At 43.7% G+C, this 57,671-nt stretch carries 48 protein-coding genes, 2 tRNA genes and 2 pseudogenes (1 of these 52 running past the window's edge); 24 read left to right on the forward strand and 28 right to left on the reverse strand.

The features are described from left to right. Positions 1–127: 127 nt before the first annotated feature. Together JT26_RS11010 and JT26_RS07835 are read right to left on the reverse strand one after the other, a co-directional pair. Positions 128–319, reverse strand: a complete 192-nt coding sequence (locus tag JT26_RS11010) for a hypothetical protein (RefSeq protein ID WP_081966420.1) — start codon at positions 317–319, stop codon at positions 128–130. Positions 320–1,095: 776 nt separating this feature from the next. Then, entirely contained in the window at positions 1,096–2,784 is a 1,689-nt protein-coding gene (locus JT26_RS07835) for an alpha/beta hydrolase-fold protein (protein ID WP_052110469.1), read from the reverse strand. Between the two features lie 245 nt (positions 2,785–3,029). On the opposite strand from JT26_RS07835, the gene JT26_RS07840 reads away from it, so the two are divergent. Beyond that, entirely contained in the window at positions 3,030–3,668 is a 639-nt protein-coding gene (locus JT26_RS07840) for a MarC family protein (protein ID WP_036848583.1), read from the forward strand. Positions 3,669–3,986: 318 nt separating this feature from the next. Here the strand turns inward: JT26_RS07840 and alr are convergent, their stop codons facing one another. The 6 genes from alr to JT26_RS07870 are packed head-to-tail and all read right to left on the reverse strand — an operon-like array spanning position 3,987 to position 13,509. Beyond that, the gene (gene alr, locus JT26_RS07845) at positions 3,987–6,416 is read right to left on the reverse strand and encodes an alanine racemase (protein ID WP_036848586.1); all 2,430 of its coding nucleotides are present in this window, start codon (positions 6,414–6,416) and stop codon (positions 3,987–3,989) included. After that, positions 6,413–7,366: a GSCFA domain-containing protein gene (locus tag JT26_RS07850; RefSeq protein WP_036848589.1), complete on the reverse strand. Its 954-nt coding sequence runs from the start codon at positions 7,364–7,366 to the stop codon at positions 6,413–6,415. The genes alr and JT26_RS07850 overlap by 4 nt, the downstream gene beginning before the upstream one ends. A gap of 9 nt (positions 7,367–7,375) precedes the next feature. Further along, entirely contained in the window at positions 7,376–8,458 is a 1,083-nt protein-coding gene (locus JT26_RS07855) for a 3-dehydroquinate synthase family protein (protein ID WP_036848592.1), read from the reverse strand. Positions 8,459–8,471: 13 nt separating this feature from the next. Next, positions 8,472–11,114 carry an alanine--tRNA ligase gene (gene alaS / locus JT26_RS07860; protein ID WP_036848595.1) on the reverse strand — a complete coding sequence of 881 codons (2,643 nt, stop codon included), beginning with the start codon at positions 11,112–11,114 and terminating at the stop codon, positions 8,472–8,474. Positions 11,115–11,124: 10 nt separating this feature from the next. Beyond that, positions 11,125–13,092 carry an LTA synthase family protein gene (locus JT26_RS07865; protein WP_036848598.1) on the reverse strand — a complete coding sequence of 656 codons (1,968 nt, stop codon included), beginning with the start codon at positions 13,090–13,092 and terminating at the stop codon, positions 11,125–11,127. 27 nt (positions 13,093–13,119) lie between these two features. Continuing rightward, complete coding sequence (locus JT26_RS07870) at positions 13,120–13,509, reverse strand: MerR family transcriptional regulator (protein ID WP_052079251.1); 390 nt, start codon at positions 13,507–13,509, stop codon at positions 13,120–13,122. Positions 13,510–14,455: 946 nt separating this feature from the next. On the opposite strand from JT26_RS07870, the gene JT26_RS07875 reads away from it, so the two are divergent. From JT26_RS07875 to JT26_RS07905, 8 genes are all read left to right on the forward strand, one after another. After that, positions 14,456–15,475, forward strand: a complete 1,020-nt coding sequence (locus tag JT26_RS07875) for a branched-chain amino acid aminotransferase (RefSeq protein ID WP_036788647.1) — start codon at positions 14,456–14,458, stop codon at positions 15,473–15,475. 23 nt (positions 15,476–15,498) lie between these two features. After that, entirely contained in the window at positions 15,499–16,659 is a 1,161-nt protein-coding gene (locus JT26_RS07880; RefSeq protein ID WP_036848601.1) for an NAD(P) transhydrogenase subunit alpha, read from the forward strand. A 104-nt stretch (positions 16,660–16,763) separates the two neighbouring features. Continuing rightward, complete coding sequence (locus JT26_RS07885) at positions 16,764–17,078, forward strand: NAD(P) transhydrogenase subunit alpha (protein ID WP_036788653.1); 315 nt, start codon at positions 16,764–16,766, stop codon at positions 17,076–17,078. Continuing rightward, entirely contained in the window at positions 17,075–18,415 is a 1,341-nt protein-coding gene (locus tag JT26_RS11140) for an NAD(P)(+) transhydrogenase (Re/Si-specific) subunit beta (RefSeq protein ID WP_200879748.1), read from the forward strand. The genes JT26_RS07885 and JT26_RS11140 overlap by 4 nt, the downstream gene beginning before the upstream one ends. Next, positions 18,303–19,781, forward strand: coding sequence for an NAD(P)(+) transhydrogenase (Re/Si-specific) subunit beta (locus tag JT26_RS11145; protein ID WP_369794007.1), 1,479 nt, complete (start codon positions 18,303–18,305; stop codon positions 19,779–19,781). Before JT26_RS11140 ends, JT26_RS11145 begins: the two co-directional genes overlap by 113 nt. 161 nt (positions 19,782–19,942) lie before the next feature. Further along, positions 19,943–20,869, forward strand: coding sequence for an FRG domain-containing protein (locus JT26_RS10265; RefSeq protein WP_160217647.1), 927 nt, complete (start codon positions 19,943–19,945; stop codon positions 20,867–20,869). Between the two features lie 490 nt (positions 20,870–21,359). After that, on the forward strand, positions 21,360–22,145 hold the full coding sequence (locus tag JT26_RS07900) for a carboxypeptidase-like regulatory domain-containing protein (RefSeq protein ID WP_036848604.1): 786 nt from the start codon (positions 21,360–21,362) through the stop codon (positions 22,143–22,145). A gap of 63 nt (positions 22,146–22,208) precedes the next feature. Further along, the gene (locus JT26_RS07905) at positions 22,209–22,553 is read left to right on the forward strand and encodes a PAS domain-containing protein (protein WP_036848607.1); all 345 of its coding nucleotides are present in this window, start codon (positions 22,209–22,211) and stop codon (positions 22,551–22,553) included. Between the two features lie 6 nt (positions 22,554–22,559). Here the strand turns inward: JT26_RS07905 and cbiB are convergent, their stop codons facing one another. From cbiB to JT26_RS07920, 3 genes are read right to left on the reverse strand one after another with little or no spacing between them, the layout of a single operon-like run. Then, positions 22,560–23,486, reverse strand: coding sequence for an adenosylcobinamide-phosphate synthase CbiB (gene cbiB / locus JT26_RS07910; RefSeq protein ID WP_036848610.1), 927 nt, complete (start codon positions 23,484–23,486; stop codon positions 22,560–22,562). A gap of 21 nt (positions 23,487–23,507) precedes the next feature. Next, entirely contained in the window at positions 23,508–24,542 is a 1,035-nt protein-coding gene (locus JT26_RS07915; RefSeq protein WP_036848613.1) for an aminotransferase class I/II-fold pyridoxal phosphate-dependent enzyme, read from the reverse strand. After that, positions 24,539–26,002, reverse strand: a complete 1,464-nt coding sequence (locus tag JT26_RS07920) for a cobyric acid synthase (RefSeq protein ID WP_036848616.1) — start codon at positions 26,000–26,002, stop codon at positions 24,539–24,541. The genes JT26_RS07915 and JT26_RS07920 overlap by 4 nt, the downstream gene beginning before the upstream one ends. Positions 26,003–26,157: 155 nt before the next feature. Between JT26_RS07920 and JT26_RS07925 the strand changes: the two genes are divergently transcribed. The 9 genes and pseudogenes from JT26_RS07925 to JT26_RS07965 all read left to right on the forward strand — a co-directional run bounded on the left by JT26_RS07925 (position 26,158) and on the right by JT26_RS07965 (position 33,657). Continuing rightward, a tRNA-Phe gene (locus JT26_RS07925) sits at positions 26,158–26,230 on the forward strand. Positions 26,231–26,472: 242 nt separating this feature from the next. Next, positions 26,473–27,711 carry a site-specific integrase gene (locus JT26_RS07930; RefSeq protein WP_036848620.1) on the forward strand — a complete coding sequence of 413 codons (1,239 nt, stop codon included), beginning with the start codon at positions 26,473–26,475 and terminating at the stop codon, positions 27,709–27,711. Positions 27,712–28,050: 339 nt separating this feature from the next. After that, positions 28,051–28,851 carry a type IV toxin-antitoxin system AbiEi family antitoxin gene (locus tag JT26_RS07935; RefSeq protein ID WP_023938251.1) on the forward strand — a complete coding sequence of 267 codons (801 nt, stop codon included), beginning with the start codon at positions 28,051–28,053 and terminating at the stop codon, positions 28,849–28,851. A gap of 70 nt (positions 28,852–28,921) precedes the next feature. Beyond that, the gene (locus tag JT26_RS07940) at positions 28,922–30,073 is read left to right on the forward strand and encodes a PD-(D/E)XK nuclease family protein (RefSeq protein ID WP_023938250.1); all 1,152 of its coding nucleotides are present in this window, start codon (positions 28,922–28,924) and stop codon (positions 30,071–30,073) included. Positions 30,074–30,189: 116 nt separating this feature from the next. Beyond that, positions 30,190–30,707 (forward strand): annotated as a pseudogene (locus JT26_RS07945) (HXXEE domain-containing protein). Positions 30,708–30,741: 34 nt separating this feature from the next. Continuing rightward, complete coding sequence (locus JT26_RS07950; protein WP_023938248.1) at positions 30,742–31,590, forward strand: helix-turn-helix transcriptional regulator; 849 nt, start codon at positions 30,742–30,744, stop codon at positions 31,588–31,590. Between the two features lie 96 nt (positions 31,591–31,686). Then, the gene (locus JT26_RS07955; RefSeq protein ID WP_036848626.1) at positions 31,687–33,039 is read left to right on the forward strand and encodes an MATE family efflux transporter; all 1,353 of its coding nucleotides are present in this window, start codon (positions 31,687–31,689) and stop codon (positions 33,037–33,039) included. 113 nt (positions 33,040–33,152) lie between these two features. Next, positions 33,153–33,308, forward strand: coding sequence for a hypothetical protein (locus tag JT26_RS11025; protein WP_234985409.1), 156 nt, complete (start codon positions 33,153–33,155; stop codon positions 33,306–33,308). 22 nt (positions 33,309–33,330) lie between these two features. Next, on the forward strand, positions 33,331–33,657 hold the full coding sequence (locus JT26_RS07965; RefSeq protein WP_036848629.1) for an RteC domain-containing protein: 327 nt from the start codon (positions 33,331–33,333) through the stop codon (positions 33,655–33,657). Between the two features lie 179 nt (positions 33,658–33,836). Here the strand turns inward: JT26_RS07965 and JT26_RS07970 are convergent. From JT26_RS07970 to JT26_RS07985, 3 genes and pseudogenes are all read right to left on the reverse strand, one after another. Then, positions 33,837–34,690, reverse strand: a pseudogene (locus JT26_RS07970) (IS5 family transposase). A 166-nt stretch (positions 34,691–34,856) separates the two neighbouring features. Continuing rightward, a complete protein-coding gene (mobA, locus tag JT26_RS07975; protein WP_036848634.1) occupies positions 34,857–35,273 on the reverse strand; it encodes a conjugal transfer protein MobA in 417 nt (138 codons plus the stop codon). Between the two features lie 317 nt (positions 35,274–35,590). Beyond that, positions 35,591–35,866 (reverse strand): hypothetical protein, encoded by a 276-nt coding sequence (locus tag JT26_RS07985; RefSeq protein WP_052074894.1) that lies wholly within the window; start codon positions 35,864–35,866, stop codon positions 35,591–35,593. A gap of 59 nt (positions 35,867–35,925) precedes the next feature. On the opposite strand from JT26_RS07985, the gene JT26_RS07990 reads away from it, so the two are divergent. Then, entirely contained in the window at positions 35,926–36,354 is a 429-nt protein-coding gene (locus tag JT26_RS07990; RefSeq protein WP_036848641.1) for a DUF3408 domain-containing protein, read from the forward strand. 835 nt (positions 36,355–37,189) lie between these two features. Here JT26_RS07990 and JT26_RS07995 read toward each other — a convergent pair. Genes JT26_RS07995 through JT26_RS08010 form a run of 4 tightly spaced genes read right to left on the reverse strand, consistent with a single transcriptional unit; the run spans position 37,190 to position 42,213 of the window. Then, positions 37,190–38,482: a methyltransferase gene (locus tag JT26_RS07995; RefSeq protein WP_036848644.1), complete on the reverse strand. Its 1,293-nt coding sequence runs from the start codon at positions 38,480–38,482 to the stop codon at positions 37,190–37,192. A gap of 12 nt (positions 38,483–38,494) precedes the next feature. Beyond that, positions 38,495–39,613, reverse strand: a complete 1,119-nt coding sequence (locus tag JT26_RS08000) for a hypothetical protein (protein WP_036848646.1) — start codon at positions 39,611–39,613, stop codon at positions 38,495–38,497. Positions 39,614–39,619: 6 nt separating this feature from the next. After that, positions 39,620–40,207 carry a hypothetical protein gene (locus JT26_RS08005; RefSeq protein ID WP_036848648.1) on the reverse strand — a complete coding sequence of 196 codons (588 nt, stop codon included), beginning with the start codon at positions 40,205–40,207 and terminating at the stop codon, positions 39,620–39,622. Continuing rightward, positions 40,201–42,213, reverse strand: a complete 2,013-nt coding sequence (locus tag JT26_RS08010) for an AAA family ATPase (RefSeq protein WP_036848655.1) — start codon at positions 42,211–42,213, stop codon at positions 40,201–40,203. Before JT26_RS08010 ends, JT26_RS08005 begins: the two co-directional genes overlap by 7 nt. A 1,240-nt stretch (positions 42,214–43,453) precedes the next feature. Between JT26_RS08010 and JT26_RS10930 the strand changes: the two genes are divergently transcribed. Further along, the gene (locus JT26_RS10930) at positions 43,454–43,600 is read left to right on the forward strand and encodes a hypothetical protein (protein ID WP_200878525.1); all 147 of its coding nucleotides are present in this window, start codon (positions 43,454–43,456) and stop codon (positions 43,598–43,600) included. 178 nt (positions 43,601–43,778) lie between these two features. Here JT26_RS10930 and JT26_RS08015 read toward each other — a convergent pair whose 3' ends face one another. From JT26_RS08015 to JT26_RS08030, 4 genes are all read right to left on the reverse strand, one after another. Continuing rightward, positions 43,779–44,099: a rhodanese-like domain-containing protein gene (locus JT26_RS08015; RefSeq protein ID WP_235300051.1), complete on the reverse strand. Its 321-nt coding sequence runs from the start codon at positions 44,097–44,099 to the stop codon at positions 43,779–43,781. A 35-nt stretch (positions 44,100–44,134) separates the two neighbouring features. Beyond that, on the reverse strand, positions 44,135–45,550 hold the full coding sequence (locus tag JT26_RS08020) for a rhodanese-like domain-containing protein (protein WP_036848662.1): 1,416 nt from the start codon (positions 45,548–45,550) through the stop codon (positions 44,135–44,137). Positions 45,551–45,639: 89 nt separating this feature from the next. Continuing rightward, positions 45,640–46,446, reverse strand: a complete 807-nt coding sequence (locus JT26_RS08025; RefSeq protein WP_036848664.1) for a sulfite exporter TauE/SafE family protein — start codon at positions 46,444–46,446, stop codon at positions 45,640–45,642. A gap of 64 nt (positions 46,447–46,510) precedes the next feature. After that, positions 46,511–47,236: a Crp/Fnr family transcriptional regulator gene (locus JT26_RS08030; protein WP_235300052.1), complete on the reverse strand. Its 726-nt coding sequence runs from the start codon at positions 47,234–47,236 to the stop codon at positions 46,511–46,513. 656 nt (positions 47,237–47,892) lie between these two features. Between JT26_RS08030 and JT26_RS08035 the strand changes: the two genes are divergently transcribed. Continuing rightward, complete coding sequence (locus tag JT26_RS08035) at positions 47,893–49,713, forward strand: membrane dipeptidase (RefSeq protein WP_036848667.1); 1,821 nt, start codon at positions 47,893–47,895, stop codon at positions 49,711–49,713. A 92-nt stretch (positions 49,714–49,805) separates the two neighbouring features. On the opposite strand, the gene JT26_RS08040 is transcribed toward JT26_RS08035, so the two are convergent. Beyond that, the gene (locus JT26_RS08040; RefSeq protein WP_036788689.1) at positions 49,806–50,432 is read right to left on the reverse strand and encodes an OmpH family outer membrane protein; all 627 of its coding nucleotides are present in this window, start codon (positions 50,430–50,432) and stop codon (positions 49,806–49,808) included. A gap of 112 nt (positions 50,433–50,544) precedes the next feature. Next, positions 50,545–50,778, reverse strand: coding sequence for a hypothetical protein (locus JT26_RS08045; protein ID WP_036788693.1), 234 nt, complete (start codon positions 50,776–50,778; stop codon positions 50,545–50,547). An 80-nt stretch (positions 50,779–50,858) separates the two neighbouring features. Between JT26_RS08045 and JT26_RS08050 the strand changes: the two genes are divergently transcribed. The 3 genes from JT26_RS08050 to JT26_RS08060 are packed head-to-tail and all read left to right on the forward strand — an operon-like array spanning position 50,859 to position 54,405. Then, positions 50,859–52,316, forward strand: a complete 1,458-nt coding sequence (locus JT26_RS08050; RefSeq protein ID WP_036848670.1) for an aminoacyl-histidine dipeptidase — start codon at positions 50,859–50,861, stop codon at positions 52,314–52,316. A 47-nt stretch (positions 52,317–52,363) separates the two neighbouring features. After that, positions 52,364–53,437: an endonuclease/exonuclease/phosphatase family protein gene (locus JT26_RS08055; RefSeq protein WP_036848673.1), complete on the forward strand. Its 1,074-nt coding sequence runs from the start codon at positions 52,364–52,366 to the stop codon at positions 53,435–53,437. A gap of 5 nt (positions 53,438–53,442) precedes the next feature. Then, positions 53,443–54,405 (forward strand): DMT family transporter, encoded by a 963-nt coding sequence (locus JT26_RS08060; protein WP_052110471.1) that lies wholly within the window; start codon positions 53,443–53,445, stop codon positions 54,403–54,405. Between the two features lie 161 nt (positions 54,406–54,566). On the opposite strand, the gene JT26_RS08065 is transcribed toward JT26_RS08060, so the two are convergent. From JT26_RS08065 to JT26_RS08085, 4 genes are all read right to left on the reverse strand, one after another. After that, positions 54,567–55,679 carry a hypothetical protein gene (locus tag JT26_RS08065; RefSeq protein WP_036848677.1) on the reverse strand — a complete coding sequence of 371 codons (1,113 nt, stop codon included), beginning with the start codon at positions 55,677–55,679 and terminating at the stop codon, positions 54,567–54,569. Between the two features lie 35 nt (positions 55,680–55,714). After that, a complete protein-coding gene (locus JT26_RS08070) occupies positions 55,715–56,848 on the reverse strand; it encodes an SPFH domain-containing protein (RefSeq protein ID WP_036788705.1) in 1,134 nt (377 codons plus the stop codon). Between the two features lie 626 nt (positions 56,849–57,474). Next, a tRNA-Leu gene (locus JT26_RS08080) sits at positions 57,475–57,559 on the reverse strand. A 67-nt stretch (positions 57,560–57,626) separates the two neighbouring features. Further along, positions 57,627–57,671 carry the 3' end of a ferritin gene (locus JT26_RS08085; RefSeq protein WP_036788711.1) on the reverse strand. 441 nt of this gene lie beyond the right edge of the window, so 45 of the gene's 486 nt are visible here — the last part of the coding sequence; its start codon lies beyond the right edge, outside the window; the stop codon is at positions 57,627–57,629.

Genomic DNA, 57,671 nt, shown 5'->3' on the forward strand with positions numbered 1-57,671 from the left:
GTTCCCTAAAGGCGGATATATTCCCATTGAGGTAAACCGATACCATATACTCGAAAATGTTGTCCACTTCGTAGTATCTGCATTGCTGTGCGATTGTCTTGCTTCTTCTTTTCATATATCTGTCTGTCTAAGAAATGAGTATCCAAAGTATTGTCCCGATGATGAGGGCATAAGCCAAGATGTACACTGCGATTGCCAAAGTGATGGTAAGGAGTAGCCGAATGAGGAATTTCCCTGCACATAACCCTGCCAGCCAAAGCCAGACGCTTCCGCCCCAAAGGAGAGAGCCTGCGAGTGTAAGAGCCACCCAAATTGATATTTTGTATCTCGGTGTTTTCGTTTCAGGGGCTTAAAAAGGTAGGGCTTAGGACAAACAAGGTTTTACGGCGAGAATACTACCTGCAATGAAATGGAAGTGTGGAGATTGTCGCCTAAACGGCTTGCCGCCCCGACCTTTTTTGTACGTGAAAGCCCGGAACTACCTTTGCCGCTGACAACGAACAACCGATCCCGATGCGAATACATAGAATGGAACGTGGAGAGGAACACCGCAGAGGATAGAGCGAAAAAATGAAAGGCAGCCTTCACAAGAAAGACTGCCACAACAATGAGCAATGAGACGAAAAAATAGAATCAGCTGTCTGGATAGAGAGCCATCAGAAAAGAAAAACGGAGAAAGTTTCGTCTTTCTCCGTAGATAGTATTACCTTTGAGGTAGGTTATTTGAGTTACACAAAGCATTGTATATTATTGCNAAACCTTTAGAGCTTTCGTCTGAAACCTTTAGAGCTTTCGTCTGAAACCTTTAGAGCTTTTGTCTGAAACCTTTAGAGCTTTTTGCCAAAACCTTTAGAGCTTTCGTCTGAAACCTTTAGAGCTTTTGTCTGAAACCTTTAGAACTTTTGTCTGAAACCTTTAGAGCTTTTGTCTGAAACCTTTAGAGCTTTTGTCTGAAACCTTTAGAGCTTTTGTCTGAAACCTTTAGAGCTTTTGTCTGAAACCTTTAGAGCTTTCGTCTGAAACCTTTAGAGCTTTTTGCCAAAACCTTTAGAGCTTTTGAGGGGGAGGTGAGGAGGATCGGTAGGGAGGGAAGAATCAGACTTTTATTTCTATCTCTGCTATCCAAATCTGCTTTCTGTCGGGATCGGACAGCTGTCGGAGCAGGCAGGCTTTGTCGTATTGTACTTTTTTTCGGAAGAGTCGCTTGCCATTCACGAAGATGCTTACTGCTTTTTTTGTGTTCACCATTTTGGGCGAGATCTTTATTCGGAAGGCTTTCACGCAGGAGGTCGATATGTGGAAGCTGTTGTCCCGATACTCTGCACGGATTTTTGCGGACTTGCGAGGAAAGTCGAAAGCTTTCTTTTTCACCTTTATGGTTTGCAGCCGATCCTGTTCATCGTACTGTTGCCACTCTGTTATATCGAAGTTGAGATCTTTGTGCCACTGCGCTCTCGGAGCTATGGTATCCATTCGGATGTCGGAGATCCAGTCTATTGCGTTGTATTGTTGGTCGTCATATTCCCATGTGAGCTTCGAGGGAAACGGATGACGTTGTCGCCGAACGAGGTCTTCAAAAAGGAGACGGAAGCAGGGCTCGGACTCGTCAAACCTTGGGAACCAGTGCGGAAATCCTTTTGTCCGGATCTCTTTGTAGTCGGCTCCAAGCCGGGTCATCAGCCGGCTTATGCTGTCATTGGCATTGGGCGGATAGTAGTAGTCTTGATCCGTGGTGAAGGAGAGAAGAGAGCGGTTGAGGATATTTTCTATAAAGGTGCCGCCGGTACGCACCTTCGGATAGCCGTTGAAGCCATAGAACGAGGCAAATATCGTGGGTTGCTTCATGAGGTAAGAGAACGCTCCGGTAGCTCCGTTGGAGTGTCCCGAAAGGAATACTTTGTTGTCGTCTATGTTGATAGCCTTTTTCACTTCGCGTATCATCGCAGGTACCATAAAGAATCCGTCATCCGGCATCATCCAGTTGTACTCTCTGCTTCCTTGCGGAATGAGAAGTACGACACCGTGTTGATCCGCATACTTGGTATAGAATCGGTTGAAGCCCTCAAGGCAGATCTCCGGTGTGAGAAACTCCAATAGAGAGTTGTTCCTCACCGCTCCGTGCAGGATCACAAGCATAGGATAGCTCTTGTCGGGGGAGTAATCTGCCGGGAGATAAACGTAGTAAGAGGTGAGGGCAGAGTCGTTTATCCTGAACTTGATGGAGTAGTTTCTCTCTTTCTTGGGCAGATACCCTCTCTCCTTTTGCAACTCTCTGTACAGCTCTTCCGGCGTGAGTGTGGTGTCCGGAGCGGTGTATGAGGAGGCGAAGAACTCTTCTTGAGAGAGGGCAAGCCTTTTGTCGAACAGCGCTTTTCTTCTCTCCACATCTTTGAGCATTTCCTGCCATCTCGGATCGCCTATCAGGTTGGGATACTCCTTCCCGATCTGCTCTTCGGAAGCGATGGTAAACCATCCGGGAAATCCGTATTCATCTTTTTCAAGTGCGTTCATGCTGTGGAGGAACGAGAAAGCGCGCTCTTTCCGATCCAGTCTCGCCGCAAGGACAGAGGCATGATACAGCCCTGCGACATCTATGCTATCGGGATAGAGGCGGAATGCATCGTCGAAGATCTGCATCGCTTTGACATATTTAATGGAGTCTGCCCCGTTGTACATCAGGTCGGAGGCCTCTTCTATGAGTCTGTTATAGCCTTTCTGTGCATATACCGATGCTGTACAGCAGAGTAGAAGGAGCAGGGTGAGGATTGTTTTTCCCGGTTTCATGTGGTCCGATTTATGGTTTTGTCGTGTAAGTTTCTCAAACAGTGTCTCAAATATACGGCTTTTCGGGCTCTCCTTAATGACCGGATTGTCATTTTTTTCTTCTATTTTTGTGCCGAATATTTATGGGTAGCAGGTTGTATGCTCCCCGAAAAAGCGAAAAGAATAAACTGTAATACTCTCGCCGGTATGGCGACACACTGATAAACCAACATATCAACTAACAAACAAAAAACTACTGTAACAGAATGAACGTATTAGAAAACATCATGCAGGACTTGAGCCACTTCAACATCAAGGATGTCGTGGGGGCTTTTGTGATCCTCTTTGTGGCGGTCGATATTATCGGCGCCATACCTATCGTCCTTAGTCTGAAGGATAAGGGACAGACTTTCAGCACCGTAAAAGTGAGTCTCTTTTCAGGCATAATGATGTTGGCTTTCCTGTTTATCGGAGAGCCTATGCTGAACTTTTTCGGGGTGGATATCTCTTCGTTTGCCGTTGCCGGGGCTATCGTCCTGTTCGTAATGGCTGTGGAGATGATCTTTGGCGTGCAGATCTTTAAGGATGACGGGCCATCGGGCAGTGCCACGATCGTTCCTTTGGTCTTTCCACTCTTTGCCGGTGCCGCAACATTCACCACGATTCTGACTCTGCAAGCGGATGGCTATGCGGCTACGAACATTGCCATTGCGTTGCTACTAAATGCATTGATGATATACTTGATGCTCAGGTTCGTGAATCAGCTGGAACGCTTCTTCGGGAAAGGCGGTGTGTATGTTTTGCGTAAGTTTTTCGGCGTTATCCTTTTGGCTATCTCCGTGAAATTCTTCATGGCAAACATCGTCAAGATTATCGAGACCATAGGAGCAGCATTGAGTAAGTAAAGTTTATTTTTTATCCTCAAATCATCTTGTTTATCCCTGCTTCCGGTATCGGAAGCAGGGATTTCTTATTATTAAAGATTCGGTTGCGGAAAGGGTACAACCTCTTTCAAATTTGATTTTATAAGGGACAAAAAGTTGTCCGAAAGCATTTGATGTTTCCCTTAAACCTTTTCAGAAGTTGAAATAGAGGCGTGGTCGGTGGTATTCGTGCTTTGGTACATAAAAATCAAGGCTTGATTGTTGCAAATCAAGCCTTGAATTTTACTTCCGAACAGGTTTGGAAAAAGATGTAAATATGTTCAGAAGATTTTGTAAACCTTATTCTCTGAAGTAATGGCGCGCTATACGGGAGGAGATGGAGGTGATGATCTCATACGGGATAGTGCCAAGTGTGGAGGAGAGACGCTGCAGAGGAAGCTGCTCATCGAAGATCACGACCTCCTCTCCTTCGCTTACGGATGAGGCTTGAGTGAGGTCTATCATCATTGCATCCATGCAGATATTTCCTATTGTCGGTGCCAACGAGCCGTCTTGCAGGCGGACGGACATATTGCCGTTGCCTAACCGCCGGTCTATTCCATCGGCATATCCTATCGGCACTATGCCTATTCTTCGGGGAGTGTCGGCAGTGGCGTGAGTGCCGTAACCTACGGAGTCTCCTGCCGGAATCTGCTTGATCTGCAAGATGATGCTTTTGAGGGAAGCCACTGCACGGAGTGAGGTCTTGAGAGTTCCCTTGTCCTCGTAGGGTGGATAGCCGTACAATCCTATTCCGAGACGCACCATATCCATGCTGTATTTCGGAAAGCGGGAGATACCGGCGGAGTTGAGCGCATGCTTCAGCACGGTGTAGCCAAGCGTCTTTTCCAGCTCTTCTGCCCACGTTTGGAAGGTGTGGAGCTGTCCGAGAGTCTTTTCGTCTGCCGTAATATCGTCTGCCGCAGCAAGGTGTGTAAAGATACTTTTGACCCGAACACGGTTGGTGGACTTCAATTTGTCCAGAAGCAGCAGAAACTCCTCATGGGTATCGAATCCCAAGCGATGCATTCCGGTATCGAGCTTTATGTGTATGGGATAGTGTGTGATGCCGAGCCGTCTGCAGCTCTCTATGAGTTTGTCCAGCAAAGCAAGGCTGTACACCTCCGGCTCCAGGCTGTGTTTGCACATGTGGGAAAGGGCGGAAGACTCCGGGTTCATCACCATGATGGGCATCCTTATACCCTCTTCTCGCAGCTTCACACCCTCATCTATGAGAGCCACGGCAAGGTAATGGCAGTGGTGTGCTTCCAATAGCCGGGCTATCTCTACGTCTCCGCTACCGTATCCGAACGCCTTTACCATGGCGACAAATCGGGTCTCCGAAGGGACAAGGGAGCGGTAATACTTCAGATTATCCAGCAGTGCCGTGAGGTTGATGTCCAAAATGCTCTGATGTCGTTTGGGATGAAACAGAGCGGAGATCTTTTCAAACTTGAAGGTTCGTGCTCCTTTGAGCAGTATGGTATAGCCTTTCAGCGTCTGAGGATCGAAGGTTTCGAGGAAATGATTGGTACTCTCGAAGCAGAGAGGAGTCGAAGTCATTCCGGAGAGTTCTGCAGTCAGTGCGGCAAGCTGTTTCCCTACAAATATCAGTTTGTCGGGCGGCATCTTCCGTATCATATCCGATACTTGAGACAGAAGAGCCTCACGGAGATGCGGAGCAGACATACCTGTCATGTCCGAAAGAATGAGACAGGATGGAGTTTGAGACTTTTCGGAGACTCTTTTCAGCTGTTCCAAAGCAAGCAGCAAGGCAGAAGCATCGTTGTTGTAAGCATCGTCGATGATGGTGGTATCGTATATCCCGTTGAAGATTTCCAGACGCATCTCCACCGGTTCAAGCTGACTCCAGATGGTGGTATCGGGAGAGAGCGAGGGCACAAGCTCATCCAAGAGAGCCATGATAGCCGATAGATTTTCGGGGAGAAGCAGCTCGGCAACGGATACGGGAGGGGTGAGCCTGCTCCGATGCTCTGTATATGAACGGCACAGAGGCGGTTGGCTGATGACGGAAACAGCTTCCGACAGCACCTTATCCCTGCCATTGTAGAGCAGCAGAGCCGCCGAGGAGTGTGTCGCAAGCTTGCATTTCTCCTCCGCTTTCTGCTGTAAGGATGAGAAGTTTTCCTGATGCGCTTCTCCGATATTGGTGATGAGGACGATGTCCGGATCCACAATCTTGGCAAGCCGTTCCATTTCTCCCGGTTTCGATATTCCCACTTCCACAAGACACACTTCCGCTTCGGGGTCTGCCTGCCAAAGGGAGAGAGGAACACCGATCTGCGAGTTGAAGCTTCGAGGAGAGCGGTCGGCATTCACTCCGGCGGTAGTGAGAAGCTGGTAGAGATACTCTTTTATGGTCGTTTTGCCATTGCTCCCGGTGATCGCCACCACTTTCCCTTTGAAGCTTTGGCGTCTTTCTGCTCCGATTTTTTGCAGTGCATCGAGAACATCCGGAACGATCAGAAATTGTGCTTCGGGATATTCACTCTCTTCTTTTTGCAGCTTCTCCACAACAAAGGCACGTACTCCGGCGTGGTAGAGTTCATCTATATAAAGATGTCCGTCCCCCGTTGGGGTGATGAGAGCAAAGAATAGAGTGGATGAGGGAAATGTGAGCTGCCTGCTGTCTGTAAGGAGTACTTCTATTTCTCTATCGTGGTCGATCCGTTGGATGCCGAGTATGGATGCCAGTCGTGATAGCTTCATGGTCGTGTGGTGAGAGGAGGGTAGAGGGTGTCTCGTTCGGTTCGGAGAGATTCAAAGAGCATATAGACCTCTCTCTGATGCGCTTCTTTTCCTTTCTCCGAAGGTGTGTGCTTGGCGAGCTTGTACGCTTTGCGCCACTCTTCTGCAAAGGAGAAACTTTCGGGGTCCAACATAAACGCTTTTGCCTTTTCCATGATGTAGGAGATGGCTAAAGGCGATGGGTGAACCATATCTTCGGCATAGAAGCGGTAGTCTCTGAGTTCGTCCAGAACAATTTCGTAGGAGGGGAAGTAAGAGATACGTTCCGGGTATCGGAGTCGTAGCTGTTCTATGGCGAGTTGAAGCGTTGCCTTGCTGAGAGTGTTGGCGTGTATGCCGTCTCTGTAATGGCGTATGGGGCTCACGGTAAGCACTACTCGAAGATTGGGAAATCTTTCCCAAAGTTTTTGCAGTAGAGCATCCCAAACGGCAACAATCTCCTCTACGGAGATGAGACGACGCTTAAAGAGTTTTTCGGGTTGCTTATGACAGTTGTTCACCACTACGTCATCTTTATAATAGACATAGGCTGTACCCCACGTGGCAACCAGAAGACGAGTGTGCTTCCAAATGATACCGTTTTGAGCAGAACGCTCGTTGATAACAGAAGCTAAGGCTTCCATGCTCTCGCCTGATATGCGACTATGGTGCATGTAGCTGTAATAGTTCCCGTCCCGTTCGGTAAACAGAGAGGGATCTGCCTGCGTATCGTCAAGAACCGAAGCGATGCCGGAAGCGATGCTGAGAGGGTTGTACATCGTACCGAATGGTGAAGGAAATACACGGTAGCCCCCTTCGAGAAGATACTTGTACATCTCGTCCGCAAAGCAGGAACCCCATACTTGTATGAGGTGTCTGTGCGAGTAAAGAGAGGGAAGTGGCTCTATCTGAAATGTCTTATGGAGTATCATGATGAGGTGTCAGGTATTGTACAGGTCTCGATAGAAATCCATGGCTTCTTTGCACAGAGTGGGAGAGAGAGGTGTGCCGTAAGCATACAGACCGATGTCCTTGAGCAGTGCGGCGGAGATAACCTTACCACGATTTTTTTTGTCCTGCTCCATGTAGGCAATGAGAGTGTTGTAGGCTTTGCAGTTGAACGGAACAACCGGATAGGTATCTCGTATGTAGTAGCAGACCTTAGTGAGAAGCTCTTGTGGAAAACCGAGCAGCTTGAAGCTCAAATAAAGCTCCATGATGATGCCGGCAGCCACTGCAAATCCGTGTGGCAGCTCTTTCTTTCTGTTGTGAAGCATATAGGCTTCCACAGCGTGTCCGAACGTATGCCCAAGGTTGAGCATCTGTCTGACGCCGTTTTCGTATGGATCCTCTTCGACGATGCGCTGTTTTGTCCGAATGGATCGGGAAATCAGGTTGCCCCACTCTTGAAGAGAGAGAGTTTCCGGCTGTTGATCTTCTTTCAGCAGCTCTATGAGTGCTTTTCTGTCCGGCTCCAAAAGGGCGTGTTTCAGTATCTCCGCCCATCCGCTAAGCTTTTCTGTTGGAGGAAGTGTGCGGAAAAAGCCGGGATCTAACACCACATAAGAAGAGGGATAGAACGAACCGATAATGTTTTTGGTCTCGTTGAAGTTGAAACCTCTCTTGCCTCCGACAGTGGCATCAACGGCAGCCAAGATGGTTGTAGGTACATTGATGCAAGGCATCCCACGCTTGAAAGTGGATGCGGCAAAACCTCCTATGTCCAAAAGAGAGCCACCTCCAAGAAGAATGACAACGGTTTTGCGAGAGAGGTTGAGGTGGTAAAACCTGTCCCACAAGAGGCTTACCGTCTCAAGACTCTTGTTTTGTTCTCCCGGCTCTATGGTGATAACTTCGGGAGTATATGAGCCGAGACGGGAGAGAAGATGCGGAAGACAAAGCTCCCGGGTATGGGTATCACAAACGACAACCACGCCATCCGGCTCCATTTCAAGCAAGACTTTCGAGAGCAGATCTGCCTCGATGTCAAGTCGAATGATGGTATCCGAACAGCGTGGTTGCATATCGAGTTTATGTTTATCTCAATTGGAGTTCGCCCAATATGAAGTCCAATGCTTCATCGAGTCCTTGAGGATTTTTACCTCCTGCGGTTGCGAAGTGAGGCTGACCACCTCCACCACCTTGGATGAACTTCCCTGCAGCTCTCACCAAAGCGCCTGCGTTGGCACCCTGACTAACGACAGCGTCTCCCAACATCAGTGTTATGGTACACTTTTTCTCTTCTTCGGAGTAAGAGCCTGCAAGGCATACAAAACTGTCTGTGCCGATTTCCGCCTTTACCGTAAAGGCTACGTCTTTGGCGATTTCGGGTTTGAGGTTTTGCTTGATCTGGATCACCTTAACGCCATTCACGACCGGATGATCTTGTGAAAGCAGTTCTTTGATGATTTGTCTCTTGGACACCTCTGCCGCCTCACGTATCTCTCTTCTGAGAGCTTCATCTTCTTCGAGCAGCTTGTGTATTGCCTGTACAACGTTCGGAGTATTGTGGAACAGCTCTTGTACGGACTGAATGGTGGTCTGCATACCGTACAGATAATCTTCTGCATGCTTTGCGGTAACTGCTTCTATACGTCTGATACCTGCTGCAATGGAGGACTCTGAAACAATTCTGAATGTTCCGATGCGTCCCGTAGCCGATATGTGCGTACCACCACAAAGCTCGATGCTGTTGCCGTAACGAATCACGCGAACCTCTTCACCATATTTTTCACCGAACAGAGCCATGGCTCCCATTGCCTTTGCTTCAGCAATAGGGATGTTGCGCATCTCTTCTCTTGTGAGGTTTTCACGTATCTTTTCGGTAACCTTACGCTCTACAAGACGTATCTCTTCCTGTGTCATCTTGGAGAAGTGAGCGAAGTCGAAGCGTAAAACTTCAGAGGATACATAAGATCCTTTCTGCTCTACGTGTGTACCCAATACCTCTCTGAGAGCTTCGTGAAGCAGGTGCGTTGCGGTGTGGTTACACTCTGTTGCAATGCGTTTTTCCACATCGACCTTCAAGGTAAATGGCTGTGAAGGGTTCTTCGGAAGAGCTTCAACGATATGTATGGGCAGGTTATTCTCTCTCACCGTATCTTGTATGGTGATGCTCTCACCATCTTCCGCGCCGATCATTACGCCGGTATCTCCTACCTGTCCACCCATTTCGGCATAGAATGGAGACTTGTCCATCACGATCTGATAATAGGTTTGCTTCTTCTTCGTAACCTGACGATAGCGGAGGATATGAGCATCTGTGGTCTCAGTGAAATCGTATCCGGTAAATTCGGGAGACCCTTCGGACAGTTCGACCCAATCTTTTGCTTCGATGGCGGCAGCGTTACGAGCTCTCTCTTTCTGCTTGTTCATTTCCACCTCAAAGCCTTTCAAGTCTGACTCCAAACCATGTTCGCGAAGGATTAGCTCCGTTAAATCCGTAGGGAAACCGTAGCGGTCGTATAACTCAAACACCTTACTGCCTTGAAGAACCTTGTTCCCTTCTGCTTTAAGAGCCTCTACATATCCTTCAAGAATGTGAATACCGGTCTCAAGAGTACGTAGGAAAGACTCTTCTTCCTCTTTCATCACTTTCTGTACCAGATTTTGCTGTGCCGGCAGTTCCGGATAAGCTTCTCCCATAACCTCTATGAGTGTAGGGATGAGGGAGTACATATAAGCCTCTTTGCGTTCAAGGAAAGTATAACCATAGCGAACAGCCCGACGAAGGATACGGCGTATTACATAGCCTGCTTTCGCATTGGACGGCAGCTGTCCGTCCGTGATGGAGAATGCAATAGTACGGATATGGTCTGCAATAACGCGCATCGCCACATCTGTCTTAGGATTGCTGCCATACGGTATGCGGCAGTCCGATGCAATTTTTTGGATAATCGGCTGGAAGATGTCGGTATCGTAGTTGGATGTCTTGCCTTGAAGTGCCATGCAGAGACGCTCAAAGCCCATACCGGTATCTATTACCTTATTCGGTAGTGGCTCCAATGCTCCGTCCGCTTTCCTGTTATACTGCATGAACACCAGGTTCCATATCTCTATGACCTGCGGATGATCATGGTTCACAAGGCTTCTGCCCTCTACCTCACGGCGTTCGTTATCCGGGCGAAGGTCTATATGAATTTCGGAACAAGGACCACAAGGACCTGTATCTCCCATTTCCCAGAAGTTGTCTTTCTTATTACCGTCTATGATTCTCTCTTCAGAAAGGTAGGCTTTCCAGAAAGAAGCTGCTTCGTTGTCTCGTTCAAGATTTTCTTCCGGCGAGCCTTCAAAGACCGTTACATATATTCTGTCTTTGTCCAGACCGAGTACATCCACAAGAAACTCCCAAGCCCATGAGATGGCTTCTTGCTTGAAATAGTTGCCGAAAGACCAGTTACCAAGCATCTCAAACATGGTATGGTGATAGGTGTCATGCCCTACCTCCTCAAGGTCATTGTGCTTACCGCTTACGCGGAGACACTTTTGAGAGTCTGCTATACGGGGGTACTTGATGGGAGCATTGCCCAATATTATATCCTTAAACTGATTCATCCCTGCGTTGGTAAACATCAACGTCGGGTCATCTTTAATAACCATTGGAGCCGAGGGCACTATATGGTGCTCCTTCGAGGCGAAAAAGTCGAGAAACGCTTGCCGTATCTCTGCTGATGTGAGCATATCTAATTCTTTATTTTGTAGTATTATCTTTTATCTTTTTTGCACTCAATCTGTTTTCCACAAGCCGTCTGTTATAGTCCATGACAACGGCTGGAAGCATTTTATCTGTTATAACATGAGATTGTATCGTATCTCTTTTCGGAAGAAGTTCCGAGTCAAGATCCAATCTTTTACATTCTCCGTTCTGTTCGTTAAGAGCAAACACCCCGTCTTTTGAGATCAGATTATACTCTCCGCCGAATACCACGGCGTATGAAGTGGAATGCGGATCGAACAGATTGTGTCCGTATGAAACGATCTCATCTTCTATGCCCAACAAGTAGAGTAGAGACGGATAGATGTCTGCCTGTTGCACTACTTTGTTGGTGTATATATCTTGTGGCAAAGGCTTACCGGGTATATACCAGAGAAGCGGTATGGCAAATCGTCCTACAACATTGGCGTATGCAGGATTTGCGCTTTGCGAGGTATGGTCTGCGGTGATGATAAATATCGTTTTATCGAACCATGGTTCGGAAGATGCTTTTTCAAAGAACAGCCGGAGGGCATCATCCGAATAGCCGATCATCCGTTGCAGGTCCACCTTTCCCTCCGGATATTTTCCTTTCTCCTCTTTGGGCAGCTTAAACGGATGATGACTCGATAGTGTGAATATCGTCGTAAGCCATGGAGAGGATTGTCCGGTAACGACCGGAGGAAGTGTCGGTAAGAATTTCTTATCCCATATTCCCCAAGCATTATCGTAGTCGGCATCGTTGTTGTACTCTTTCATGCCGTGATAGCCGGTGTATCCCATGTGTGTAGAGAAGGCATCGAATCCCATAGAGCCGTTTGGTGCACCGTGCATAAAGACCGCCTCTTTATAGCCATGTCGCATAAGGCAGCTGCCCATACCGTCTATCTCATTGCCGGAATAGTTGCTGGTCACAAAGTTCAATCCCAACGCCGGAATGCTTGCCACTATCGACGGCATAGCATCTATGGACTTCACGCCATTGGCGAAAGCGTAGGGGAATGAGAGTGTTGCGCTGTCTCGTATGACACCATCCAGGAACGGAGAAAACCCCTTGCCGTCCGGCTGTAATGCCCCTATATGTTCTTTTGCAAAGCTCTCCAGGATCAGGATCATCACGTTATAATCTTTGTATGAACCGAAAAGAGAGTCTTGCTCTCCGAGTGGAGCGGCTTTGTATGTTGCGGAAAAGAGGGTCTCTGCCTCTTCTCGTGGAATGTAGTCTATCAGTTTGAGCACCTTCTTGTCTGCTGTTCGTATCATGCAGAAAGGTGTGTTGAGGACAAGATCACGGTCTTTAACCTCTTTCACATACGAGTGTGCATTGAAAGGGGAGAGCGGACGTATGCTGTGAACAAGCCCTCCGCGTATTCCGACGACCGTAACGAACGCTACGGCAAGAGCCTTCCCCGTGGTGATGATGAACCTCCAAAGTGCAGAGGTGTTTGTGGTGCTGCGATATTTTATCCTGCCGTAAGCCCATATCAAGAGAGCAATCATGACTATGGCAACCGAGGTAAGAAGCGGATTTTGCCACGCAAGGCGCAAGACGAGAAAGAACGGATTGTCTCCGCCGAACTCTTGAAAGACGGTGGACGTCATTCTTTTGCGAACAAAAGGAAAGTATCCGGCATCTCCCACATTGAGGATGACTGCAGCAATATTCGGTATCAGGAAGAGCCACTTGACCAGATGATAGGAGGTTTTGCTCTCTCTTACTCTGCCGGGGAAGTAGCCTAAAACGATGAAAGCAAACATATAGAGGCTGTTGATGTAGCCCATTGCCGCAATGTCGAATCGCTGTCCGCCGAGCCATGCAGTCCAGATTTCACCTGCCGAGAGATGCTCGTAAGATGAGAGGTTGTGGATATAAAATACCAGACGTCCTATGTTGAACATCAGCCACGAGAGTAGCAGATGGTAAAAAAATATCAGGTAGCTGTGTCCTGTAAATTTTGTCTTCATTTCGTTACGATGTACGCGTCAAATCAGTTAGGAATGTTCTGATTTTTCTCTTCGCTCGATGATGTAGTCGCACTGCTCTATCAAGGCGTCTATCCCTGCCTTTATCTCCATGAGCTTATCCACGACACTTTTACCGTCCGAAGGCTGTTTCTCAGAGAGTTTTCTCTTTGCAGCCTCCACTGTAAAGCCTTGTTCTTGCACAAGGTAATAGACTCTGTCCACCTGTTCCACATCTTTTTTATGGTAGTATCTGGTACCTTTTTTAGACTTTCGGGGGGATATCAGCTTGCACTTCTCCCAGTAGCGCAAAATGCTTTCGGTGATGCCGTACATCTGTGCCAACTCTCCTATGGTCATACATATCTTTGTACCACCATCTTCCTTCCAGTTGATATGTTGTTTTTTGCTACTGAACATCAGGTTTAGAGTCTTGTCTTTTTCTTCTCTGTGCAGCTTGCACGGAGCAAGAAAAGGAGCTTAGAGTCTTAATGCACAAAGATAGCTATTTTTTATTATCTGTATCCGGTTTTAGAGGATAGGAATGATACTTCTGTTTTGCCCTTTTCAAGAGGCTTTTTCTCCCGATTCAAAAGGGGCTTTTGGCGGAACTTTTATATAAAAACGAACTCTTGATTTTGCCCGATTTTCCCTCCCTCTCTGTCTTGATTTTCTCTTTGGAAAATTTTCGGCATCTGTTAAGTATTTGATTTTTAGATTTTTGCCGAAAATCTTAAATTCGGAAAAATTTTTTCTTCAGTCCGTTTGATGGGGCTTTTTCGCGTTAATATGGGTGAATTTTAACAGGGTGTTGTGTAAATAAATCCTAATCCTATTTTATGCTCGAAAACGGCAAAAAAGAGGAGAAAAACGGTAAAATGTTAATAGCCAGAACTATATGTGAAAATTCTAAACACGTTAATTGAATCCGGTAAACGTATTAAATGAAATCGGTAAACGTGTTCATTGAAAAATTAAATACGTTAAGCCGAAACAATATGCTTGTTTACCGTTTTTGCTTAACGGGTATCGGAAATTGTGTTAATAAATCGGGGCTGATTTAACAATTCGGTCGCGCTCTGAAAATACTATCTCTGATTAAAATAGAGAGTGATAAAAATAGGGTGTTTTAGGTGGTATGGAATATATAAAAATGGAGAGGGAAAAGGGGGTTAAAAAGGAATGGGAAAAAGAGCTTTTATCTTGCGAATTTCTTGTGAAGAGGAGAGTGAAGAATTAAATCCCTATTTCTTCTTTTTATTTCAGGAAATAATACGTAGCTTTGCGAGGAGATAGGGCAGAGACGTTTCCGTGTCTTTGTCTTCTTTGAATAGCTTATGTCTTATATTAATATTATTAAGTTTCAATGAAAAACCCAGATTGGAGCCAACTTACATTTGGTTATTATCCTACGGACTACAACGTAAGATGCGAGTACAAAGATGGTAAATGGGGAGAGCTACAACTTTCTCAGGATACTAACATCAACATCCACATGGCATCTTCGTGCTTGCACTATGGTCAGGAAGCATTTGAAGGTCTAAAAGCTTTCCGAGGCAAAGATGGTAAGATTCGTCTTTTCCGTCCGGAAGAGAATGCTCGCCGTTTGGCAGATTCTGCTCATGGTATCATGATGGCGGAGTTCCCGGTAGAAAAGTTTCTCGAAGCCGTTAAGATGGTAGTCAAAGCAAACGAACACTTTGTTCCGCCTTACGAAAGTGGGGCATCGCTTTATATCCGTCCGTTGCTTATCGGTGTAGGTCCTTTGGTAGGCGTGAAGCCTGCTTCGGAATATATGTTCTTGGTGTTCGTTACACCTGTTGGCCCGTACTTCAAAGATGGATTCAAGCCTACTCCAATGGCTATCATGCGTGGCTACGACCGTGCAGCTCCTCTTGGTACAGGTACTATCAAAGTGGGTGGAAACTATGCTGCCAGCCTTAAACCGGGTCATATTGCCCACGAAAAAGGCTACTCTGCGGTGCTATTCCTTGACGCTAAAGAGAAGAAGTATCTTGACGAATGCGGTCCGGCTAACTTCTTTGGAATCAAGAATAATACATACATTACTCCGGATTCTCCTTCTATCCTTCCTTCTATTACGAATAAGAGTCTTTGTCAAATCGCAGAAGATTTGGGTATGAAGGTTGAGCGTCGCCACATTCCGGTAGAAGAGCTCGAAACATTTGAGGAAGCCGGAGCTTGCGGTACTGCTGCAGTGATCTCTCCAATATTGAGAGTGGACGACCTTGACGAGAATAAGAGCTACGTCTTCTCTAAAGATGGCAAGGCCGGTCCTATATCCACAAAGATGTACGAAACCCTACGCGGTATCCAATATGGCGATGTAGAGGATAAGCATGGCTGGGTAACTATCATAGAATAAAACCACAAATACTACAAACAACAATGATAATAGGTATTCCAAAAGAAATAATGAGTGGCGAGCATCGCGTCTCTGCCACTCCCGATACCGTGCGCAAATTTGTGCAAGATGGTTTCCGTGTCCTTTTTGAAGCGGAAGCCGGAGAGGGTGCTCTCTATCACGATGAAGACTACAAGGCTGCAGGTGCTGAAATCCGTACGGATGTGAAGTCCATCTACAATGATGCAGATCTTATCTTGAAGGTGAAAGAGCCTCTTTTCAATAGCGCTCTCAACATTCATGAAGTGGACATGATGAAGGAAGGACAAGTGCTTATCACTTTTATCCACCCTGCATCTCCGGTGAACCACGATATGGTAAGAAATCTTGCAAAGCGCGGTGTTATTTCTATTACTCTTGATGGTATTCCTCGTATATCCAGAGCACAACAGCTCGATGCACTTACATCCATGAGTACATGTGCGGGTTACAAGGGTATTATCATGGCTGCGGACGATATGGTGAAGTTTATACCTCCTATCTTCTCTGCGGTTGGTTCTATGCCTCCTGCTAAAGCGTTGATCATCGGAGTAGGTGTAGCCGGTCTTCAAGCCCTTGCAACTGCTCGCCGTCTTGGAGCTACCACTTACGCTATGGATATCCGTCCTGCTGCTCGTGAACAGGCAACAAGTCTTGGAGCCAAGGTTATCGAAACTTCTGTTCCGGATGAACTCGGCGTTGGAGAAGGTGGATATGCGAAACATTTGCCTAACGAATGGTTGCTTAAAGAGAGAGAAGTGATCCGTGAAGCCATCAAGGATATGGATATTGTATTCTTGAGTGCTCTTGTACCGGGTAAGATAGCTCCGGTGCTTATTACCGAAGATATGGTCAAAGGCATGAAGCGTGGCTCTTGTATAGTGGACATCTCGATAGACCAAGGTGGTAACTGTGAGATCACACCTCCGGGTAAGAAAGAGATTAAACACGGAGTGATACTCAACGGTATCAAGAACATTCCGGGTATGATCCCTCAAGCCTCCACTTATATGTTCTCTGAGAACATGTATCAGATGGTAAAATATTTTGTTCCGGGAGGCAAGCTTAACCTCGATATGACGGATCAGGTGGTATCCAGTGCATTGGTAACCAATAACGGAGAGATACTTCACGTCGGAACTAAAGAAGCAATGGGTATTGCGTAATCATAAATTTTTTAGAGACCACTCGGAAAGTTCATCCTCAAAGGACGGGTTTGCGAGTGGTCTTTTTCTTTTTATAAAATCAGGATAATCAGATCACATTTATTATGAGTCCGCTTGTTCTTGTACTCCTCTTCGTAGTTTCTTCCATAGTGGGGTACCTTATCATTAGTAAGATTCCAAGTTTGCTGCATACGCCGCTTATGTCCGGCATGAATGCTCTATCGGGTATAACCATCTTGGGATCCATATCTGTTATTGTGGCATTAAGGGTACTTCCTGCCGGTTTTGGAGTAACATTGCTCTACATTATTGCATATTCGGCACTTATTCTTGCCACTATCAACATTGTGGGTGGTTTTGGTGTAACGGAAAGAATGTTGGGTTTCTTCAATAAAAAGAAAGGAGGGAAGGACGAATGAATCTCTCTCCATCAGTTGTAGTCATCCTTTCTATCGCTATCTCTCTTCTCGTTATCCTTGGTCTTGTCATGATGACAAAAGTAACCAAGGCACGGCTTGGCAACAGAGTGAGTGCGGTAGCCATGTTTTTGGCGGTACTGCTTACCGTTGCGCGTTTCAACTTTGCAGCACTCGTCCCCATTATTATCTGCATCCTTATCGGCTCTGTTGTCGGGATCTGGTTATCCAGAACAGTCAAGATGATACAGATGCCACAGCTTGTGGGTTTGCTCAATGGTATCGGAGGTTTGGCCTCCATGCTTGTAGGTGCTGTGGTGATGACCGGAGCAACCATTGCTTATGACCTTTCGGCATTGGAGCATCTGACCTTCGGAAATATCACATCCATGCTTGCCATCCTCATCGGTGCGCTTACGTTTACAGGCAGTTTGGTTGCTGCGGCAAAGCTTCATGGCGTATTTCCGGGAAGACCCATTGTGATACCGAGACACCGTTCCGCTCTTATGGGAGCAGCTACCATCATGGCTGTTTGCCTTGTTTGGAGTGCCATTGTGGGTGCTGATGTCTTGATCGGTTCATCTGCAATAGTCTGGATCATCATCGCTATTCTCAGTGCCGGACTCTTTGGGCACCTCTTCGCCATCCGTGTAGGTGGTGCGGATATGCCTATCACCATCTCACTGCTCAACTCTCTTTCCGGAGTGGCAGGCGGTATAGCCGGTATGGCATTGGGCGATCCTCTCCTTGTTATAGTCGGAGGTATCGTTGGAGCATCCGGTCTCTTCCTCACACAGATTATGTGTAGAGCGATGAACAGAAGCCTTATGAATATTCTTTTCCCGAAAGATACTCCTGCTCCGGTTGCTCAAAAGAAGCAGGCGGAACCTGTAAAAGCAGAAAAGCCACAAGCTGCTGCTCCTTCTTTGGGTACAATCGTTCAGAGTGCCAAGCGTGTTATCATCGTACCGGGTTACGGTATGGCTCTTGCGCAAGCACAGCAGCAGGTTGCGGCATTGGCAAATGCTTTGAGAGGTAGAGGTGCAGATGTTAAGTTTGCAATCCATCCGGTAGCCGGTCGTATGCCGGGACACATGAACGTCCTATTGGCCGAAGCAAACGTGGATTACGAAGAACTCTACGAAATGGAGCGTATCAATCCGGAGTTTGCCGCTACTGATCTTGTCATCGTAATCGGCGCAAACGATGTGATGAACCCTGCCGCTCGTGAAGCGGAAGGCACTCCTATCTATGGTATGCCTGTTCTTCTGGCCGACCAATCCAAGCACATCATCTTCTGTAACTACGACNGGAGTAGAGAATCCGTTGTACAGCAATAAAGAAAAGGTAACAATGCTTCTCGGTGATGCCAAAGAGAGCATCGCCAAGATTGATAAGGCTCTTAATGAATCGCTTGAGTCTGCTCCTGCGGAAGCTCCAAAGGCTGCGGCTCCATCTTTTGCTTCTGTATTACAGAGTGCCAAGCGTGTTATCATCGTACCGGGTTACGGTATGGCTCTTGCACAAGCACAGCAGCAGGTTGCGGCATTGGCAAATGCTTTGAGAGGTAGAGGTGCAGATGTTAAGTTTGCAATCCATCCGGTTGCCGGTCGTATGCCGGGACACATGAACGTCCTATTGGCAGAGGCAAATGTGGATTACGAAGAACTCTACGAAATGGAGCGTATCAATCCGGAGTTTGCCGCTACTGATCTTGTCATCGTAATCGGCGCAAACGATGTGGTGAACCCTGCCGCTCGTGAAGCGGAAGGCACTCCTATCTATGGTATGCCTGTTCTTCTGGCCGACCAATCCAAGCACATCATCTTCTGTAACTACGACNTGAACCCTGCCGCTCGTGAAGCGGAAGGCACTCCTATCTATGGTATGCCTGTTCTTCTGGCCGACCAATCCAAGCACATCATCTTCTGTAACTACGACCTCAAGCCGGGTTATGCCGGAGTAGAGAATCCGTTGTACAGCAATAAAGAAAAGGTAACAATGCTTCTCGGTGATGCCAAAGAGAGCATCGCCAAGATTGATAAGGCTCTTAATGANGGAGTAGAGAATCCGTTGTACAGCAATAAAGAAAAGGTAACAATGCTTCTCGGTGATGCCAAAGAGAGCATCGCCAAGATTGATAAGGCTCTTAATGAGGCAGTGGCAGACGCTCCGATAAATAGCAATTCCGGAACAGAGCTTTCTCTGTCTGCTCTTCTCAGCGATCTACAACGTGTCATCATCGTACCGGGTTACGGTATGGCTCTTGCACAAGCACAGCAGCAGGTGGCAATGTTGGCACAATCTCTGCGCAAGAAAGGTGCTGATGTCCGTTTTGCAATCCATCCGGTAGCCGGTCGTATGCCGGGACACATGAATGTCCTACTTGCTGAGGCAAACGTGGATTATGATGAACTCTACGAAATGGAGCGCATCAATCCGGACTTTGCCTCTACCGACCTTGTTATCGTAGTGGGAGCAAACGACGTGGTAAACCCTGCCGCTCGTGAAGCAGAAGGCACTCCGATCTATGGTATGCCTATTCTTCTTGCCGACCAGGCAAAGCGTATCATCTTCTGTAACTACGACCTCAAACCGGGTTATGCCGGAGTAGAGAATCCGCTTTACAGCAACAAAGAAAAAGTGCTTATGCTTCTCGGTGATGCTAAAGAGAGCATTGCTAAAATACAAGCAGAATTAGCTTAATCTCTCCAAAGAGAGAATAGATAGGTACGCCACTATATAAGCAACTATATAGTGGCGTTTTTTTTAGTGATAGACAAGTTAAAATGCGGAGGTGTTTTTTTTAAGAAAAATTTTGCGATATTTGATGTTGTAGGTAGTATTTAATGGTATTGAAAAAAGTTATGATTATTAATAGTGTTTCTGGATTTATTAGTGAGATAGAGAAGATAACGAAAGATGATAATGTTGTTGTTTTTTTCAGAGGGCATGGAGATAAGGCTTATGAGATGAAACCATCAATATTTCGTCCTATAAAAACGGGGTCTAATGATACTTTTGTTGGGAAGAAAAAAGAACACCTAATGTTTAGAGACTTTGTTGCTCGTTATGAAGCAGAATTTAGGGACTGCTTTTACACTATGGATTTTCTTGTGAAGATGCAGCACTATGATTTGCCAACAAGAACATTGGATTTGACTACAAATTGTCTAGTAGCTTTATATTTTGCTTGTTCAGGATCTCGTAATAGAAGAGGAGAAGTTATTGTTTTTAGTATTCCTGAGGATGCCATACGTCATTATGACAGTGATAAAGTTTCAGCTATCGCAAATTTGGTAAAGATTAATTCTATTGATATTGTTTGCCCTCGTCCTTATCAGGGGAAAAGTACAGACAAAAAATTTAGAGATACAGAAGACTACATAAAGAAGTTTAACACTTCTGGAGATATGAAACGGCTATTGCATGAGATACAAAGAGAGAAACCGTACTATCAGTCTATAATAGACCCGAATGATCTTCTGGACAATATTGTAACTGTAATGCCAAAACAAAACAATCAGAGAGTGAAAAATCAATCAGGAGCTTTTCTTTTGTTTGGACTTGGAAAGGATGGTAGTAGTGGGAACTATACTAAAGAAATACATCCTAAAATTCCTACCAAATGGATTTTGAAAGGAAAAGATAGTATCACAGGTGAAAGGATTTTTATACCCAAAAGTGCGAAAGAAAATATCTTAAAAGAACTTGCACAAATGGGTATTACAGAATCCTTTATATTTCCGGAAATGGATAAATACGCAAAGGAGCTAAAAGAGAAGTATTCTTAGCTTTTTGTGGAGTATTCAGCGCAATAGAACCACCGCTGTATGAAAAGTTCATACAGCGGTGGTTTTGTTTTATATTCACACTCCCCGAGAGCGAAGAGAAGCCATAGAAATAGACTTTAACAGGTTCGGATGTTTCACTGAATACATTTATATTTTACACTCAACGGATTAAGGTTTTGAAATCGAGGTGTGATTTGTAGAAATCAAACCTTGAAAAGTGCGGAGCAAGTTTTGAAGAAGGGAAATCGGGTCTTGATTTACGATACTGAATGGCTTTAAGGCAATTTGTATTACCGTTTAGAGCATCTTTTTATAGTGGATAGAGATAATTTTATCTACTAACGGATTAAAAAAATAGAGAGGAAAATGAGATTTGGAGATATGTTTGTTTTCTGCCTTTAAAGATGTGAAAAATAGTATATTCGGCATGAATAAAATATGTATATTCGCAGGGTGGTAATACGTTTGGTAAACAGTAAATGACATTGAAATGAGACGCAACTTACTTACCCTTTTTCTCTCTATTTGTGTGATGGGAATCTCCTATGCGCAGAACGGTGATACAATTACAATTTCAGGGAGAGCAACAGACTTTAATGGCAATCCGATTGACAGCTGCTTTGTTACTGTATTTTATCCGAACTTCTCTGTTGCCTATTCTGCATACACTGATAATGCAGGCTTTTACTCTATCCCCAATGTTGAGAAAGGAAAGTACATGGCAATCTATGCCATCCGACCCAATGAATATCCGAAGGAACTGAAAGTGGCAGAGAAAGATATGCGGCTGGAGTTTTGGGCTTGGAATGTTGTGGCAGATAAGGATTTGACAATCAATCCTCGGTATCATCGTCTCGAACTATATGGCACTACCGTTTTCAAATCAAACGGAGGTTATCCGAGTATGATTATTTATACTCGTCCGATGAGCTTGGGCAGACTGCTTTCTTACGGGCAGGATGTTTGGAGCGGTAAGGTGAAATCGGAAAAAGCAGAGGAGGTCGATCTTTCTGTCGAGCCTGACCAAATCGAGTTTAAGGTGTATGCGGATGATGTTCCGGTGGCTATACAGTCCGTACAGGCAGTAAGAGAATTTATAGGAGGTCCAAGGCAAATGGCTTATTTGATCTATATCGACTTACCTAAGAAACAAGCCGGGAAATATTCTATCTTTCGTGTAGAGGCATTTAACAAGGCTTATGGCGGAGAAAAAGGAGAGAATATCTACTTCTACGAAATACCTGATTATAAAACAAAACCGGTGTCTAACCCTTGATGTCAGCCATAAGGAAAATAAAAAGAGCCGTTGGTAGGCTCTAAACCTAAACATAGACTATTTATGATAAACTATCTCAACGAGGCAGATATTGCCGTAACCGTCTGCGATAAAGACGGCATCATCATAGAGATGAACGAGCAAAGCAAAAAGGTGAATCAGAAATCGGGACAGAATTTGATCGGGAGCAATGTACTGGATTGCCACCCTGAACCGGCGCGTTCCATGCTAAAAGAGATGATGGAAAAGCAGACTAAGAATGCCTACACAATAGAGAAAAACGGGGTGAAGAAGCTCATCTACCAAATCCCTTGGTACGAAGAGGGGAGTTATATGGGCTTTGTGGAGCTTTCTATGATCATTCCGTTTGAGATGCCTCACAAGATAAGAGTCCCGAAAACGGAGTAGCGACCATCATAGCAGAAGGAGTATTCCGCAAACGATACCGACACTGAGCAGTGTAACGACAGAGACTACCCGACAGCCTCTGATGAGATCTGCGTGAGTGATGTCCCGTTCGATCTCTCCTATGTATGGTTTCTCCACCAACTTCCCATGGTAGACATTGGGACCCCCGAAACGGCAACCTAAAAGTCCTGCCATGGCAGACTCCGGGTATCCGCTGTTGGGGCTGGAGTGCGCACGTGCATACCTCCGGATGTGATGCCATACCTGCCGGGAGGGGTGAAGCATCCAGATGAGTATTGCAGTGATTCGGGCAGGGAGATAGTTTGCCCAATCGTCCAGGATTTTGGCAGCAAAGTAGCCGAACTCTCCGTATCTCTCGTTCTTGTATCCTATCATGGAGTCCAGCGTATTTATCATTTTATATCCCATCATAAGCGGAACGCCCCCAATGGCATAGAAGAAGAGGGGAGCGACGACACCATCCGAGAGATTTTCTGCCAGTGTCTCCAGTGTGGCTGTGCGTATCTGATTGAACAAGAGGTTGCTTGTGTCTCGTCCTACAATATAGCCCACTCTGTGCCGTGCCCCCGTAAGATCGTCTATTTGGACAAAGTGCTCTACGGCAAGAGCCTCTTTCACAAGCTGCCTTGCACTTAGTCCGTAGAAAATAAAGATCGCTTCAAAGATGCCTTTGAACAGGGGATAAGGAGAGAGGAGATAGGTTGCCAGCCAAAAGACTCCGATAACCAACCCAACCAAAAACAGCGATAACAGCGTCCCTTTGAGCCTGCGATGAGAACCTCTGTTCAGTATCTTTTCTCCGAAAGCAATAAGGTTTCCGAAGAGCCGGATAGGGTGTGGGAGTGAGTAAGGATCACCTATAAGAGCATCTATGCTCCAGCCTAAAAGAAGAGGTGCTACGGAATAGATCATGAAATGAGGGCGGTTGCCGTTTTAGATGGAAGTCTGTGAGAGATAGTCCTGAAGAGCTTCGAGCAGTCTGCGGTTGGCTTCCGGACCTTGCACCGATACTCTGAAATGTTGAGGGGAGAGCCCTCTGAAGTTGTCGGCATTGCGGATAAGGATGCCGTGCTGCTCTATCAGGTACGACTTCAAGCTCTTTGCATCCCTATTGGGAAGCCGTGCCAGAAAAAAGTTGGAAGAGGTGGGGGAGATCGTCAGCCGGTTTATCTCGTTCAGAAGTTCACCTCTGAAGAGCAGGCACTCTGCTATCAGCTCTTCCGATGGAGGGAGCAGCTCCTCGTAATGTTCCATGATGTAAGATCCTGCTTCCTGCGCCAAAGCATTGACCGACCAGGGCATACGCATGGATGAGACCTGCTCGGCTATCTCTTCGGATGCAACGATGTAGCCCAAGCGAAGCCCCGGAATGGCGAATGTCTTGGTCAGAGAATGGATGGTGATAAGGTTGGGATAACGGCTGTGAAGGCTATCTATCCGAATGGGAGTGTGAGAAAGTTCGGAGTAGGCGGTATCTACCACGACAAGCGTATCGGGACACTGTTCCAATATATCGGTAAGGATGTCGGTGGAAATAATATAGCCGTCCGGATTGTTCGGATAAGCCATCCAAAGCATATCGTATGGCTTCACCTTTCTGGCTGTAATCTCCGGATATGTGAGGTAGGAGATCCGATGTCCGAAACGAGAGCAGGCATCTTCGTACTCGGCAAAAGAGGGGATGGCAACCATGCTTTTTGCCCCTTTGTAAGCCTGAGCCGTGATGTAGAATGCTTCTGTGGAGCCGTTGGTTACGACTATCGAGTTCTCCTTTTGCTGCTGTTTTCTGGCAAGCAGAGAGGTAAGCCTTGAAGCATTGGGATCGGGATAGTTTTTTATTCGGGGTAGCACTTCTCCGATGTGAGCGATGATAGCGTCCGAATGATTGCGATAGGGGATATTTGAACTAAAGTCCAACAGACCCTCCCGACCGAATAGATGTGAGTCGTCTCCGTGTCCGTTGATCATTCCTGCTTCATTGTTTGGTAGATATAGTCCATATCCACGTGGGTTCGTATGAGGTCTGCAAGGGCATTGAAACCCTTTTCTTTCTTTGCTTTGTAGTCTATGTCGGTGTGGAAGTTGGGATCTATTTCCTGTATGATACGGTTGATCACCGAAGCATTATCCAGGATGCCGTGAAGATATGTGCCCCATGTGCGAGAGTTCAGAATATAGCCATCCTCTTCATTGTGGCTCGTTCGGAGGAGAGGTTTGTCCGTTTTCGTTACACCCATGTGTATCTCATAACCCGTTCCGTGAATGGATTCGTTCATGAACGAGAACGTACAGCTCTTGGTGCTTTTCTCCGTACTTATAATAGTATCTACGGGAAGAATGCCCAAGCCGTTGGTGTATTCCTGATCGCCCTCAATATGGTGAGGATCTTGAATGCTCCTGCCCATCATCTGGTATCCACCGCATATACCATAGAGAGATTTGCCTGCTTTGTGATGCTTCAATATCACTTCCGCCATGCCGTTTTCGTGCATACGTTCCAAGTCTGCAATGGTATTTTTTGAACCGGGAATGATGATGATGTCCGCTTTGGCTATCTCCATGGGGTCTTCGGAGAAGTAAAGGTTGATTTCGGGTATCTGCGAGAGCATATCGAAGTCGGTAAAGTTGGAGAAGAGTTTGTGCCGAACCACCCCGATATTGATTTTCCCCTCCTTCGATTTGGTCTGCAAACGTTCCAGAACAACGCTGTCTTCCTGCTCGATGTATATCTCCGGGGCGTAAGGCAAAACACCTACAACGGGTATGCCAGTAAGCTCTTTGATGATCTTTTTCCCCTCATCGAATAGAGAGATATCGCCTCTGAACTTGTTGATGATAACGCCCTTTATGCAGGCTCTCTCTTCCGGAGGCAGAAGCATGATACTGCCATAAACACTTGCAAACACCCCTCCCCGGTCTATGTCCGTTACAAGGTAAGTGGCTGCCCGGGTTGCCACGGCAACTCGCATATTGACGATGTCTTTATCTTTCAGGTTGAGCTCGGAGATACTCCCTGCTCCCTCTATCACGATGGGGTTATGCTTCTGCTCCAATTTGTGATAAGCCGTGAGAACACGCTCGAAAAGATCTTGACGGAAGTTGCCTCGAAAGTAGCTCTTTGCCGTAGCATTGCCGCATGGTTTTCCATTAACAATCACCTGCGAAGTGAGATTGCCGCTCGGCTTGAGGAGTATCGGATTCATCTCCACCGAGCATGCCAGTCCGCACGCTTCTGCTTGTGCTGCCTGCGCACGCCCTATCTCCAAACCATCCGGCGTGGCATAGCTGTTCAGAGACATGTTTTGTGCTTTGAACGGAGCAGGCAAGTAGCCATCCTGTAAGAATACACGACAGAAACCGGCATTTACAACCGACTTCCCGACATCAGAACCTGTTCCGACAAACATAATGGGGCGCAACTTATCCATCTTTCTCTTTCTCTTCTTTCTGTTATGCAGGGCATAAAGATATAGAAAAGGCAGAAAATAGCCATTTCAACAGAAAAAAATGAAGAAAAATGGGCGAAACATTTGGAGATTCAAAAAAAAGATCTACCTTTGCAAGCGAATCACGATCAAGTGATGGTGCCATAGCTCAGTTGGTAGAGCAAAGGACTGAAAATCCTTGTGTCCCCGGTTCGATTCCTGGTGGCACCACTTTGAAGAAAAGCAAAACGACGTAAACTCCTGATTTCTAAGCGAAGTCGGGAGTTTTTATTTTTCCCACTTACGCAAAATATAGCAGAATATTACCGATTTTGGTGGAGCAAAAGGTGGAGCAAAAACAGCAGAATGAAATCTCCACCGAAAAAGTTTCTTTACCACTGATATGCAGTGATTTGCGTGTCGATAACTCGTGAGTGATTTCCGAATTTTGTATCAACTAAAAACGTATCGAAATGAGAAGGATTTCATTCAATGTGCTCTTCTTTATCAAGAAGACAAAACTGCTCAAAAACGGAGAAGCCTCGGTTTGCATGAGAATTACCGTTGATGGACAACGTGTCGAAACTAATATCCGAAAAAGTGTCGATCCGAGTTCTTGGAACCAAGCCAAAGAGTGTGTACGTGGTAAAAGTCGTAAAGCCAACGAATTGAATAGCTACATAGAAGAAGCAAAAATCAAGTTACACTCTATCTTTACCGAGTTAGAAGAACAAGGGAGCACAATAAGCGCTCGTATTCTTCAAGAAAAATTCTTCGGCTTAGATATTCTGAAAGAACAACCCAAAACTCTCCTTGCTACGATACAGGAACATAATGATCAATGTCGAGCTCTTATAGGTAAGGATTATACTTTGATTACTGTTCGGCGTTATGAAACGTGCAAACGTTACTTGGCAGAATTGATCCAAAGGAGATACAATAAAGATGATCTTCTATTGACTGAAATCAATGGAGAGTTTGTTCGTGCCTTTGAATTTTATCTGAAGACAGAGAAGGAATGCAAACAAAACACGGTTATCCGCTACATGAAATGTCTGAAAAAGATAACCAACCTTGCACTTGCCAACGAATGGATTACAAAAGACCCTTTTATCGGAATAAAATTCCATGAGAAAGAGGTTATCCGAGAGTTTCTTACACTGGAAGAGCTGAAAACTATTTACCAAAAAGAATTTACCGTAGAACGAATTGTACTTGTCCGTGACATCTTTATTTTCGCAGCCTTTACCGGACTTGCCTTTATTGATGTGCAACAATTATCTCCCGAACATCTTGTGCGAGATGATAACGGAAACCTTTGGATTCGTAAACCTCGACAAAAAACCAAAAATATGTGCAATATTCCCTTGTTGGATATACCACAGGAAATATTAAAGAAGTATGAGAACCATCCATTCTGTCACAAGAAGGGAACACTTCTTCCTGTACCCTGTAATCAGAAGATGAACAGTTATCTGAAAGAAATAGCCGACTTATGTAACATTCAGAAGAAATTAACCACGCATACCGCAAGACATAGCTATGCTACCTCTGTTTGTTTGGCAAATGGTGTTAGCATTGAGAATGTGGCGAAAATGCTCGGTCACTCCAACATCAAAATGACGCAACATTATGCCAAAGTCCTTGATAGAAGTATAATGAAAGATATGAGAAATGTTGCCCTTGCTTTATCCAAGAAATCACTTTCTTGAGCCATTTGGAGAAAAAGCGAAACGCAATTTGATGTACTGGAGGAATAGCTGGTGTTGCTATATCCTATCTTTGTTGCAATTCCCGAAATAGAACACTCATAGAAAGAGGGGAGAATTAACGTCTCTACTCTGTAAATAAAAGCTCCTAAGCTTTCGCTCGAAAGCTTAGGAGTAATCAAGAAAAAGCTTAGGTGCTTCGGAGAGTAAATTAAAGACAATTCGTTTGAATCCCAAAAGAGACTGTATGGAGCTTTTTTTACTCAATTCTTTGGGCTTTTCTTTTGAGTAGTCTATCTTTGCGAATAGTAGCCATTACGGCTACTATTAAAGAATAAGGAAATGGCAGAAAAAGTATTCTCTTATGGTGATTTTATCAGGCAGGTCTTGTCGGTGGGGCGAATTTCGTTTACCATTGAGGAGGTGATGAAGCAAAACGGATATGGCAGGAAAATCGCACAGGTATCCTTATCCCGTTTGGCAAGCAAGGGAGAGATTGCACTTATAAGACGAGGCTTTTATGTGATTATTACCCCGGAGTTTTCCCTGCAAAAAAACGTTCCGCCTCTTATGTATATCGATGATTTGATGAAATACATAGAAAGAGATTATTACGTCTCTCTTCTGTCGGCTGCCGCACTTCACGGGGCTGCCCATCAGCAACCGATGCGTTTTTTTGTTACTACAGGTATGCCTCCTGTCAGAAACATAGAGAATGACAGGTTGCATATCGCTTTCAACATAAGGAAAGAGTGGGATAATTCTTGTGTTACACAGATGAAGACCCGAACGGGATATGTGAATGTGTCCACTCCGGAGGCGACAATGCTTGACCTTGTGGAAAAACAGCGCACTTTCGGACTGGCACGGATTGTCGGCATCATCGATGAATTGTCTGAATGTATCGGTAAATCCTCTTTGAGAAACACCGCAACCTATTATCCTACGGCTATCATACAGCGTTTGGGCTACATCTTTGAGAGGATGCTGGGAAAAGCAGACCTGACCAAGGGTCTGGCTTCCGTCCTTGCCAAACGGACGGCATATCCCCAATATCTTTCTCTTTCGGCGGAAAAGCACGGCACATTGGACACCAAATGGAAAGTTATTGTAAATGATGAAATAGCAACAGACATATCATGATACCTCAACGATATATCCTCGGATGGAAATCCGTAGCAAAAGTAACAGCAGAAAGAAAACAAAATAGGTAATGGATAAGATAAAGAATTTGCTTAATCAAGTGTCAATTATCAGTAATAAAAATGCTGAAATATTAGATGCAACAGGAGGTCGATTTAATATGTTTCGTGTCTGTGGTGTAAATCATTACGAAAAGACACATTCGGCAATTATCGCAGAATTTTTAAATCCTAATGGAACACATGGATTAAAATCACAACTCCTTGAATGTTTTATAGAAACATTGGGGAATAACTTTTCAATCCAAGGTTTCAACTGTGAAAATGCGAAAGTTTATACAGAATTTTCAATTGATGAATATGGTCGAATTGATATTCTGATAGAAGACAAACAAAGGCAAAAGGTTATTATTATCGAGAATAAAATATACGCAAATGACCAATGGGAACAACTAAAAAGATACAACAAATATGCTGAAGGTGAATATCAAAAAGGGAATTATCAGATATTGTACTTGACTCTTTGGGGTAATGAAGCATCCGAACAAAGTGGAAGTGGAGTTCCCTATTTAACAATTTCATACAAAGAGACCATAATAAATTGGCTTGAAAAATGTGTTGCAATTGCTTCGCGTTTTCCCATTGTACGAGAAACCATTGTTCAATATATCAATCATCTGAAAGAACTAACAAATCAAGATATGGATAACAGAAATAAAGAGGAGATAACAGAGATACTGTCAAAAATAGAAAATCTGAAAGCTGCACGAATAATTTATCATAACTATTTGGCAACTTTTGATGCTATCATAAAGAGGCACTTTAATCCTAAGATGGAAGAATTTGCAGAACAAAAAGGATTAGAATATCATTATGAGAAGAGCGAAGAGTACTATGTGAGGTTTTATTTTACAAATCCTCTCTGGCAAGGAAAATACTGGATAGGGTTTACTTTTGGAGGAGGTCGTTATTATTATGGATTAGCCAATAATCCAAAAGATTATAACCTTTCAGTTGAGAAAAGAAAGAGTCTTCACAAGCAATTGAATAAATTGGGTATTCATTCTGGCAAAGAAAGTGAATGGTGGCCATTCTATGAATACATACCCAACTTGACTATTGATATTTGGGAAAGTGATATTATTAAAAGTGACAAATTCCTATATGACTGTGAAAGAAAAATAGGAAATATATTAAAAGTAATGAATGAAATAGAACTGTAAAAAAGAAACCCCAAGTCGTCTAGTATAAGGTGAAGAAAAGCTGGGATTAAAAGACAGAACTAAAAACATATGACCATAGAATTTTGTGCTACTGACAAAACAACAACAAAATGGTTGTGACAAAATTAGAATTGACAATGATACTTCTCCCTGTTGTATTCATGGTTCACGAATACGAAGAGATTATCATGTTCAAGCATTGGCTTAACAGAAATAGGGATGAATTGAAAAGGCGGTTTCCGAAATTCGATCGGTTTCTTGCTCGTAGGGGATTTTTTGATTATTCCACAGCCACATTTGCCGTTGGGACTGCCCACGAGTTCTTGTTGATTTCCCTCATTTCTTTCTGTGCCGTATGGCAAGGAGCGTATCAATTGTGGTTTGCTGCATTTGCAGGGCATTCCGTTCATCTTTTGGCGCATATCGCACAATGGGTGATATACCGAAAATATGTGCCTGTCATCATTACCACAATCTTGACATTACCTTATTGCATCTATGGTTTTGCTGAATTTTCAAAGGCATCTATTCTATCTCCTTTGCAGATGTTGTCGGGATTATCCTTACGATGCTTAGCCTGCTCTCCGCATTTTTCTTTATGGGCATGTTTCAGCGGTGGCAGGATAAACATTGAGAGCGTATTATCAATCATAAAATAACGGAAAGACATGCCCCGGTTACCAATCCATAAAAGTTCACAACTCTCAGATTTCGGAGTCTATCTGAAGACTGTCGCCTCTCGGACATCGGCACCTTCAGAAACATACGCCTTCTCTCATACCGATGATTATTATTTATTTGGTTTTATTGAGGAAGGACAATGCCGTCTGAATATTGATTTCAAGGAATACACTTTCGGGAAAGAAAGTATGGCTATCATTTGTCCCGGACAGGCGCATCGTATCATCGACGCTTCCAATCTTTCTGCAAAATTTCTGATTATCGACTCGGTATTGGTAGATAAGGAGGAAAAACGAACGCTTGAGCGATACGGTCGCCCCAAAATACAACTATCCGACATCTCGGAACATAAACAATTGTTATCGCTTCTTGACCGTAAACTAAGTTGCATGGAAAGTTCATCTGTAAAAGCAGTCGTTCAGCGATTAACTACCGTTATCGTGGGAATGGTCGTGGAGGACGTTGCGGAGCGACAAAAGGCTCAATCCGAATTACAGGGCACAATGAACAGATATAAGGAAATCGTATGGAATTTTCGGGATTTGCTGGAAAGCAATATCCGAACCCACCGCGCACCTTCATTCTATGCAGGATGTCTGAATATCACTGTCGCTTATTTGAATGAAGCGGTGAATGCAGTTCTTGGGACAAGCGTGAGCCGCCATATTCAAGATGAAACTATTTTATTGGCTAAACGTCAATTAGTCTATACTACAGACACTGTCAAAGAGATTGCGCATAGTTTGGGCTTTGACGATTACTCCTACTTCACACGGCTGTTTACCAAGGTTGTAGGAGTCTCTCCCACACTTTTTAGAAGAACTTACCACGAATAGTGCTATTATCACTGTTGTCCGTCTATTGTGGCAGCCTGTATCCCACCGTACCTTTGCAGCAAATTTTATTTACTCACAAAGCTACGAATTACAAGAATGAACAATGCTGTGAATATTCTGCAAGCAGGAAGTATGATGAAAGCCCTGGCAAAGTTAGGGATACCTATTGTCGTCGCAATGCTGATTATGGCAATATACAATGTGGTGGATACTTTCTGGATCGCACGTCTTGGAACTCTTCCTGTCGCCGCCGTATCGGTCGTTTTTCCCATATCGCTGCTGTTTCTCGGAATAGGTTTGATGTTCGGTGTCGGAGGCGGAGTTTATATTTCCCGTCTGTTGGGGGCGAAAAAGATTGTAAAGGCAGGTCGGGTCGCTTCCGTTTCAGTAATTACTTCCGTAATATTGGCTACTCTTATTGCCCTTGTGTGCAATGCATTCCTGCCAGGCATTCTGCTTTTCATGGGAGCGAACGAGGGGATGATGAACTTGGCAGAAGCATACGGAAGACTGTTCATTATCAGCTGCGTCATCGGGACGTTGAATGTGTCGATGTCCAACATCATCGTTTCGCAGGGTGCATCGAAAACGTCTGCATCGGCAATGATTATAGGCTCTATCGTCAATGTTGCATTAGACCCTTTATTTATCTATACTTTCAGTTGGGGCGTAGAAGGTGCTGCATGGGCAACCATTCTTTCAAGAATCATTACGACAGCTATTTACATCCGCTTCCTTACGGAAGCAAAGGTAAAAGTATCATTTGCCTTGTTCGCTCCCACGATAAAAATGTATGTGGAGATTATCAAGATAGGCGTTTCAATGCTCTTTCTTCAACTACTCCAAACCCTTTCCATCAGTTTGTTGCAGAAAGCCGCTGTGAAATACGGTTCGGAGGCTGTTGCTGCTGTGGGAATAGTCTTGAAAATCGTCACATTGGGAACAAATGTGGTTTTTGGATTCGTCAAAGGACTCCAACCTATGGCAGGCTATAACTACGGAGCGGGTAATTCCCAGCGACTAAAGGAGGCTATACGTTGCTCCATAATACTCACCACCTCGTTTTGTGTACTTTGGAGTATTCTTATAGTCGTTTTTACCGCTCCTATCATCAGTTGTTTTGGCAAAGACGAAACAATGCAAGAAATAGCAAGAATTGCGCTTAGAGCCAATACGATTATGTTTTTCACTTTCGGTTTCCAGTTTGTGTATTCCACACTATATATGGCAATCGGAAGGGCGAGGCAGAGCCTTCTGCTCAATATCGGACGACAAGGACTCTTTTTTATCCCCACCATATTGCTGCTTCCATCGTATTGGGGATTGAACGGAGTACTCTATGCCCAGCCTGTCGCCGATGTCTTTGCAACCTTGATGACGCTGCTCTTTGCCGTCCGAATTCACAGGGAGATAGGTCATAAATCACGTCTCATAACAGAGAAAATGTAATGTTGAACTTAGAGGATATGATTATGCTAAGACTTACTCAAACGGAAGACTTTAAGACGATAAATTCGTCTTGCTATACAAAAGAACAAGTACAAAAAGCGTCGGAGAACTTTATGAAGAGAATCATTGCTCTATGTGATGCTGAAGACGATGCCATCTCTTTGTTCCGTATTCTCCGCTATACTCGTTTTCGTTTACAAACTTTGCAAGCGGTGTATCTGATGAACGGAGAGGGGAAAAAATGTATCGGAGCTGCTCTTTGTCATTGACACGGAGCTGGAATTATTGAAGATGCGAATGCAGGGGCTTCTTCCTGCTTTGCCCGTCAAGTCTGCCAAGAAACTCCGTTGGACAGGCAAAGCGACAGATTTAGTTGAACTCCTTTATGCTTTCGACACCTGCGATTGTATTAACAACGGAGAAATAGGTGTGGAGGAGTTGGCAGATGCTCTTTCCGAAATCTTCGGAGTGGAGATAAAGAACTGCTACAACGTATATATGAACATGAAACGTCGCAAGGATGACAGCCGCACCTACTTTCTCGATGAACTTCGTGAGAAGCTCAATAAACGTATGGTAGAGAGCGACCTGAAAGGCGGAAAATTCAAGAAACGGTAATCGCATGCAAAAGGTTAATAAGGCTTCCTAAGAGACCTTTGAAAAATAAGGAGATGTAGGCAAGAGGCATTCTTCGGATAAAAGGAGTGAAGAATTTGGGAGGAGGCAAGGGGGATAAAAGGGCTTGTAAATCACCCTTGCGGAGCTACAAGAACGAGCTCCGCAAGGGTAATTATGTCTTATCCTACACACGAGGACATAATTATCTCCGGTGTTCTGTATAGGTTAAAGGCGATGCTCTCAAGAATGTTTTGGGTATGGGTCTTTGCAAGCCCCCGGTAGTGACATCGTCCGCCATGAAACCACCGACGAATACTGCCAAAGGTGCGTTCGATGGTAGTCCGTATCGGACTGATTGCTTTGTTTCGCTGCTTCTCTTGCTCGGTCAATGCCCTGTTGCGTTGTGCCTTGTGCATAATGCCATCTTGAAGGTGATGTGTTTGCAGGTACGAACGATTTTCTCGAGAAGCATATCCTTTGTCCGCCAGGATGGCTGTGCCTTGTGGAATGTTTATACTCTCCAATAGCGGAATAAGCTCCTTCGTATCACTGCGGTTCGCTGCAGTCGTTATCACCCTTTGAACAATGCCTTGAACATTGGTCAAACAATGCTTTTTGTATCCATAGTGATAACACTTTTGTTTGTACACCCAACGTGCTTCTGCATCCGTCCCTTTACGCTGACGGACAAGCTGTTTTTGATAATCCTCCTCCGCCTCTTTTTCCTGCTCGCTCCGATTGTCTTCCCTGTCGTCTGCGACTTCAATCGTAATGCTTCCATTGGGTTTATATGGCGTCTGCACAAGGCTTGCATCGACAAGCACCCCTTCCCTTATCGAAATGTGATGCAGGGAAAGTTGCTTATTAAACTGCACCAACAGTTTGTCCATCAGGCCCAGCTCGGTCAGTGCCGAACGAAATCGACTGATGGTGCTTGATTGAGGAAGTCGTTTTGTGCCTTGCGATAACGCTTTGAAAGGAGTGCGTCTGCAAATGTTACATGCTCATCGGTGTTCTTGGATTGGTATGCCATGGGAAGAATATTATTCTGGTTTTAATACTCAAACATGATAAATAACACCCTATTATACAGCAAATTAACAGGTAAAAAGCAGGCCAATTTCCGTGCAAAGGGCTCCCTAAAGTAAAAGGGAAGCCTGATTTTTTTTCATTAAGGAATAACAATACACAGTAAAAGGCTATTGTCGATGTTGCCATTTCTCTTGAAATTCACGAGTCAGTTGCACGATTTCACCTCCGATTATTGCTAATTCAAGTGTCAGTTTCTCCAACTTTGCGAGCATGGCAAAGGCTTTCTTCTCTGTAAAGTTGCTCTTCATTGCAACTACTGTCTGGTTGTAATTGACTCCCACACTGCGGAATTGTCCATACAAAGTCGTCAGCTTTTGATAATAGTCAAGCAACGAACGATCCACTTTTATCACCCGAAAAGTCTCATTAAAGATTCTTGCCTTGATGAATAGTGACAGACTTGGTACACCGCTTTCCTCTTTCATCGTGAGGAAATGAGCGTATTCCGTCGGTGTGAAATTGACCGAGACACGCTTTTCTGTCTTTTCTTTGGAGCGTGCGCTCCGAATTTTCTTCATTTTCATTTCTTACTTTGGATTTTAGTGTTTCACGGCATAAGCAGTATTCAAAACATGACATTTTCTCTTTCAAGAAAAACGACTTCGGAGTTCTTCAGCTCTCTCGGGGAGCAAGGGTTTTATGCTGCAAAAACGGAGTCGTGCTGCATAAAACATACCTTGCTATTTGCACGGACGCAAATAAATCCTCCCAGAAAGACGGTGCTTTATCTTCTTGAAATGTATATTTTCAGAGCCATGAAATACCGACTTATCGCTCGCTGCAAAGTTACTATCTCTTGTATCCAAAGCCATTGAGTGAAACGAAGCCACAAATAACCAAATCAAAGCCACAAGTACGCACTAAAGAAAATCACGCTGATTACAGCATCACCGAGCCATATATTTGCACTGTCGAATATGTTGGTAATGGTATGTGTCTTCGATAACATCATTTTTCGATGAGCGATATAGGCGAGGGTGTATATCAGAGAGCATATCCTTGATTCTTTCACTCGAACGTGGGAATGTGCGAAAGCAGATGCAATCGAACGATTGTATTGATGGACACCAATGAACATCTCCACAAAAAGGGTGATAGCGGACGTATTCATCTTCATTGATAAATGTATTGGCAACGAACTGAACAGTGAATTGTATAAAATAAAATTAAGTAAGTATGACAGAGAATCAAAACGGCAAGGTAGATCCCGTTACCATCCGAGAACTTATTTCACAGGGTATTCCCATGAAAAGAAAAGAGAGTGAGATGAAACGCTTTCAATCAGAAGAGCAGTGTGTTGAATCGGAACGTCCAAATGACGAGCCAATGTCAAAGGATTTTTCAAGAGTCCCAAGAAGAGAAAGGAGAAAGTCCGACAAGGGCGATTATGAGTCGATTTTCATCTGCCGTAACACTTTGAAAAATCGCAAGACTATCTATATTGCCAAAGAGTTGCAAGATACATTGGCGGAGATAGTCATGTCGATGAGGAATAGAGATATGACCATCGGCATCTATGTGGAAAACATCATCCTGCATCATCTTGAAACCTACAAGGATGAAATCAATAGATTGGCAGAGATGAAATTCAAGAAGCTATTGTAAGTCGCCTTTCGCCAACATCCTGCTACTCTTCAATAATGACCAATCGGATGTTTTGATTTTATGCGGATTCTAGAGAAGAGGGAGTTGAGTTTCCATTTTTCTTTTTCTCTGCCCTCGCGTTATCGACATTTTTGCGTATTTCCGTCGGGTCGGTCGTTTTCGTTTCGAGGCAATAAAGAGGTAGGAGTCAAGGGCAATAAGGTTTAGGGCAAGATACGGCCTGTAATAAAATGGAAGTGTGGAGATTGTTGCCCTAACGGCTTGTCTGTCGCTTGAGCTTGTTGCCCGCAGTTCTCCGAAACTACCTTTGCCGAAGAAAACGAGAATGAATGAACCGATACGAAAACATAAATCTGAACTTAGAGGATAACGTCGAAGAGGATAGAGCAAAAAAGCGCAGTCTTCACATGTAAGATGACTGTGACAATGTGAATATATGGCAAAAGCTATAAAATATTTTTACATAAACGGCTTTTGGGGAAGAAAAACAGAGAAAGTTTCGTCTTTCTCTATAGGTAGGACTACCTTTGCAATAGGCTTTAAATTACAAAAAATATCGTATCCCATCTGTAGAATATATGTAGCTAAATCATCCCTCTGTATTTGGTAAATCTAAGAAAAATACCGAATCGTTTGGGAGAGTACAAAAAAATAAAATATATTTCATCAGGTGGTATTGATTAGAGTAAAAACAGACATGAAATAGATGAATAACTCTATGTAAAATACATCTAACCAAAGAAGATATCTCATTTATGGAATCAATGATAAGACCTATGTAAAGATTGTCAACTTTACTTCCAAGTCATTTGAATATAAACTTGGAAGAAAATCATTAGTAGTCAATAATTATTACACTTTCTCTAAGTTTTCCAATTTTATCACTCTGCTGAGGACTAGTTTTTAAATCCCGAGCTTTTCTTATTTCACGGACTTTAAATCCACAAGATTCCGCTATATCAGCAATGATGTAATCAACTGGGATTTCAACTCCATAATAAGCGGAATTAGCCACATTGAAATATATGACTCCACCTTTGTGCATCTTTTTGGCAAATTCTGAAAATAAAAATTGTATATCTTCAAAATAGGCGCATATCATATTAGTGATATCTGAATTCCATGTGTTTAATTCTTTATTTGACATCTCTAAAAGGCTATTTCTAAGCCTTTCATTTTCTATCGGATGTGTTTTATCATAAGGTATTTGAACATGAGAACGCAATGTGTGTTTACGCAATTCACGAAGTTCTTCATGAGAGTTGATTAGTTGTAAAACTTTTAGCTCTAACATATAAATATCCGTGTAATCTCTAGAATTGAGATATGGAGGTGATGTTATAATTAGGTCTACTTTCCCATCGGGCACTTGGTCTATATGCTTTCTAACATCGCCTAAATAGCATATCTCAGAATTATGTACAGATGGATTCTGTTTGGATATAATTCTAATATCTTCTGCAAAAATTGAATTTAATTTGTCTAGAAAAAAATTATGAATCTCTTTTCTACTAAAGATTCTAGTTTCCCATCCTTTCTTGTACGACAAGCACTTACCATTACGAAACATATTGCTTGCTTGAATGATGATTGAAGCCAATGCGATTGTAAATAAATTCTTATAATCATCATTGTCAACAATCGTTCTAATGGCATGTCTTATATCAAGGATACCATCTATAGCAGGGGCGTGAAAATTCCATTTCTTACTCTGATCCCTTTTTACAATCGTATCACCAAAAGGTAATGATTCTATTCTGCGTATATTCCGGTTTGTATAGGATAGTTTCTTTGTTACAGCCTTAACATAATGTTCAAAGGTGTCCACATTATACTTTCTAACTAATTTGACTATTGATAGGAGATGCATGAAAGGACTGACCTCAAATGAATAGCACTTTATGCCGTGGTTCTGCAGTTCTACAGGAGTTGTTCCGCTACCACAGAAGGGTTCTAATGCGCAGGTTGGTACGAAAGGTAATTCTCCTAAGATGTCTTCAATGAATTCTTTAGAATATCCTTCTACAAAAGGATACCACCGATGTACAAAAACATTCTTGTTTTTGTCAAATTGCATAACTGAATGGTATTTTTCTGTGCAATCTATGAATTTGTAGTCTCTGTACATAGGTGTCAGCAATTAATTTGGATGTTCGTTTATTACCCTAAAATCATCTAATTTGATGTGCCTGCTATATGCAGTCCTGTGTTCTTCAGGTATCAGGTCGATAGACATCTCTTTTCCTGTGTCGGGGAGGTCTTCATTCCTAGCATCAAACACAGCTAAATATCCTAATTTTATATCGATGTTTTCAGTTAATAGCTCATTTATGTATGCCGTGGATTGTTTGAATGCGTCGGGCACGATACGCGGTTTAGCATCGTATGTTATACCTATTTTTTTACCTAAGGGGTGAATGCTGGTACCTACCCACTTGACTTCTATAAAGTATAGCCCCTGACCATCTTCATCAAGCATAACAATGTCTAACCTCTTTAAATTTTCCAGCATGCCTTCTTTGGGTACAAAGAAGATGTTGAGTTTTTCTTTCAAATACAGACGTAGGTCGTCTCTGAAACAATCTTCTGGGGTATTCCTTAGTAATTGCTTATTGGCTTTGATAAACTGTTCTTCACTAAGTACTGATTTTAAATCGGTTCTTAGAGATCTTAAATGACTTTTTTCTACAAAAAATTTAGAATAAGTATCTCTGATTTTCAATCGCTTTCGATATTCTTCTAATACGTTCTTCAATTCAGAAATAGGCTTTTTGCTGATGAATGAATGCAAAGTAGAACTTTCGTAAAAAATAGAATCTCCACCATCGCGGCCGTTGACAAAATAATTAATAATGCCTTCTGGTGACACCATGAATATAACAACACCATCATCCTTTGACATTTGTGTAAACATACGTCTTGTTTCATTGTTATTATTGTGCAGGTCGTTATTGACTTCTTTAATCTTGAAATTAGAATCAATGATAATGTGACGATTCTGAATAAACGATGGGGCAGTAAACAACAGTTCGATCGCACTGTCTGCATTACTTGTGAGATTCCTTAAATCTTCTTCTGATATAACAATATATTTAAAACTGTTATCCTCATATTTATCGCACATTGCTTTTATGAGGGACAGAATTAGCTTAAAATTCTCATCCTCTTCTAAACCGTTCAATGCTGCTTTGACTATTGCATTTTGATTTCGTTTTAGCAAATCCTTAAAGTTCGTATTTTGGCTGAATCTTTTTTTCATAACCTGCTACTTTATGATTTCACTAAAAATGTATTCAAAATACAGTTCAATGTATTTCTCATCACTAATAGCCGATGTGTCTTCAATAGACTGTTCAAATGCCACCTTGAAATCTTTCAGAACTTTAAGAGTTTCGCTATCAGGCGATGAAGTATCAATGCCATCTATATTGTTGGTCTGTGTGGCATTCTCATAGGAAGGGTCATTTACAATAAAGCCAAACAGCCTTTTCTCGCCGTACTTGCCTAACATATACATCACAGTCTTCAACCATTCGACTTTATCTTTATTCAAAGGAAACTTTTTCTCAGAGTTTAAAATCAAACCTCCTTCTTCTTCACGCAATATAGAAAGGCTTTTCAAAAAGACTAAACTTCGTTGTATCAAATCTGAATATGGGCCAAAAGTCGTTACTGTAAAATGGTAATATGAGAATATGTTTTCTCCTTCATGTTTGAATGAATAGAGAATTTGGACCAAATACAATATCCGATGGAAAGATTGTTCCGAAACTGCCCCCCAACCCATACTTTTGGCTATGATTGTGACGGTTACTATATCTTCATTTGCTCTTATCAAATTCTTTTCTAACATGATTCCAATCTGGTTTTAATATGTTGATAGATTGATTTTAACTGCTCATTCGTGTTTTGTATGGTAGATTGTTTTGCTATCTCCAATAAACCAACGATTCCAAGTTCAATGTCTTTCTGATTCAATAAATGTTCTATGAACAAACTATTGTTCAGATTTGATGTTATAATTAATGAGTTGGGCTTTTTGAGAAATTCAGTAAATACACTTGCTGCATTCCTTTCGTATGATATATCCAAACTACTATCAGGAGTCTCAACTATATAGAAAGATGGAGTCCTATAGAAGAATGTAAGAATACTCATTCTGAAGGAATGGTCTACAAAGAATCGTTGTGACTCCGACATTTCTTCTTCGTAAAACCGTACTTTCCCGTCAATAACCGGATAAAAGCGTTTGTTGGTATCTCCAGCCTGTTTGATGTATGTCAGTTCGCAAGATACACCTAAAAACTTTCCTGCATATTGAGCAAAAATTGAAGAGAATACATGAACATTTGCTGTTATGACATCTTCTATCTCATTTGAGATGGACGTTACTATATCATACTGCTCGTCACGTTGTTTTTGGTATGCCTCCTTTTGTTGTGTCAGACGATTTACCTCATCCAAGAATGGTTGAATGGAATTTTGACTGTTATCAGACATGGCATTTTCATACTCAAGTTCCCTGACTTTTTGCTGAATTGTTCTTCTTTCCAATTCAATCTTGGAAAACTCGGAGTCTAATTTAATAATTTGCTGCTCAATATTTTGTATCGTTTGTTTTTTGCTATTGATGGATTGATACAAAGTTTTTCTATGTGTGCTTATTTCATCAAAGTGCTTTCTCAGTATTATGTCTGCCTCAGTGTTTGTATTAATCGGAGTACTGCATGCGAAACAGTTATTTTGTTCATTTGTAACTTTCGCAACCAAGTCATCATTCGGCTGATTGCACATCGGACAGATGCGGTTCAGCTGAATATTCTTTATGAAAACATGATATGAGGGGTGAAGGGTTTCCCATATATGGCTGTTTAGTTTATCCTCTATTTGTTTTAACTCCTTGTCTATATCGTTTGTAGATAAGCTAATTTTATTGATATCATTCTGCAATAATGATATATCCTGACTCTTCGAAGCACGTTCTTTTTGTATGGCTGCCAGTTTGGCATCCATTTCCACAAGCCTCCCCTTCAAATCGATAAGAATAAGTGCTGTATTTTCCTTATTGGTTATTGAGTGGCCTGTTACTGGAGCGTCCTTCATTTTGCTCAAAACCTTATTGATGGCTCTCATATCTTCTGAACTATGGCGAGACAAACTGTCAAAATATTTAGCTTTTCTGATAGCCTCTTGCCGTTTCTTGTCAAGATCTGGATCGTTAAAATATTTGTTGAACAGTTCGCTTTGTACATCCGGAAAGAAGTCGCCATCGTTCCAAAGAATTGTCTTGTGGTCTTCTCCAAAAAAAAGGACTTCATTTACAAAAAAAATTAAATCGTCGAATTCCAGATTTGTGTTGACCTTTATGATTTCCTCATATTTATAAGGTAGCGTATCAGCTTTTGCAGCATCCGATAATTTTTCGTAGCTGAATTGATTGACTAAGGTCCCAGATACTTCAGTTCCATTAACCTTTAGCTGGGTCAAAGTTATTGAAGATAAATCTCTCGTCAATTCAACTGTGACATTGTTTATCTTCATGCTAATCGATACGGTAGGAGAAGCGTCCGTGTGAACACTGTCGTCCATACGATTGCTGAAATACTTTTGTGGAAACAATTGGCGTTTTTCTATAATATTCCCTTGGTAAGTACGGGTGTATCCAAAAGGCTTTTTATATAAACCAAGAATGGCAAACCTAATAATATTGACAAAAGTTGTTTTTCCCATACCATTACCGCCTAACACAAGATTTACACCTTTGACAAAATCAAAGGTGTAATCCAAGCCATTAGGATATAAAGTATAATTCTTAATGTTTATACTTAACAACTCTGGTAGATATATTTGCCTACTCATAATATTTTAAGTTCAGTCATATGTGATATACAGGCATTATACACGCCCAATACACCCAATTTACCACACGAAGGTACACCAAATACGCGAGAATACACAGATATTATAGAAAAAGTTTTTCTTCAACTGACAAAAAAGTATGTTATTGGACTCTAGGACGTATTTCGTTATACTAATGTAGGTACCTCGCGATTTTTTTATACATTATGCAGTCATAAAGGTGTTCTTTTGATTTAATGAAAAACAAGATAGAATATAGAATTTAGCTCGTTCCTAAATCGTTGCCTGCCAAGATTAAACCCCCGTAAGCTATTCATTTTCAAAGGAAAAGACAAATCGCAATGTCTTGCCATGTGAAAAGACATTGCCACTCCCTCCAACATACATGAGTGGCATCTTTATTATTGAAAACAACCACATAGCTCGCCACACTTTCTCTCTATCCGAACCATAATATTCTAAAATAAATGTGCAATGCGGGAATAAACATTACGCACTCCATTAGTAGAAGAAAGACTGAGAAAAACATTATAGTACTGATAGGACTATTCCCCAATGATGAACCTTAGACAAAAGGGAATGATATTATCGCTTGCATGCTCGGAACTTACAACGTTTTGGAGATAAAATTCCGTTGTAACAGAGAGATTAAGAAGATAAAACTACATACCATGCTATCATCGGAATAAAATTATAAGTAATAAAGAGTGATCTCGATATAAGAATATCGTGGCAAACTTAGAGTCGGATACAAATAGACAGATCAACACAAAATTTCTTCATAAGTCAGACTACCGTCACTATGCGAAATAGGAAGGGAGAACTCCGAAAGAACTGCTACCAGAAAATAATTGCTCCTTCCCGTGGATCCTATTACCTTTGTGCATATATAAGAATATCACCCACAAAAAAGAAGCAAAGCATTGCAGAAAATCGGTGGAGCAATAGCGGGAGATTAGGTCTTTTGTAGAATATAAACTCAAAGAAATACAGCCACTTATCAATCTTATTCGATTCCTGGTGGCACCACAGTAAAAAAGTAGTGCAATGTAAACCTCTTGATTTCATTTTGAAATCGGGAGGTTTTATTTTATTTGTTGATGTGCGCGGATATTTTGAAAATTGCTTAGAAAATCTCTTCTCTGTTGGAAGATATAGGAGAAGGTATATTTAATCCCATAATGAAAAAAGGTCTTTTATAAGAAGAGTATATTTATAATTCAATCAACAACTTATTACAATGAGCAAAAAAATCACCCCTCAACAAAATCATTCAAATCAGATTAACGCCAATAAAGGAACAGATGGAGTTAACAGACAATACTCTCAAGTGCATGGGAATAGAGGAAAGCAGTTAAATCCAAATCAAACCTCTAAAAACAAATAAAAGCTTTTTGAAAAGATAGATAACAAAGAGGATCTCTTGCCCATGTCGTGCAACTCAGAATATCTGAGAGCGACAGAGCAAGAGATTCTTGGTTTATGACTCGGTGTTATGGAGGATGGTTCGGAGGAACCGGTTCGAGAGTGTGCCTCGAAAGAATGCCGAGCTTATGAAGTTGGTGTTATTTGTTGCCTTTGAGAGACGCAACATGCTCCCAAGTGCCGCCATTGAGGACATTGGTGAAGCCGCTGCGTTCAAGAATGCTTTTTGCCTGACCACTTCTGTTGCCACTGCGACAGAATACTATGATGGTTTTCTTGTCTTTGAACTCGTTGAGACGAGACTCTATCTGATCCAACGGAATGTTCACAGCTCCGGAAACAGAGCCGGATGCAAACTCGCCCGAAGTACGTACGTCTACAAGGAAAGCTCCGGAGCGGATAGCTTCTGTGAGAGCCTGATCGTCAGGCTGAGAGAATAGGTTCTTTAGTAATCCAAACATGAGAAATGCTATAATTATAAGTAAGGGAAATGATATTATCTTTTTGATGTTTTGCTTTGACATACAAAATCGGTTTTATGGATGTCTGTTTGTGTTATGCTGCCAAAGCCTCCTTCGATGTCCGTAAAGTTGCGATAGCCTCTCGCCTGCAGGATGCTTGATGCGATCATGCTGCGGTAGCCGCCTGCACAGTGGATATAGAAGTGTTGGTCTTGAGGAAGGTCTGAAATCCAATCGTTGATATAGGCGAGCGGACGGCTGTAAGCCTCTTCCACGTGCTCTGATGCGTATTCGCTCTCTTTGCGGACATCTATCACGAGAGTCTTTTCGGAAGCGAATCGTTGTGCAAACTCTTCCGCAGTGATGCATTCCACCCGGTCTGTCTCTTTGCCCGAAGCTCTCCATGTATCGAAACCTCCGTCCAGATAGCCAAGTACGTTATCAAAGCCCACGCGACTCAGTCTTGTGATCACCTCTTCTTCTCGTCCGACATCCGTTACGAGGAGTAGTGGCTGTTTGACGTCAACGATCATTGTACCGACCCATGGAGCAAAGTCGCCATCTATACCTATGTTGATAGAGCGAGGGATGAAGCCCTGCGCAAATGTACCGGGAGCTCTCGTATCGAGGATGAGTGCTCCGGATCTTTCTGCCATTGTCTCAAAATCTTCAGCCGAGAGTGCAGACAAACCTCTCTCCAGTACGGTTTCGATGCTATCGTACCCTTGCTTGTTCATGGCAACATTTCCTCCGAAATAGGCAGGAGGAGGGAGTAAGCCTTCTATTACCGATGCTATGAATGCTTCTTTGCTGGGTTGGTTAAGGGCATAATTGACCTTTTTTTGGTTTCCAAGGCTGTCCACTGTCTCTTTCATCATATTCTTTCCGCATGCCGATCCTGCACCGTGAGCCGGATAGACCGTTATATCGTCCGATAGGGGAAGAATCTTGTTATAGAGACTATCATAGAGCAGACCTGCCAGCTCTTCTTGGGTCAGATTCGCCGCCTTTTGTGCAAGATCCGGTCTGCCGACATCTCCAAGGAAGAGTGTGTCTCCACTGAAAAGAGCTGTCTCATGTCCCTCTTCGTCTATAAGAAGGAAGCAGGAGCTTTCCATGGTGTGTCCCGGAGTGTGGAGCACTTTGATTTTGGCTTTACCCAATTGGAAGACTTGGTTATCTTCCGCAACGATGGCATCAAACTCCGGTTTGGCTGTCGGTCCGTAGATGATCGGTGCTCCCGTTGCACGACTCAGGTCGAGGTGTCCGCTCACAAAGTCGGCATGGAAATGGGTTTCCAGTATATACTTCAGTTGTACCCCGTCACGCTTTAGTCTCTCGAGGTATGGAGCCACTTCACGGAGAGGGTCGATGATGGCAGCTTCCCCCATTGAGGTGATGTAGTATGCGCCCTGAGCAAGGCATCCTGTATAAATTTGTTCTACTTTCATGGTTGTTGAATGCTTGAATATTTGCTTAACGATACAAAGATGCAGCTATTTCTTCTCTTGTACAGCTACTTTAGTCACACAACGTTTACTTATGTGAAGATTGTCTCTTTCAGGATGATATATATTCCCATCACGAAGACGAACCAGCCGAAAGCCGGTTTCAGCTTTGCTCCATCAATGTACTGAGACAGCTTCATTCCGATGAATATTCCGACTATTGCGAATCCGGTAACCGACAACAGGAGAGTCCGGTCGAGTCCCGGTAAATTACTCTCTCCGAGGAATCCGAGAAGAGACTTGGCGGATATGATCACCAGGGAAGTACCGATGGCTTGTTTCATGGGAAGCCCCCCGAGCACCACCAAGGCGGGAATGATCAGGAAGCCGCCACCTGCCCCGACAAGACCGGTGAGCGAGCCTACCACGGCGCCTTCGATCAGGATCAGAAGATAAGGAAAGCGTCCGAACTTGCGACCGTTATCTGCCTTGCTCTCCCTTTTGCCTCCCGGTCTGATCATGCTGATTGAGGCTGCAAGCATCAGTACCGCAAACAGAAGCATCAGGAACATACTCTTGTCAAGCACGAAGCCTCCCATTCTCAAGATCTCCTGCGGGATGGCGGGAATGATATAGGCTCTTGTCAGAAAGACCGATACGATGGACGGAATGCCGAACACCACAGCCGTCCGCACATCCACCAGCGAGCGACGGAAGTACGAGACGCTCCCCACGGCACTCGTGGCTCCCACAATGAAAAGAGAATAAGCTGTGCCCAAGACGGGATTCACGCCAAACAGATAGACAAGGACCGGAACGGTCAGAATACTTCCTCCGCCCCCGATGAGTCCGAGAGAAAGACCGATCAAGACGGATGCCAGATAACCTATTACATACATAAACTCTTCTGTTTTATCATGGAACAAAGGTCGCCATCTTTGCCGGTTCTCACAGCTACTTTAGTCACACAACGGAAATCTTGTTGCGCCCCAGCCGCACGATGTCTGCCTCTTCGAGCTGTTTGAGCAGGCGCGACACCACGGCTCTTGCAGTCCCCAGCTCGCCGGCAAGCTGTTCGTGAGTGATCTGGATCGTGTTGTTTCCGGTCAGCTCTACCTTCTTCCGGATCAGATCCAGCAGACGTTCGTCCATTCTCTTGAAGGCGATGGCATTGACTGTTTCCAACAGCTCCTCGAACCGCTTATGATAAGAGCGGAAGATATAATCCAGCCACTCCGGATGTTCCCTCATAAAGAGCGAAACCTTGTCTACCGGAAGGAAGAGGATCTCCGCGTCCTCCTCGATCTCCACCCGTACTTTGCTCGTCTCATGGTGCAGACCTCCGAGGAAAGACATGATGCAGCTCTCTCCCGCACGGATATAATAGAGCAGAATCTCCCTGCCGTCTTCCTCCGTGCGCAACACCTTCATCACGCCTTTCATCACGATCGGGATAGAGCGGATGTGCGCATTCTCATTCAGAATAACGCTGCCCGCCTCATAAACTTTCAATATGCCGTACCTGTACAGCTTCTCCACAAGCTCCGGAGAGGAGCGAAACTCCGAGATCTCTTCCAAATATTTCATGAGGACAAACTTAATAAAAAATGCCCGCATCCTCCTGTTCGGAGCCTTTCCGGCACCTTTCCTTTTCTCGAAGATCTTCTTTCCGAGCTCTCTTTGCATCATCTTTTTTCTCTTCTTGAGACTGAATCTCCTTTGGCTCAACAGCTTTTCGTCAAGCCCGGATCTTCTTCTCGAACGGATGTTTGTGCCCGTACAATGGTTGAAAAGCGATAAAGCGATAATCCGAAAGCTGCCGTTCGGAAGCTCTATTTCCAATGATCTGCACCCCGAAAGCTGCCGTTCGGAAGCTCTATTTCCAATCCGTTCGAAAGCTCTATTTCCAGTGATTAAAAATTAAAAAGTTGCCAATCAAAAGTTCTATTATTACTTACCAATTCTATATTTCTCGCCGTGAAATGTTGGTTTCTCGCCGTGAAATATTGGTTTCTCGCCGTGAAATATTGGTTTCACGGCGAGAAATATAGAATTTGTAAGTAAGAAATCAGTTTTTGATCATTATCAGCCGGATTATTCACCGTTTACAATACGGTTATTGCTCAATAAGAATTGACAAAAATTTTTGCTCCTTTTTCCCGAAGGGTAATGATTCGGCTCGGTTTTGATCATGACCGGACAGGAGGCCGTGAATCATCCCCCTCATCAACCCTGTTTATCAGCCGCCGGAGAGGAACGGATCTCTGCTTCGGGTCATAACTAAGAGATGTAAATGCTATCTTTGCAGAAAGAGCATGGGATAATGAAAAAATCAGTAGTCCGATATGAAAAATAACAGAGGAATAGAGTTTGCAAATCTCGCGGCTTTGCGTGAGAAAGTGAGAAGATTCACGGTGGGATCGGAGGATAAAAAGCCGCTGATCGGAATCACTGCCAATCATGCCGGCGTGGATCAGGAGTTGAGAGACAACTACATAAAGGCGGTGATCCGCAGCGGAGGCGCACCTTACATCATACCCTACTCCAACGATACGGAGGCAACGGTGCAGGCCGTGGAGCGATGTCATGGAATCCTCGTGACGGGAGGAGCGGACGCTCATCCGCTTTGGTATGGAGAAGAGCCCCATCCGAAGCTCGGAGCGGCGGACTGGGTGAAGGACGCCTTCGACATGGCAGTGGTCATCACGGCTCTCGAACGCGGTATCCCGCTGCTTGGCATCTGTCGCGGAATGCAGCTGCTGAATGTCGTGCTCGGAGGTTCGATGATACAAGATATTCCTTCCGCCTGCGAGCAGGAGGGAGTCCTTCATGTACAGACATCGCACCGGAGCGAACCCTGGCACTCGGTAAGTATGGAGAAGAAGAGCCGACTTTCAGATGTTTTCGGAGCACAGGAGAGTATCTATGTCAACTCTTTTCACCATCAGGCGGTGGGACGGTTGGGCAAAAGCATCCGCGTCTGCGCCACGGCAAGGGACGGAATAGTGGAGGCGATAGACGCCTATCCGGAACATAACGCCATGGGAGTACAGTGGCATCCGGAGGCAATGGTGTCCGAAGGAGAGTCCGAAGAGCAAGCCGCCCTGTTCTCTTTCCTTGTCAAAGAGGCTACACTGTATGCCGAAGCTCGTACTTTTCATGGCAAACATCTTACTCTCGACTCGCATACGGACACACCGATGCTCTTCAAGAATGACGAACCTTACGACCTGACCGCCCTGAGTGATAAAGCGTTGGTGGATCTCCCCAAGATGAGAGCCGGAAATCTGGATGCCGCAGTGATGGTGGCTTATCTTCCGCAAGGAGAAATCTCACCGGAAGGGCACGCGAAGGCTTATGAGTATGCTCTGGAACGGATCCGAAAGCTGAAGACGGCAGTCAAGAACAGCGGAGGAGCTGCCCGGCTCGCTTTCTCGTCAAAAGACTTGTATGTCAATAAGGAGAACAACCGCAAAAGCATCATACTCGGAATAGAAAACGGCTATGCACTGGGAGGAGATCCGGACAAGGTGGAAGAGTTTGCAAAGATGGGAGTGAAGTACATCACGCTCTGTCATAATGGAGATAACGCAATCTGCGACAGTGCATCGCGAAGCAACCATACGCATAACGGACTCAGCTCCCTCGGACGAGAAGTGGTCCGACAAATGAACACTTGGGGCGTTATGGTGGATGTCTCTCACGCCGGTATCAGAACCATAGAAGATGTCCTTGAGGTGAGCACGTCTCCCATCATCGCATCGCATTCCGGTGCACGGGCAATCTGCGATCATCCCAGAAATTTGTACGATGATCAGATCAAAGCCATAGCCGAATGCGGCGGTGTTGTGCAGGTCTGTATGTACAAGGGATTTGTATATGAACCTTCAAACGAGGCCTCTCTGCTTCATGTGATAGATCATGTCGAACATATCAGAGAGCTTGTCGGGATAGACCATGTCGGTATCGGCTCCGATTTTGATGGCGATGGGGAGGTGATCGGCTGCAGAGATGCTTCTGCAATGAAACGATTGACCATCGAAATGCTTCGCAGAGGATTCTCCACCGAAGAGCTCATGAAAGTATGGGGACACAACTTCCTGCGTGTAATGAAGGATGTGCAGATGAAAGGCTATAAAATCAGACAGGAGAAGACAATGAGATAGCGATTTATCTGCTATGTTGAAAAGGGAACGACCTCTTTGTCCGATCGGATAAAGAGGTCGTTCCCTTTTTATAAAGCTTTTGATTTTGTCTGTTATTTCTTTTCAGCCGTAGCCGGAGTATGATTGCTGTTGAGATACTCCAGGAACTTAGCCGTTATATCGTACTTCTTGTCCGAAAGCAAGATATTATCATTCATCGTATTGGAGAAGATCACTTGTATCCCCATCGTCTTGTTGAATGCAGCCAACTGAGACATGATGGTATCTCTCAAAACCGTGTTCGTTTCCAACTGTTGTTGTTGAAACTCTACAGAAAGCTTTTGTTGAAGCTGCTCCAATTCTGCCTGACGCTTCATCAGATTATTACGTTGTTGTTCTGCACTCTGTGGAGATAAGAACGCTTGGTTTTGTGCTTTTCTTTGAAACTCCGCAGCTTCAGCCTCAAAAGATTTTAGACGCTGATTCAATGTCGCTTGTGCAGATTCCGCACGACGAACCATCTGCTCGTTAAGCTCTTTAGAGAGATGATAGTGAACAAGAATAGTGTCCACATTGATGTAAGCAATAGGCATTGTTACCGCTTCAACAGCAGTAGAATCTCCCATGCCAATCTCTTGAGTTGAGCTATTAACACTTTTATTCCCAGAGAAATGCAGCCCAAATAGTACCACAACCGCTATAGCCAATATGGCTGTTGAAATGTAATTGAAATTTTTCATCGTAAGCGCTTATACGTTATATATCTTAACTCCCAATTCCTTTCTATTGTACATATAATATTGACCAACAAAGGAATCTGCGTGCGAAGATACAATATATCTCTCATATAATCTAATTTATTTGGTCATCATTATCCTCTTCTTTAATGCGTTCTTCCAAATTTTTCCTCTCAGAGTCATCTGCATGCTGCTCTCTATGGCAAGAGAGCCCTTTCTCTCTTAGAGCAGGTTGTGCCCCGACATGAGAAGATGGGAATCGTCTTGTTTTAGTGAAAAAGACATTGATCCCCAGTAAAAGAACTGAAATAAGGACGATAACGATCGATATAAGTAAGAGAGTTGACATATTTTTTTGTACTTTTGAGATGGAAAATAATCCGACTAATAGTTGTCATCCAACGACAAACCAAAATTAATCATTTATTTATGAATACACTGAACCCAAGAATTATTTGGCACTACTTTGAAGAAATCACAAAAGTGCCACGTCCATCGAAGAAAGAAGGCAAGATAATCGCATATCTTGAGGCATTTGCCAAGGAACACAACTTGGAGTACAAGAAAGACCACGTAGGCAATATTGTTATTAAAAAAGCAGCTACTCCCGGTTATGAAGACAGAAAGTCTGTTTGCATGCAGAGCCATATTGATATGGTTTGTGAGAAGAACAGTGATGTTGTGTTTGACTTTGAGAATGATGCTATCCAGACAGAGATTGTTGATGGTTGGTTGAAAGCTAAAGGTACGACTCTCGGAGCTGATAATGGTATCGGTGTCGCAGCAGAGTTGGCAATACTGGCTTCTGATGATATTGAGCATGGTCCTATTGAGTGTCTGTTCACAGTGGACGAAGAGACAGGTCTTACGGGAGCTATGGAACTTAAGGAGGGCTTTATAGATTCTCATATTCTTCTCAACTTGGATAGCGAGGATGAAGGCGAGTTGTTCATCGGTTGCGCAGGAGGTATGGGACAGATTGCTTATTTCGACTACCAAAAGGGCTATGCTTGTCCAGATAAAACATATTTGCGTGTTGATATAAAAGGCCTTCGTGGAGGACACTCCGGTGGAGATATTCATGTAGGACTTGGGAATGCTAATAAGATCTTGGCAAGATACCTTGTAGGTCTTAACGATATTACAGAAGATTGGACTTTGGCAGATATTAGAGGTGGTAATCTCCATAATGCTATTCCTCGTGAAGCTCATGCTATTATAGGCATTCCTTCAGAATTAAAAGAGCAAGTAGCTATCTTTGCAAATGAATTTGCAGCAGATGTTCATAATGAACTTAAGGCTGTAGACCCGGGTGTTACCCTTACTGTATCTACAACAGATAAACCGGAGTACATTATAGATGAGGATACTAAGTATTTCCTTCTTTCGGCATTGATTGCTTGTCCTCATGGCGTTTTAGGTATGAGCCATGCTATTGAAGGTCTTGTGGAGACTTCAAATAATCTTGCCTCTATTAAGATCAAAGAAGAAGAAAAACAGATTCTTGTGGAAACCAGTCAACGCAGTAGTACTGAATCTCTCAAACGTGCGGCAGGTCAAACTGTACGTGCAGTATTTGAGTTGGCAGGTGCAGAGGTTGTTGAAAGAGATGGTTATCCGGGCTGGGAGCCAAACATCGACTCTGAAATACTCAAAGTCGCAAAAGAAACTTATGAAAAGCTTTTCGGTAAGTCTCCAGAAGTGAAGGCTATCCACGCCGGTCTGGAGTGTGGGTTATTCAAGGAAAAATACCCTCATCTGGATATGGTATCTTTTGGACCTACCATGAGGGATGTCCACTCTCCAAACGAAAGACTTGAGATCGTAACTGTAAAGATGTGGTGGGATCACCTTCTTGAAGTGTTGAAGCATGCTCCTAAGAAATAAGTAAATCAAGATTTTACTGCGTTTTTTGTAAACGCAATAATAGAGATATGAAGAGACTCGGTAGCAAACATTACTTTATGGTATTGCTATCGGGTCTTTTCATATTTTTTCTTTTTGTCTCATGGTCTCCTCCCGAAAAGATTAGAGTCGTTAGTTATAATGTAGAGAATTTGTTTGATACGATACCTTCGAGTTCCTATGCAGATCATGCCTTTTCTCCTGCTGGCGAATATAAATGGAATGGAGCAAGGTATCAGAGAAAACTATCTAATATTTCTACGGTACTCAATAGTATCAATGGTTGGGAACTTCCTGCTATCATAGCTTTTAGTGAAGTGGAAAACAGTAGAGTGGTAGAAGAGTTACTATATAGGACAAAGCACGATATGGATGATTCTCCTTACTTTAATTTTGATGTGACGAATGGGAAAGATGGTAGAGGTATTAATGTTGCTATTGCATGGGATAGAAGATTATTTCGGAAGATTGAGAGAGAGGAGATTCCTAACTACTCTTTTGTTGACACTTCACATTTCCCCGGACGGCATACGCTTTATCTCGTACTCGAAACATTGTTTAGCTATAGAAGTGAAGCGATGAAGGCTGATAGAGACACTCTTCACCTTTATGCCATTCATCTGCCATCAAGAAGAGGTGGTGTAAGAGAGAGCGAACAGAAGCGGGTTTTAGCAGCAAAGAATATTCGTAATCATCTCAGCGATCTTCTATCTCGGAAGCCCAAAGCCAAAATAATAATCATGGGAGATGCCAACGAAGATCCCACAGATCCGGCGGCACTTCTTTTATCAGACTCTTTACTACATCTCTGTGAAGAGTTTTCTGACAGAGGTCTCTACTCACACTATTTTCAAGGTAAAGGTTGGGCTCCGGATCATATTATTGTTTCTTCTTCTCTTGTCCGGTCAGAGTCCGAAACTCTTTGTATAGAGAGTCCGAAAGCACAAGTTTACGCTCCTCTCTTTTTGCAAGATAAAAGATTTAGTATGCCCAGACCTTTCCGATTCTTTTCCGGGGGATTCTATACAGGCGGATATTCGGATCATTTTCCCATTTACATTGATCTGAACTATGGTAAACGCGCAACTATTTCAGAACGATAAATGTCATGGAACAAGTAAAGCAAAATGGTAAGAGCTCTGTATGGCAATTAGTCAGAGGATGGATCATTGGTATATTTGCCTCAGCATCTTTTGGATTGATACCTTTCTTTACTCTTCCGGTTATGGAAATAGGTGTTTCTAAAGGTACCATTATTTTTTACCGTTTTCTTTTTTCTGCCCTTATCATTGGTTTATTGTCTTTCTTTAGGAAGAAAAATCTCAAAGTGCCCAAGAAAGCAATTCCCAGTGTATTTGCTCTTGCCATGATGTATGTTGGCTCAGCTATGTTTCTTTTCTGGGGATTCTACTACATGCCGTCTGGAGTAGCCACAGTGATACACTTTCTCTATCCTGTATTCTTAGTTATTATCTTAGCTATATTCTACCGCCAACGCATCTCGCCTGTCTCTTTACTTGCCATTATTATGGCAATATTGGGCGTGTCATTTATTATGGATGTCTGGGGAGAGGGAAGTGGAGGTATAGAAACATTTGGTCTTATCGTTGTAGCTCTGTCTGCTTTCGCCTATGCACTTTATATCGTAATAGTTCAACACTCTCCCGTTAAAAGTGTTTCCGGTTCTGTGCTTACCTTTTGGGTAATGCTCCTTGCAGCGGGAATAGTTTGGATTATAGAGAATCTCACTCAAGGCGGACTTACTCAGATCCCGCAGCTTGAAGAGTGGCTTTATATCGTAGGTTTGGCTCTTATTCCGACAGTTCTTTCCAATCTTGCTTTAGTCGTTGCCATACGTTCCATAGGTTCTACTGCCGCTTCTGTACTGGGAGCTATGGAGCCATTAACTGCTATGGCTGTTGGAATTATTGTGTTTGATGAACCTGTTTATACTTTGACATTTTCCGGTATTTTGCTTATTCTCTGTGCCGTTACACTTATCATAACATCAGGAGTGATAGAACGCTCCTCTTTTTATGGGCGCATTGCCGGGCTGGTTAGAAAAAAGTGATTGCTTCACCTTACTCATTTCTATTCCTAAAGTATTTCACTTACAAAACAGTGCTGCTCAACAATTTTTTATTGGTTCCACAACCAATGAAAACTCTCAAGCAGCACTGACTATTTTTGTTACCATCTCTTGTAGAGACTATATCAAGAGTAAGACACGTGTTATGTCTTTCCGCAGAGGAAATAGAAAATAGCTATTATCAGTAAGATCCCCAGCATGAAGAGGAATATCTTCAGAAAGCTCTTGGGATAGTTTCCGGTAACCTCCCCAGTCCTTCCATTTACTATAAACTGATAGAGCTTTCCGTTGTAGTTGAAAGCACTGATCCATAGAGGCAAAAGCATGAGCTTGAACATAATATTACTGTATTCCGTATTCATAGAATGGATTCGCTGACGATCGCCTCCGATGTCATTCCGAACCATTTGCTCAAGCTCTGCTTCCATCTTCATTTTTGCCTCCGATATACTTTCACGAAAATCCTGTTGGTATATTTCTGTGATAAATCCGGCAATATATTCATGGCTGTAAGGAAGGCAGTTCTTGGTATCCCAGTGAGTGAGATCGTTCATCAAGCTTTTGGGTAATGTATGGGAAGCCGGTACCAATAGATCGTCAAAGCTATGGCTGATATCTCCGAAAGTATAGTACCAGTCTGTCACGGTTCTATGCCGTATGTTCCCTTTCTCATCTTTATCCACCTCCGTCCTGTCTATACCGCGCTCTCCGGTATATTGGGTTTCGGTGTCGGCATCATAACTCCAGAAAGGGAGATAGATCCCCTTGAAAGAGTCGGTTGCTATGTCTCCTCTTTTGACCTTATTGGGCAAAAACCAACGAGAGCCTATCCATTTCCTAAAACTCTCTTGGCTTCTCTTTTCGGTGATGGAGAAAGGGAGGACATAGTTTGGAAGCCACGTCGACTGAAGGCTTGTCTCGCTCAATATAAGGGGAGTACCGCAAAAGGCGCAACTCATACCGCTGGTGTTCGAAGGCATAGATGTCTTTGCTCCACACTGCTTACACCTTACCTGTCTTACTTTCAGGAGGCTTTCTGTTTCGGTCTCTTTCTCTTTCTTTCTTCCATTGAAATGAGTAGCCCAATACTCAAAGTCGTTTTCGACAATCTTTCCGGGAGTCAGGTTTAAGGCTTGAGTAAAACCACAGTTCTGACACTTGAGAGTCTGACTTTCGGGGTCGAAACGTGTGTAGCTTCCACATCTCTCACACTTTGTCTGCAAGGCACTATCAATCTCGGTCTCTACCATATCCATCGTGTTTGATCATGAAATCTTTCTGTTGCACATCTTTACTCCTTAGGAAGAGGAGGAGGGGTTGCTCCGAAAAGTTCGTTCAGAGCTGGGATGGAAGAAGCGGATGCCCAGTCCGACATTCCTGCTGTCCAGACCAGGCTATCAGGAGATAAAGATCCTGCTTCGTGCATCCGGATGAGTTCTTCTTTGGAGAAAGGTCCTTTCGGTTTACCATCCAGAGCCACATGATAGAGTACTGCTTCCGGTACAGGAGGAGGCATAGCTCCAGTTGCCTGACCGGAAGGCGAGGCTGACAAGCCTTGGCTTACTTGGTTAGCCATCTGAGATGCCATCGCAAAGCCCATTCCCATTCCCATTGCATCTCCTGCCGGAGATCCGCCATGTACTGCTCCTTTTTCGAGAGAGTTTGCAAACTGCATTTGGGTGTAAGCATTCATGTTTCCTATCACACCCATGCTTGTACGGCGATCGAGGGCTTGTTCGACGCTTTCGGGCAGAGATATGTTTTCGATGAGAAACTTTGTCAGATCCAAACCATAATCTGCGAAGTCCGCACAGAGTTTCTCGAAAAGGCTTTGAGAGAACTCATTGAGATTTGCGGCCAGATCAAGCGCAGCGATCTTGGATTCGCCCAGATAGTCGCTAAACTTTGTGATGACGAAGTTGCGCAGCTGTTCGCGGATACCTTCTGTTGTAAAGTGTTCGTTCGTTCCCAGTACTTTTCGGATGAAAGGTATCGGGTCGGACTGGATGCGGATATTAAAAGACCCGAAAGCCCGCAGCCTGATAGGACCAAATTCGGGGTCTCTCATCATGATCGGATTGGATGTCCCCCAGCGTTGGTTCAGAAACTCTTTTGTATTGACGAAGTAAACGTCCACTTTGAACGGTGAGTTGAAGCCGTATTTCCATCCCTTAAGAGTGGTCAGAATGGGCATGTTTTGAGTTGTAAGCTCATATCTTCCCGGCTGGAATACGTCGGCAAACTGACCTTCATTAACCAGCACCGCCAACTGTGTCTCTCTAACGGTAAGCTGCGCTCCGTTTTTAATTTCGGCTTGATAGCGAGGAAATCGCCAGACCATTGTATCCGAGCTGGAGTCTGTCCACTCGATGATGTCAATAAATTCTTTGAAAACTTTCTCTTTGATTGCTCCAAATAGTGACATAATTGCAGAATAATATTTTGTTGAATTAAACCATTTCTTTGTTCGAAGAGGAGCAGAAACATCTCCTTCCCCCTATGATCTGTCGTCTCTTCGTCTCATGACAAAGTAACGGAAAAAGGCAGCAAAAATCAATAGTCTGAGATGAAATGTTTAGCCCCTATTTAGGACAAAATCCGGGTATGCTGTCCTGCAATCATGTCGTTGAATAGTGCGTTTGTTCCGAAACTTTAGGGGCTTTTCTTCTGCATCTTGGTGGCTTCGCTTGGAGACCTTCTTTTTTTCCCTCTGAAGACTTAGCCGTTTTGCTCCCGGATCCACTTGAGAAAAGTTTGATTACTATTGGTCTAAAACTTAGAAACTATTTTTACTTGTTAGTAAGAGAGTTTATTCTTCTTGTTGAAAGAGTCGTTGTTCCGGACTGTTTTTCCGTTACAGTCGCAGATAAAAGCAGATGTTCGGGACAGAAGAGCCGACACGAGGCTTGGTTTTGAGGCAAAACAGAGTACCGAGATCTCGAAACAATGATGTGGAGCTCCTTTCTTCGGAGATGTTATGTTGTCAGGGGAAACAGGTATAAAAAAGACTCTTGCAAGGATGAAACAGCCTTTTGCAAGAGTCTTTAGAAGTGCCCGGAACGGGACTCGAACCCGTACAGCCACAATGGCTAAAGGATTTTAAGTCCTTCGTGTCTACCAATTCCACCATCTGGGCGCCATAAATTTCAGGCACAAAGGTAAAAGAAAAAGTTTACCCGTGCAAGGCAGCCGCCGAGCAAGGCTTATCTTGCTCCCAACTGGCTGTCCAATGTCATAAGACCGGCAGG

The organism is Porphyromonas sp. COT-108 OH1349, assembly GCF_000768755.1.
Classification (GTDB): Bacteria; Bacteroidota; Bacteroidia; order Bacteroidales; family Porphyromonadaceae; genus Porphyromonas_A; species Porphyromonas_A canoris.

Bases quoted from the DNA above. Each gene is read 5' to 3' on its own strand.
- JT26_RS07835 (WP_052110469.1), bottom strand. From the start codon at position 2,784: ATGAAACCGGGAAAAACAATCCTCACCCTGCTCCTTCTACTCTGCTGT.
- JT26_RS07840 (WP_036848583.1), top strand. From the start codon at position 3,030: ATGAACGTATTAGAAAACATCATGCAGGACTTGAGCCACTTCAACATC.
- alr (WP_036848586.1), bottom strand. From the start codon at position 6,416: ATGAAGCTATCACGACTGGCATCCATACTCGGCATCCAACGGATCGAC.
- JT26_RS07850 (WP_036848589.1), bottom strand. From the start codon at position 7,366: ATGATACTCCATAAGACATTTCAGATAGAGCCACTTCCCTCTCTTTAC.
- JT26_RS07855 (WP_036848592.1), bottom strand. From the start codon at position 8,458: ATGCAACCACGCTGTTCGGATACCATCATTCGACTTGACATCGAGGCA.
- alaS (WP_036848595.1), bottom strand. From the start codon at position 11,114: ATGCTCACATCAGCAGAGATACGGCAAGCGTTTCTCGACTTTTTCGCC.
- JT26_RS07865 (WP_036848598.1), bottom strand. From the start codon at position 13,092: ATGAAGACAAAATTTACAGGACACAGCTACCTGATATTTTTTTACCAT.
- JT26_RS07870 (WP_052079251.1), bottom strand. From the start codon at position 13,509: ATGTTCAGTAGCAAAAAACAACATATCAACTGGAAGGAAGATGGTGGT.
- JT26_RS07875 (WP_036788647.1), top strand. From the start codon at position 14,456: ATGAAAAACCCAGATTGGAGCCAACTTACATTTGGTTATTATCCTACG.
- JT26_RS07880 (WP_036848601.1), top strand. From the start codon at position 15,499: ATGATAATAGGTATTCCAAAAGAAATAATGAGTGGCGAGCATCGCGTC.
- JT26_RS07885 (WP_036788653.1), top strand. From the start codon at position 16,764: ATGAGTCCGCTTGTTCTTGTACTCCTCTTCGTAGTTTCTTCCATAGTG.
- JT26_RS10265 (WP_160217647.1), top strand. From the start codon at position 19,943: ATGATTATTAATAGTGTTTCTGGATTTATTAGTGAGATAGAGAAGATA.
- JT26_RS07900 (WP_036848604.1), top strand. From the start codon at position 21,360: ATGAGACGCAACTTACTTACCCTTTTTCTCTCTATTTGTGTGATGGGA.
- JT26_RS07905 (WP_036848607.1), top strand. From the start codon at position 22,209: ATGATAAACTATCTCAACGAGGCAGATATTGCCGTAACCGTCTGCGAT.
- cbiB (WP_036848610.1), bottom strand. From the start codon at position 23,486: ATGATCTATTCCGTAGCACCTCTTCTTTTAGGCTGGAGCATAGATGCT.
- JT26_RS07915 (WP_036848613.1), bottom strand. From the start codon at position 24,542: ATGATCAACGGACACGGAGACGACTCACATCTATTCGGTCGGGAGGGT.
- JT26_RS07920 (WP_036848616.1), bottom strand. From the start codon at position 26,002: ATGGATAAGTTGCGCCCCATTATGTTTGTCGGAACAGGTTCTGATGTC.
- JT26_RS07930 (WP_036848620.1), top strand. From the start codon at position 26,473: ATGAGAAGGATTTCATTCAATGTGCTCTTCTTTATCAAGAAGACAAAA.
- JT26_RS07935 (WP_023938251.1), top strand. From the start codon at position 28,051: ATGGCAGAAAAAGTATTCTCTTATGGTGATTTTATCAGGCAGGTCTTG.
- JT26_RS07940 (WP_023938250.1), top strand. From the start codon at position 28,922: ATGGATAAGATAAAGAATTTGCTTAATCAAGTGTCAATTATCAGTAAT.
- JT26_RS07950 (WP_023938248.1), top strand. From the start codon at position 30,742: ATGCCCCGGTTACCAATCCATAAAAGTTCACAACTCTCAGATTTCGGA.
- JT26_RS07955 (WP_036848626.1), top strand. From the start codon at position 31,687: ATGAACAATGCTGTGAATATTCTGCAAGCAGGAAGTATGATGAAAGCC.
- JT26_RS11025 (WP_234985409.1), top strand. From the start codon at position 33,153: ATGAAGAGAATCATTGCTCTATGTGATGCTGAAGACGATGCCATCTCT.
- JT26_RS07965 (WP_036848629.1), top strand. From the start codon at position 33,331: ATGCGAATGCAGGGGCTTCTTCCTGCTTTGCCCGTCAAGTCTGCCAAG.
- mobA (WP_036848634.1), bottom strand. From the start codon at position 35,273: ATGAAAATGAAGAAAATTCGGAGCGCACGCTCCAAAGAAAAGACAGAA.
- JT26_RS07985 (WP_052074894.1), bottom strand. From the start codon at position 35,866: ATGAAGATGAATACGTCCGCTATCACCCTTTTTGTGGAGATGTTCATT.
- JT26_RS07990 (WP_036848641.1), top strand. From the start codon at position 35,926: ATGACAGAGAATCAAAACGGCAAGGTAGATCCCGTTACCATCCGAGAA.
- JT26_RS07995 (WP_036848644.1), bottom strand. From the start codon at position 38,482: ATGTACAGAGACTACAAATTCATAGATTGCACAGAAAAATACCATTCA.
- JT26_RS08000 (WP_036848646.1), bottom strand. From the start codon at position 39,613: ATGAAAAAAAGATTCAGCCAAAATACGAACTTTAAGGATTTGCTAAAA.
- JT26_RS08005 (WP_036848648.1), bottom strand. From the start codon at position 40,207: ATGTTAGAAAAGAATTTGATAAGAGCAAATGAAGATATAGTAACCGTC.
- JT26_RS08010 (WP_036848655.1), bottom strand. From the start codon at position 42,213: ATGAGTAGGCAAATATATCTACCAGAGTTGTTAAGTATAAACATTAAG.
- JT26_RS10930 (WP_200878525.1), top strand. From the start codon at position 43,454: ATGAGCAAAAAAATCACCCCTCAACAAAATCATTCAAATCAGATTAAC.
- JT26_RS08015 (WP_235300051.1), bottom strand. From the start codon at position 44,099: ATGTTTGGATTACTAAAGAACCTATTCTCTCAGCCTGACGATCAGGCT.
- JT26_RS08020 (WP_036848662.1), bottom strand. From the start codon at position 45,550: ATGAAAGTAGAACAAATTTATACAGGATGCCTTGCTCAGGGCGCATAC.
- JT26_RS08025 (WP_036848664.1), bottom strand. From the start codon at position 46,446: ATGTATGTAATAGGTTATCTGGCATCCGTCTTGATCGGTCTTTCTCTC.
- JT26_RS08030 (WP_235300052.1), bottom strand. From the start codon at position 47,236: ATGATGCAAAGAGAGCTCGGAAAGAAGATCTTCGAGAAAAGGAAAGGT.
- JT26_RS08035 (WP_036848667.1), top strand. From the start codon at position 47,893: ATGAAAAATAACAGAGGAATAGAGTTTGCAAATCTCGCGGCTTTGCGT.
- JT26_RS08040 (WP_036788689.1), bottom strand. From the start codon at position 50,432: ATGAAAAATTTCAATTACATTTCAACAGCCATATTGGCTATAGCGGTT.
- JT26_RS08045 (WP_036788693.1), bottom strand. From the start codon at position 50,778: ATGTCAACTCTCTTACTTATATCGATCGTTATCGTCCTTATTTCAGTT.
- JT26_RS08050 (WP_036848670.1), top strand. From the start codon at position 50,859: ATGAATACACTGAACCCAAGAATTATTTGGCACTACTTTGAAGAAATC.
- JT26_RS08055 (WP_036848673.1), top strand. From the start codon at position 52,364: ATGAAGAGACTCGGTAGCAAACATTACTTTATGGTATTGCTATCGGGT.
- JT26_RS08060 (WP_052110471.1), top strand. From the start codon at position 53,443: ATGGAACAAGTAAAGCAAAATGGTAAGAGCTCTGTATGGCAATTAGTC.
- JT26_RS08065 (WP_036848677.1), bottom strand. From the start codon at position 55,679: ATGGATATGGTAGAGACCGAGATTGATAGTGCCTTGCAGACAAAGTGT.
- JT26_RS08070 (WP_036788705.1), bottom strand. From the start codon at position 56,848: ATGTCACTATTTGGAGCAATCAAAGAGAAAGTTTTCAAAGAATTTATT.